Below are 57,671 nucleotides of genomic sequence, written 5' to 3'. Positions count from 1 at the left end.
GGGCCGTGCTCGCCACCGCCATGCGCGCCTTGGTCGCCTTGGCCACGGACTTGACCTGGCCGCCCTTGGTCGCGTCGACCACGAGGTCGCCGCCGAGCACGGGCAGGCCCTCGTAGGTGCGCTCGTAGCGGGTGTGCAGCGTGCCGTTGACGTCCTTGCTGACGTCGCGGACGACCAGCTGCTCCTTGGCGCCCAGGCCGAGCGACTTGGCGGTCTCCGCCTTGGTCGCGTTGGCCTCGCGGATCAGCTCCGCGCGCTGGGAGGGGGAGAGCTTCGCGGGGAGGGCGCCGGGGTCGGCCTTGGCCAGGACCGGCCGGCCCTGGCCGGACCGGGTCTCGTCCGGGCCCGCGCTGGCGGAGCCGGCCTGTACGCCTACGGCGAGCATCGCCGTGACGGCGACGAGCGCGCCGGTGGCGACGGCGCGGCGATGGGGGGTGGGTCTCACACTGACTCCTTCTGCGGTGGCCACCTCGAGGTGGGTGTGGCCGGTGGGCTACCGGGCGGCGAGATGGCCGTCCGGGCAGAGCACGGCAGAACAAATGGAGAAAGGGGGGAAATGTGTTATCGATCCGGGCGCGGGTGAGGTGGGAAAAGTGGGGGGCCTTCCGTGCCGGTCGTGGTGAAGAGTCCCACCGCCGCGAGGTGGGTGTCAGGAGCGCGTCAACAAGTTGGCCGGAAAATGTCCGTTGGCCAAAGATCGATGTCCGTATAACGGGCGCTCAGACCAGGCTGTCCCGCCAGGCCCGGTGCAGGTCAGCGAAGCGTCCGGCAGCCGCGACGAGTTCGGCCGGAGTGCCGTCCTCCACCACACGGCCGTCGGCCATCACCAGCACCCGGTCGGCGATCTCCACGGTCGACAGCCGGTGTGCGATGACCATCGCCGTCCGCCCCCGCAGCACCGTGTGCATCGCGCGCTGCACGGCCCGCTCGCCGGGGATGTCGAGCGAGGACGTCGCCTCGTCGAGGATCAGCACGCCTGGGTCGGCGAGCAGGGCCCGGGCGAAGCCGACCAGCTGGCGCTGGCCCGCGGAGATGCGGCCGCCGCGCTTGCGGACGTCCGTGTCGTAGCCCTCGGGCAGGGCGCAGATGAAGTCGTGCGCACCGATGGCCTTGGCCGCCCGCTCGATCTCCGCGCGGGTCGCCTCGGGGCGGCCGACGGCTATGTTGTCGGCGACGGTGCCGGAGAAGAGGAACGCCTCCTGCGTCACCATCACCACCCCCCGCCGCAGCTCGGGCCCGGCGAGCTCGTGCAGCGACACGCCGTCGAGCAGGACACGGCCCTCGGTCGGGTCGTAGAAGCGCGCCAGGAGCTTGGCGAGCGTGGACTTCCCGGCGCCCGTCGCGCCGACGACCGCCACCGTCCGCCCGGCCCGCAGGGTCAGGTCGAAGCGGGGCAGCACCTCGCCGCCCGTGCGGTAGGCGAACCGCACCCCCTCGAAGGCCACCTCGCGGCCGGGGCTGCCGGCCGGGCGCGCCGGCAGCCGGCGGGGCGCGGCGGGCTCGGGCACGGACGGCTCCATGGCGAGCAGTCCCGCGATCTTCTCCAGCGACGCGGCCGCCGACTGGTAGGAGTTGAGGAACATCCCGAGCCGGTCGATCGGGTCGTACAGCCGGCGCAGGTACAGCACCGAGGCGGCGAGCACGCCCAGGCCGAGGCCGCCGGAGGCCACCCGGTGGGCGCCCCACACCGTGATCGCCGCGACCGAGGTGTTGGCCACGAGCCGGGAGGCGAGGACGTAGTGGGCCATGGCCAGCGTGGTGGCGGTGTTGGCCCGCCGGTGCGTGCGGTTGAGCTCCTCGAAGTGGGCCTCGTTGGCCGCCTCGCGGCGGAACGCCTGGACGGGCCGGATGCCGTTCATCGTCTCCGTGAACTTCACGATGACGGCCGCGATCGCCGTGGAGCGCCTGCGGTGGACGATCAGGGAGCGGCGCCGGTAGGAGCGCACGAGCAGGGACAGCGGGCCGAAGGAGAGCAGGGCCGCGGCCCCGATGCCCCAGTCCAGGTACAGCAGCGTCGCGCTGACGTAGAGCACGGACAGGGCGACGGCGATGAGCTCCTGCAGGCCGTCGCCCAGCAGCTCGCGGATCGACTCGACGTCGGTGGTCGTACGGGAGATCAGCCGGCCGGAGGTGTAGCGCTCGTGGAAGTCCACGCTGAGGGCCTGGCCGTGGCGGAAGATCCGGGCGCGCAGGTCCAGCAGGGCGTCCTGGCCGACGCGGGCCGACAGCCGCACGAACGCCAGCTGCAGCAGCCCGGAGGCCAGCGCGCACAGCGCATAGCCGACGGCGACGGCGACCAGGGGTCCGTTATCGCCCCGGCGGACGGCCGGCACGCCGCGGTCGATGGCGTACGCGACGAGCAGCGGGCCCGCCTGCACGGCGGCCTGCTGGAGCAGCAGCAGAACGGCCGCCAGCCGCACCTTCCCGCGCGCGGGGGCCAGCAGGGAGCGCAGCAGCGCGCGGGAGGCGCCCTTGGGGGTGGGCAGCACGTCCCGGTCGAAGGAGTCGGGGTCGCTCACGAGGCACGCTCCGGGCCGGACATGAGGGTGGCGTACTCGCGGTTGCGGTGCAGCAGTTCCTGGTGGGTGCCGACGGCGGCGATGCGGCCCCGCGAGAGGAGTGCGACCCGGTCGGCGAGCAGGACCGTGGAGGGGCGGTGCGCGACGACGAGGGCGGTGGTGGTCGCCAGCACCTCCCGCAGGGCCGCCTCGACCAGGGCCTCGGTGTGCACGTCGAGGGCGGAGAGCGGGTCGTCGAGGACGAGGAAGCGGGGCCTGCCCACGACCGCGCGGGCCAGGGCGAGCCGCTGGCGCTGGCCGCCGGACAGGCTCAGGCCCTGCTCGCCGACCTGGGTGCGGTGACCGTCGGGGAGGTCGTGCACGAAGCCGGCCTGCGCGACGGCCAGGGCGCGCAGCAGGTCCTCCTCCCCGGCGTCCGCGGCGCCCATCAGGACGTTCTCCCCGGCGCTGGCGGAGAAGAGGGTGGGCTCCTCGAAGGCGACGGAGACCAGCTCCCGTAACCGCCGGCGGGGCAGCGAGGCGATGTCCCGGCCGTCGAGGGTGATCCGGCCGGCGCTCACCTCGTGGAGGCGGGGGACGAGGGCGGTGAGGGTGGTCTTGCCGCTGCCCGTGGCACCGACGAGGGCCATGGTCTCGCCGGGCCGGATGTGCAGATCGACGCCGCGCAGCACGGGCGGCTCGCCCGGGGGCGCGTCGGGATACCGGAACCCGACCCCTTCGAGCCGGAGCCCGCCCTCACCGTTGGGGCCCGCCTGCCGGACGACCGTGGCCGCCGTACCCGCCGTGTACGCGGCCTCGGCCGGCTCGGCGTCCATGACCTCGAAGAAGCGGTCGGTCGCCGTCGCCGACTCGTTCGTGATGGCCAGCAGGAAGCCGATCGACTCGACCGGCCAGCGCAGGGCCAGGGCCGTCGACAGGAACGCCACCAGCGTGCCCGCCGACAGCTCTCCGCCGGCCACCTGGGCCACGCCCAGCACCAGCGCCGCCCCCACCGCCAGCTCGGGCAGGATCACCACCACCGCCCAGAGCGTGCCCAGCAGGCGCGCCTTGCGCAGCTCCGTCTCCCGCACCCGGGCCGAGAGCGCGGCGAAGGTCCGCTCCTGGCTGCGGTGCCGGCCGAAGCCCTTGATGACGCGGATGCCGAGGACGCCCTCCTCGACGACCGTCGTCAGATCGCCGATGCGGTCCTGGGCCGAGCGGGCCGCCCGGGAGTAGCGCTCCTCGAAGACGGAGCACAGCACGATCAGCGGCACCACCGGCGCCAGCAGCACCAGGCCCAGCGTCCACCGCTGCTGCAGCAGGATGACGAAGCCCACCACGATCGTCACGCCGTTGACCAGCAGGAAGGTCAGCGGGAACGCCAGGAAGATGCGCAGCAGCATCAGATCGGTCGTGGCGCGCGAGAGCAACTGCCCCGAGGGCCAGCGGTCGTGGAAGGAGACCGGCAGCCGCTGCAGATGGCGGTAGAGCGCCGCCCGCATGTCCGCCTCGACCCGCGCCAGCGGCCGTGCCACGATCAGCCGCCGCAGCCCGAACAGCCCGGCCTCCGCCGCGCCGAGCAGCAGCACCGCCAGCCCGCCCAGCCACACCCCCGACGGGTCGCGGTCGGCCACCGGCCCGTCCACCATCCACTTCAGGGTCAGCGGGACGAGCAGGCCCAGGCACGAGGCCAGCACCGCCGAGAGCGCGGCGACCGCGAGCCGGCCACGCACCGGGCGTACGTACGGCCACAGGCGTAGCAGCGAACGCACCGCCGAGCGGCGCTCGGGTCGACGAGACACTTCACGGGTCGCGGTCGTCACGGGGGGAGACTACGGTCCGCCACTGACAGCGTTCACCCGGATTTCGGCCCCGGTTCCGGGGGGCCGGGAGCCGGGTCCGACCGCTCCCGTACCACTCGCCACAGCAGCACCGAACGGGCCCGTACGGAGATCCGGCTGCCCGCGTCCCGGCGCAGGCCGGGGGCGGTTCGCTGGTCCTCCAGGGCGGTGTTGACGAGGAGTTCGTACGCCTGGGCCCACGGGGGGCCGGGCAAGGTGAAGCGGAGGGCGCGCGGACCGGCGTGCAGGACGGCGAGGAAGCTGTCGTCGGTCACCGGTGCGCCCTGCCGGCCGCGCTGCGGGATGTCCCGCCCGGAGAGGTACATGCCGAGGGCGGAGGCGGGCGCGTACCAGTCGGCCTCGGTCATCTCCGTGCCGCCCGGCGTGAACCAGGCCAGGTCCCGCAGCCCGTCGGAGCTCTGCGGGCGCCCGGAGAAGAAGGAGCGGCTGCGCAGCACGGGGTGGGCGCGGCGCAGGGCCAGCAGCCTCGAGCTCAGGTCGGCGAGCGCGCGCCAGCCGGGGTCCCCCAGCAGGGACCAGTCGATCCAGCCGGTCTCGTTGTCCTGGCAGTAGGCGTTGTTGTTGCCGCCCTGCGTGCGCCCCATCTCGTCGCCGGCCACCAGCATCGGCACCCCGGTGGACAGCAGCAGCGTCGTCAGCAGGTTGCGCAGCTGCCGCCTGCGCAGGGCCAGGACGCGGGCGTCGCCGGTCTCACCTTCGACGCCGCAGTTCCAGGAGCGGTTGTCGCCGGTGCCGTCGCGGTTGCCCTCGCCGTTGGCCTCGTTGTGCTTGCGTTCGTAGCTCACCAGGTCGCGCAGGGTGAAGCCGTCGTGGGCGGTGATGAAGTTGACGGAGGCGTACGGGCGCCGGCCGCCCCAGGCGTAGAGGTCGCTGGAGCCGGAGAGGCGGTAGCCCAGGTCCCGTACGTCCGGCAGGGCGCCCCGCCAGAAGTCGCGCACGGCGTCGCGGTAGCGGTCGTTCCACTCGGTCCACAGGGGTGGGAAGGCGCCCACCTGATAGCCGCCGGAGCCCACGTCCCAGGGCTCGGCGATGAGCTTGACGCGTCGCAGGACGGGGTCCTGGGCGATGACGGCGAGGAACGGCGAGAGCATGTCCACGTCGTGCATCGAGCGCGCCAGCGCCGCCGCCAGGTCGAAGCGGAAGCCGTCGACGCCCATCTCCGTCACCCAGTAGCGCAGCGAGTCGGTTATCAGGCGCAGGACGTTCGGCTGGACGACGTGCAGGGTGTTGCCGCAGCCGGTGTAGTCGGCGTAGCGGCGCGGGTCGGACTGCAGCCGGTAGTAGCGGCGGTTGTCGATGCCGCGCAGGGAGAGCGTGGGGCCGAGCTCGCCGCTCTCGGCGGTGTGGTTGTAGACCACGTCGAGGATGACCTCGATGCCGGCGGCGTGCAGGGCCCGCACCATCCGCTTGAACTCGCCCACCTGTTCGCCGCGCGTGCCCGAGGCGGCGTAGGCGGCGTGCGGGGCGAAGTAGCCGATGGAGTTGTAGCCCCAGTAGTTGCGCATGCCGCGCCGCAGCAGGTGGTCCTCGTGGGCGAACTGATGCACCGGCAGCAGTTCCACCGCCGTCACCCCCAGCCGCACCAGGTGTTCGATGGCCGCCGGGTGGGCGAGCCCCGCGTAGGTGCCGCGCAGCCGCTCCGGGATGCCGGGGTGGCGCATGGTGAAGCCGCGCACGTGCAGCTCGTAGATGACGGAGTCGGGCCACGGCGTCTTGGGGCGGCGGTCGTCGGCCCAGTCGTCGTCATCGGCGACCACCACGCCCTTGGGGACGTAGGGGGCGGAGTCCCGCTCGTCGCGGACGGTGTCGGCGACGTGCTGCTGCGGCCAGTCCCGCACGTGTGCGTACACCTCCGCCGGCAGCGGCCCGCGGCCGTGCGGGCCGCCGAATTCTCCGTCCACCGCGCGCGCGTACGGGTCCAGCAGGAGCTTGGCGGGGTTCCAGCGGGCACCGGTCCAGGGGTCCCAGCGGCCGTGGACGCGGAAGCCGTAGCGGCGGCCGGGCAGGACGCCCGGCACGAAGCCGTGCCACACCTCGTGCGTCAACTCGGTCAGGAGGTGACGGGTTTCGCCCCCCTCCGGCGTGTCGTCGAAGAGGCAGACCTCGACCGCCTCCGCGCCGCCGGCCCACAGCGCGAAGTTCGTCCCCGCCACGCCGGCCGGGGTGCCGGTGGTGTCCTTGAACCGCGCCCCGAGCGGCTCCGGGCTGCCGGGCCACACGGCCGGCGCCGGCGCGAGGACCGCGGCGGGCCGCGGGCGGCCGTTGACGACGGCCGGTCCGGGGGAGCCCTGGGGCGGCCGCCCCTGCCCGAACTCGCCGTCCTGTCGTGCCTCTTGCTCGGGTGCGCTCGACACGTGTTCGCCTCCGGCGGCTCTCGGGTAGCGCGCCGGGCACCCGGCGTCCCGGGGCCGGGTGTCTGGCGATTGTGTCCTTCTCCCCCTTCTTCCCAGATCCACGCGTGCGCTCACACGTGTGATCGGGCGCAGCAAGCGAGTGCAGCGACGTTTCCCGCGGGGAGGCCCGTCGTTGGGCCCGGTGTGACACTTGCCCTCACGCGCGCGGCACGGGGAATCGCCCTGCCGGCGCTCCTGGTCGCGCTCGCCGGGTGCGCCACCGTCGCTCCGAAGACCGCCCTCACGGACGACGCGCGCCCGCCCGCCGCGGGGGTGCGGATCGAGGTCGCCCCGCGGGACCGTGCCCGGGGCGTGCCGGCCACGCAGCGGCTCGAGGTGCGGGCGTCGCACGGCCGGCTGGAGCGGGTGCGGGTGGCGGAGTTCCGCACCGGCGCGCCGTCGGCCGTGCCCGTCGCGGGGCGGATCTCCGGCGACGGGCACACCTGGCGGCCCGACGCCGCCCGCCCCCTGGCGCTCGCCGCTCGCTACACGGTGGAGGCGGTGGCCCGGGACGCCTCCGGCCGCCGTACGACCCGTCACACCGGCTTCTCCACCTACGTGCCGCAGCACCGGGTCATCGGCTACTTCACGCCCGAGGCCGGGAGCACCGTCGGCACCGGCATGATCGTTTCTTTTGGCTTCGACCGTCCCGTCGCCGACCGGGCCGCCGTCGAGCGTGCCATCCGTGTGACGGCCCGTCCGCCGACCGAGATCGCCGCCCACTGGTTCGGGCCCGCCCGCGTGGACTTCCGGCCGCGCACGTACTGGCGGCCGGGCACCCGGGTCACGTTGGACCTGCGGCTGCGCGACGTGCGGGCCGCGGAGGGCGTGTACGGCGCCCAGCGCAAGACCGTCGGCTTCACGGTGGGCCGCAGCCAGTTCAGCCGGGTGGACGCGGCCGCGCACACCATGGACGTCGTCCGGGACGGCAGGCCGCTGGCCAGCCTGCCCATCACGGCGGGCGCCGGGGGCAGCGAGACGTACAAGGGCAAGATGGTGATCACCGAGAAGTTCCCCATGACCCGGATGAACGGGGACACAGTGGGCTTCGGGGGTGAGTACGACATCTCGGACGTCCCGCACGCGATGCGGCTGACCGGCTCGGGGACGTTCCTGCACGGCAACTACTGGGCCGGCCCGCGGGCCTTCGGCACCCTGAACACCAGTCACGGCTGCATCGGCCTGCCGGACGTGCAGGGCGGCAGCCCCACCAGCCCGGCCGGCTGGTTCTACGGCCAGTCGCTGATCGGCGACGTGGTGGAGGTCGTCGGCACCCGGGAACGGGTGGTCGCGCCGGACAACGGGCTGGGTGGCTGGAACCTGACGTGGGAGCAGTGGAGGGCCGGTTCCGCCCTCCGCTGAGGCGCCCTCCGGACCGGCCGTCAGGTAACGGTTTGACCTGGCCGGAATCTGCCGCTTCACTTCGGTCACCGCCCTCACCACAGGCGCACGGGTCGTATCACCGCTCCCATTTGGGACTGAACGGTGACATTCACGAGGTCAGCGTTGTCGGTGGCGTGTGGTTATCTATCGACAATGCGCGCCTGCCGCGCTCTGGGGGCGCCGCGTGGCCGCGGGCCGTGCGAGGGGAGACGATCCGTTGTGAGAGTGCAGCCGATATCGAGGAGCCGTGGACGCCGTACGGCGCTGTCCGCTCTGCTGCTCGGATCCGTGCTGACGCTGGTCAGCGCCTGTGACGGCGGGGGCGGCGACGCCAAGGGCGACAAGCCGGCCGACGGCCCCTCGCAGGCCGTGGTGAACATCGCCCCCACGGACGGCGCCAAGGACGTCGCCACCAGCGGCGCGCTCAAGGTGACGGCGGACAAGGGCAGCCTGACGTCCGTGAAGGTCGCCGACGCCAAGGGCAAGGCGATCGACGGCAACATAACCAACGGTGGCGCGGCCTGGGAGCCGTCCAGCCACCTTTCGGCCTCCACGAAGTACACCGTGGACGCGATCGCCAAGGACAAGAAGGGGCGGACCTCCGCAAAGCACGCGGCGTTCACCACCCTCACCCCGCAGAACACCTTCGTTGGCTACTTCACGCCCGAGGACGGCAGCACGGTCGGCGTGGGCATGCCCGTCTCGATCAATTTCAGCCGCGGCATCACCGACCCCAAGGCCGTCGAGCGCGCCATCAAGGTGAAGGCCGAGCCGGCCGTGGAGGTCAAGGGCCACTGGTTCGGCAACGACCGCCTCGACTTCCGGCCCGAGAAGTACTGGGCGGCCGGGACCAAGGTGACGGTCGATCTGAACCTCGACGGCGTCCAGGGCCGTGAGGGCGTGTACGGCTCGCAGAACAAGACCCTGAAGTTCACGGTCGGCCGCAGCCAGGTCAGCACCGTCGACGCCAAGAGCCACCAGATGACCGTCGAGCGGGACGGCAAGGTCCTCAAGACCGTCCCGATCTCCGCCGGCGCCCCCGCCAACCCCACGTACAACGGTCAGATGGTCATCAGCGAGAAGCACGAGGTGACGCGCATGAACGGCGCCACCGTCGGCTTCACGGGAAGTGACGGCAAGGGCGAGTACGACATCCCGGACGTGCCGCACGCGATGCGCCTGTCCACCTCCGGCACCTTCCTGCACGGCAACTACTGGTCCGGCTCCTCCACCTTCGGCTCGGAGAACGCCAGCCACGGTTGCGTGGGCCTGGAGGACCAGCGCGGCGGCGGCGACCCGAACAGCCCGGCGGCCTGGTTCTACAGCAACTCCCTCATCGGTGACGTCGTGATCGTCAAGAACTCCGATGACAAAACGATTAAGCCGGACAACGGCCTCAACGGCTGGAACATGCCGTGGTCGGAGTGGGGCAAGAGCAGCCCCCAGGAGAGCTGACGGCTCATCGTCCGCGGACGGCGGCCCGGTGCACTGTGACCAAGTGCACCGGGCCGCCTGTCGTTAACCGGCGCTAACCTTGCGTCATGACTGTGCACCTTGAGGTAGCCGAGGGCGTCGGTACCGTCCGACTGGACCGTCCGCCGATGAACGCGCTGGACATCGCCACCCAGGACCGGCTCCGGGAGCTCGCCGACGAGGTGACCCGCCGTGAGGACGTACGGGCCGTGGTCATCTGGGGCGGGGAGAAGGTGTTCGCGGCCGGCGCGGACATCAAGGAGATGCAGCACATGGACCACGCCGCCATGGTGGCGCGGTCGCGCGGGCTCCAGGACTCCTTCACCGCCGTGGCCCGCATCCCCAAGCCGGTGGTCGCCGCCGTGACCGGCTACGCCCTGGGCGGCGGCTGCGAGCTCGCGCTCTGCGCGGACTTCCGCATCGCCGCCGACAACGCCAAGCTCGGCCAGCCCGAGATCCTGCTGGGCCTCATCCCCGGCGCGGGCGGCACCCAGCGGCTGTCCCGGCTCATCGGCCCGTCCAAGGCCAAGGACCTCATCTTCACCGGCCGTCAGGTCAAGGCCGACGAGGCGCTCGCCCTGGGCCTCGTCGACCGCCTCGTCCCGGCCGGCGAGGTCTACGAGCAGGCGCACGCGTGGGCGGCCCGGCTCGCGGCCGGCCCCGCCATCGCGCTGCGCGCGGCCAAGGAGGCGGTGGACACCGGTCTGGAGACCGACATCGACACCGGGCTGGCCATCGAGCGCAACTGGTTCGCGGGGCTGTTCGCCACCGAGGACCGGGAGATCGGTATGCGCAGCTTTGTGGAGGACGGTCCGGGCAAGGCCAAGTTCGTCTGACCTGCAGGGGATTGGGGGAGAGCGCCCGGAAGGGCGCCCTCCGGAGGGTGCCTCTTGTGGGGGAATTCCGTCGCCGGTGCGCGACGGTGTGTCCGGCCCCCTCCGAGCCGTCCGACGATCTCCCGGGCCCCTGAGGGCGCCGCAGGTCAGTCGGGGTTTCCCGGGGCGCCTACGGCCTCTGGCATATGTCGGCCGGTGGCTGCGGAGGCATGGACTCCGCTGAATCGAATCCCAACGTTCCACTCCGTGGCGCCTTGCGGGCGGCCATGATGGGGGGCATGGCGGGCCTGGAGGGAACGGAGCAGCCACGGCAACGGGTCGGCACGGCCACCCCGGTGCGGTGGACCCCGACGGTTGAGGATGAGCTGGCGCTCAAGGCGTTCGAACTGTTCGGCGACCCGACCCTCGGTGAGATCCGGCTGCCCTCCCGGCCGGAATCCGCCGTCGCGGCCCGCCGGCTGACCCAGTCCGTGGTGCTGCGCCACTGGGGCCTCTCCGCCCAGGTCACCGAGCACGCGGTGCTGCTGGTCTCCGAGCTCGTGGGCAACGCCGTGCGGCACACCGGGGCCCGCTTCTTCGGGCTGCGGATGCTGCGCCGGCGCGGCTGGCTGCGGATAGAGGTGCGCGATCCGTCCCGGGGGCTGCCGTGCCTGCTGCCGGTGCGGGAGATGGACACCAGCGGGCGGGGGCTGTTCCTGGTGGACAAGCTCTCGGACCGGTGGGGCGTGGACCTGCTGGCGCGGGGCAAGACGACGTGGTTCGAGATGCGCGTGGTGGACCGCTGAGGTCCCCGTCCCCACCCGGCCATACGAAGAGGCCCCCATCCGTCATCGTCGTGACGTGGCCGGGGGCCTCTTCGTATGGCCGCGGGAAAATGGGGTGTGTCCCACGGCGTTTGACGACCTGGCCCGGGTCAATGGGGGTCGTTGCCCTCGACTATGTCACGCCAGGTAGCGATGAGCCAAAGCGAGACCTCTGCAATCCAAGGTGAGCTGTGCCACTGGCCTTGCAATCCACGCATGAGACCGAGCAATTGCTTATTTTTATACAGAGTGGTCGGAGGTCTTGCGGGGGCGGCGGTAGCCGGGTGTCATGTCCTCGTGACGAGTGCCGCGTACCCTCCCACCCACTGGATCCCGGCCAGCAGCGCCAACTTCACGGCGTCGGCCCGGCCCGGTGCGTACCCCGTCGACCACGTCGTGGTCCATGTGACCCAGGAGACCTTCCCCGACGCGATGAGGATCTTCCGTGACCCGCGCTCGAAGGTCTCGGCGCACTACATGGTCGCCTCCGCCGACGGCTACATCGGCCAGTTCGTCCGCGAGCGGGACATCGCCTGGCACGCCGGCAACTGGGACTACAACACCCGCAGCATCGGCATCGAGCACGAGGGCTGGATAGACCGCCCCGAGTACTTCACGGACGCCCTCTACCGCGCGTCGGCGAAGCTCACCGCCGCCGTCTGCGCCCGCCATGGCATTCCCCCCACCCGCGAGCACATCATCGGCCACAGCGAAGTGCCCGGAGCCACCCACACGGACCCCGGCCGGCACTGGGACTGGGACCGTTATCTGGAGCTGGTGACCGGCGGCTAATCTGTGCCGGTCAAACAAGCACACAAGGGGAGGCCTACATGGCTGACATCGACGCCGCACGTACGGCTTTTGACCGTTTCGACGTGGACGGCGACGGGTTCATCACGGCGGCCGAGTACAAGAGCGTCATGGCTCAGCTCGGTGACCACAACGTCACCGAGACCGTGGCCCAGGCGATCATCAACAAGAAGGACGGCAACGGCGACGGCGTGCTGTCCTTCGACGAGTTCTGGGCCTCCCTGAACCACTGATCCGCCGTGTTACGGACCGGGCCGCCCGGGTCAGCGCCAGCCCCTGCGCTGTGCGCTGGCCCGACGCCGCCGGTCGTTGCACAGCAGGCACCGCCCCCACCCCGGCGGCAGCGGGTCGTCCGTGTCCCCGTACAGCGGGTCCACCGGCCCGCGCGGATGCTCCGAGCACCCCGTCGCGCCTATCCCGGCCCCCAGCGCGCTCGCGGCCGCCAGCGCCCGCCGCAGGGCGTCCAGCAGCTGATCGGCCTCATGGGGTGCGGGCTTGGCGTCGAGGGCGAAGGCGATGTCCGAGGCGGTGTTGAGCGCGCTCTGGAGTTCGCGCAGGTCTGCGTAACTCATGCTCGCGAGCGTACGCGTCCCCACTGACAACGCCGCCGGCCCGCCGGGCCCCGGGTGGTCCGGGGCCGGGCGGGCCGGCGGGCGGTCGGTCCGGCGGATCAGCCGGTCAGCACTCGATGACGTTCACGGCGAGGCCGCCGCGCGCCGTCTCCTTGTACTTGACCTTCATGTCGGCGCCGGTCTCCTTCATGGTCTTGATGACCTTGTCGAGGGAGACGTGGTGGCGGCCGTCGCCGCGCAGGGCCATGCGGGCGGCGGTGACGGCCTTGGCCGCGGCCATGCCGTTGCGCTCGATGCAGGGGATCTGCACCAGGCCGCCGACCGGGTCGCAGGTCAGGCCGAGGTTGTGCTCCATGCCGATCTCGGCGGCGTTCTCGACCTGCTCCGGGGAGCCGCCGAGGACCTCGGCGAGGCCGCCGGAGGCCATCGAGCAGGCGGAGCCGACCTCGCCCTGGCAGCCGACCTCGGCGCCGGAGATCGAGGCGTTCTCCTTGAAGAGCATGCCGATCGCGCCCGCGGCCAGCAGGAAGCGGACCACGCCCTCCTCGTCGGCGCCCGGCACGAAGTTCATGTAGTAGTGCAGCACGGCCGGGATGATGCCCGCGGCGCCGTTGGTGGGAGCGGTGACGACGCGGCCGCCCGCGGCGTTCTCCTCGTTCACGGCCATGGCGTAGATCGTGATCCACTCCATCGCGCGGGCCTGTGCGTCGCCCTCGGCACGCAGCTGGCGGGCGGTGTTGGCGGCACGGCGGCGGACCTTCAGGCCGCCGGGCAGGATGCCCTCGCGGGACAGGCCGCGCGTGACGCAGGCCTGCATGACGCGCCAGATCTCCAGCAGACCCTCGCGGATCTCGGTCTCGGTGCGCCAGGCCTTCTCGTTCTCCATCATCATCGCGGAGATCGACAGACCCGACTCGCGGGACATCCGCAGCAGCTCGTCACCGGTGCGGAAGGGGTACTTCAGCACGGTGTCGTCCGGGACGATCCGGTCCGCGCCCACCGCGTCCTCGTCGACGACGAAGCCGCCGCCGACCGAGTAGTAGGTCTTCTCCAGCAGGGGGGAGCCGGCCTCGTCGTAGGCGAAGAGCGTCATGCCGTTCGCGTGGTACGGCAGGGAGCGGCGGCGGTGCAGGATCAGCTGGGTCGACTCGTCGAAGTCGATCTCGTGGTCGGAGCCGATCTCGGCGCCGAGCAGCCGCAGCCGCTTGGTGGCGCGGATGCGCTCGACCTCGTCGTCGGCGGTCTCGACGTCGACGGTACGGGGGGAGTGGCCCTCCAGGCCCAGCAGCACGGCCTTGGGCGTGCCGTGGCCGTGGCCCGTGGCGCCGAGGGAGCCGAAGAGCTCGGCCCGGACGGCGGTCGTCTGTGCCAGCAGCCCGTCCTTCTTCAGGCGGCCCACGAACATGCGGGCGGCACGCATCGGGCCGACCGTGTGCGAGCTGGAGGGACCTATGCCTATGGAGAAGAGGTCGAAAACGGAGATGGCCACGTCGGCGGACTCCTGGCGTGAGATGGGGCTGGGCGGGGCGGATTGCTCCTCCACGAGCGTAACGCGTCGCCCACCCGTCTCCATGGCCGAGATGGAGCCGTTACGCATCCGTCTTACCATGCGAAACCCCGCCGGGGTGATCACCTGGCCTTTGTATCGCAGCTCGCAAGGCCTCTGAGGGCCTGATCGAAAACTTCTCTCGCGCGCTGGAGCACCGTCTTTCGCCACGTACCGTCCACCGGCGCGAAGGCCTCCATGAGCAGCCGTTTCTCCTGGGCCAGCACCGCCCGGTCCGCCGGGCGGCGCAGGTGCAGGGCGTTGTCGGCGCACAGCGCCAGCAGGACCTCCGGGCCCGGCAGGGTGCCGAACTCCAGGGTGATCGCGGTGAGCTCCTCGTCACCCCGCAGCCCGTCGGCGACCGCGCTCGCGGTGTTCCCGACGATGGGGGTGGAGGACGAGGTGCCCTCCTCCGAGGCCGTCAGCGCCGGGCCGTACCAGGCCCGGGCCCGCTCGCGGGCGCCCCGGTCCCGGCCGCCGCGGAAGATCGGCTCGCCGGCGGCCCGCTCGCCGAGCCCGGTGTGCAGGTCGATGTAGGCGATGTGCGGGGTGCCGGCCACGCGCTCGGCCACGATCCGCCGCAGCACCCCGTGCGACCAGGAGGGCCGGCGGCCGCCGTAGAACAGGCCGTCGGGACGGCGGTACTGGCCCCGGGTGACCGCCTCCTGGAAGACGCGCGTGCCGAGCCGGTCACGCAGGGTCAGCAGCTCCTCGGTCAGCCTCCGCGCCGAGAAGGGGGCGCCGTCCGCGGGGACGAGGGCGGCGTGCACCGCGTCGTAGGCGTCGTTGTGCGGCGGGGCGCCGTGATCGACGAAGTTCCGGTTCACGTCGACGTTGTCCTGGTCGACGCGCCGCAGGTAGGCGAAGCCGTACGGGTTGAGGGCGTGGACCAGCAGGACGCCCGTGCCGGGCCCCGCCGACCGGGCCAGGCCCTCCTGAAGCAGCACCCGTGTCTGGCACGCGGAGCCGCAAAATCCCTCGATGCCGTGCGTCCCCGACACCGTGACCAGCAGCTTCACCGGCCGCTCCGGGCCGAGGTAGGCCGTGTCGACGGTCAGCGCCGAGCCGTCGGGCCCGGTGTGGCCCGGCAGCCGGAAGCCGCCCGGCACCGCCCCCGCGGCCTCGGCCGCGCGCAGGAAGGCCGCGCGGGCGGTGCCGTAGTCGGGGGCGAACCCGTCGGCGCGGGGGTCGGTCATGGCGCTCCGCCTTCCCGGTTCACTCGGGCCGGGCCAGTCCCAGCGCCGTGAGGATGCCGTGCTGCCCGGCCGCCGTCGGGGCGTGGAGCACGCAGAGCATGCGGTCGCCGGGCTCCAGGTGCTTGCCGAAGTGGGCGTTGACCGCGTCCACCGAGCTCAGCGGCCGCTCCCGGTAGAGGTCCACCGGGCGCCCCACCCCCGGGAAGACACCGCGTTCCGCGTCGTACGGGCAGTCCGGGGCGATGGCCGTGGCCACCTCGCCGAGCAGGGCCCGCGCCGGGTCGCCCGCCCCGGTGAGGTCCGGGTGGAGCCGGCAGCCGGGGTGGCCCGCGAAGGCGTTCATCGCGCAGTGCACCACGGGGTTGTAGGTCTTGAGGGCGATCACCTCGGGGAAGGGGCGGCCCTCGGCCAGCAGCCGGGCGAAGTGCGCGGCCCAGCTCCGGCCGAAGACCGAGCCGTGCCGGTAGGCGTCGCCGACGAACTGCGTCATCACGTGCAGACAGGGCCTGCCCGAGGGGAGCGGGGCCCACCGCGAGGTGAGCAGGGCCACCACCGCGTCCCGCCGCGGGTCCACGGCGACCACGAGGTACTCGGCCTCGGTGAGCATGTCGCGGCGCAGCGCGAACAGCTCGCGCGCCCGCAGCCCGGGCATGGCCGCCACCAGGCCGTCCACGATCCACCGCTCGGTCTGCGGCCGCAGCTCCCGGCCGGGCGGCAGCGCCAGCACCTGCACGCCGTGCCGGCCGGGCGGCCCGGCCGTACCGGGGAGCGGTTCCGCCCGGCCGGTCCGGCTCGCCACCGGGGGCCTCAGCCGTCCGTGGCGGCCGGAGCCGGGGCGGGCGGCGCGATCTCCTCGCCGGACCGGCCCAGGACCGTGCGCTGGTGCAGCTCGGTGAAGTACAGCTTCCACAGCCAGTAGATGTCGTGCAGGTGCCGCACGACCCTGCGCTCGTCCTCCTCGGAGGAGACCAGGCTGGTCAGCACCCGCCAGACGAAGTCGTCGTGGTCGTCGTCCAGGTCGGTGTTGACGTGGGCGCGCTGGCCCTTGACCTCGTCGCGGCCCAGCACCTTCTCGAGGTTGTCCAGCCACTCCGGCTGGGTGCGGGTGGTGGTGTACTCCACGAAGTACACGCTCGTGATCAGGGCGAGCGGGCTGTCCTCGAACTCCATGCCGTACTGGAGGTAGCCGGTGAGCAGCTTGGTGGACAGCAGCGGCTCCGTGGCGTAGATCTCGTCCTTCGCCACGCCCACCTTGGCCAGGTCGGCGGCGAAGAGCCGGTCGTGCAGCATCTCGTCGTCCGTGTAGTGCGCCCACGCCTTGGCCTGCACGGGGTCGGTCTTGGTGAAGTACTTGATGGCCAGGGCGTCGATGGTGCGCTTGCGGCGCAGGCGCAGGATCGTCTCGATGTTGTGCCGCTTGTAGTAGTCGAGGTCGATCTCGCGGGCGCTGCGCTGGTGCTGGGCGTAGGGGACGGTCTCGTAGAAGTCCTTGATGAAGGAGTCGAGGAGAGCGTCGACGCGCTCCCTCAGTCCTGGCCTGGCCGGTGCCGACATGGTTTTCCTCCCGCGGGCAGGTCCGTTCGCTTGCTTCCGGTCGTTTCAGTGGCAGCCGCAGCTCGCGCTGGAGGTCCGCTGCAGCCGGCCGCGCCGCACCGCCTTGCGCGCCCCGAGCAGGGGCGTGCCGTCCGCCGTCAGCAGCGAACTGCGCGGGCACAGGAAGGCGAGGGCGAAGCGGGTGGTGGGGGTGACGCCGATCCCCAGGTTCAGCACGCCGTGGCGGGCGCCGTGCACCTCGTTGGGGCCGCAGTTGGCGGGCATGACCTCCGTGCCGGTGTTGATGCCGAAGCCCAGCTCCCAGACGGTGCGGTAGAGCGGCTGCGCCGCCAGCAGCGTCTCGAGCGCCTCGGCGGCCGGCCGTGCCCCCGCCTCCGCCGGGGTGACGCGGTCGATGGTGCCGCCGTTCACCTCCAGGTGGACGGCGTGGGAGACCAGCGGGGCGAGCGCCTCGAACAGCCGCCGCTGCTCCGGCTCGTCGGCCGGGTCGGCGTGCCGGTGCACGATGGGCCAGCCGCGCAGCGTCAGGGTGCCCCGCAGCCCGGCGAGGCGGGCTTCGGGGGAGAAGACGGTGATCTCCGCCGCGGTCACGCTGAGCTTGCCGGCGGGAAAGATCTGCTGTTCCCCGGGGCCGAGCACGCCCGCCTGCTGGTTCCAGACGCAATCGCCGACGCCGTGGTCGAACTCGGCCTCGCTGCCGGCCGTGTCGTCGGTGATCAGCAGCCGTTCGCTCGCCCCGGCGCGCTCGAAGAACTCCTCGGCCGCCGCCTCCTGGCCGGCCACGTCCGTACGGGCCGCGGACTGCAGGAAGTAGCGCACGTGCCCGCCCGTCAGCGGGGTCGAGCCGGCCGGCAGGACCGAGAGGCGGCGCGCCCCGAGCTCCCCGGGTGCGGGCGAGCCGATGAAGCGGCCGGGGCAGGCCACCAGGACGTCGGCGTCGGCGGGCACCCGTTCGGCGAGGAGCTCGCCCAGGCTCTGCCCGGGCGGCAGCGCCAGGTGCAGGACCCGCTCGTAGCCCTCGCCCGGCAGGCAGCGCACCGACGTCAGCCCCGCCTCGTCGGTGATCAGGCAGAAGGTGCCGCGCGGATCGCCGAACTGGCCGAAGTCGCTCGCGGTGACGTCCACCCGCGGGGGCGATGACAGAGGTGACACGGACCGGCTCCCTTGACGCTCCAGCGATCGGCCCGGCGGACCCGATCCCGCCGGTCCCGGACGGAAAACCCCGTGGCGGGGTCCTTGCGGTCCCCGCCACGGGTCGGTACTCAGCCGAGCAGCGTGCCCAGGTAGTTGCGGTTCTTCTGCACCTTGATCTTCTTCACGGCCTTCATCTCTTTCACCTCCTGTCGGCGCTGTGGAGTGGTGGTGCGCACCCCGGACCGTGCGGCGTCAGCCGCCGGAGACGACCCGCTCCACGGTGGGGTGGTCCGGGTGCCCGATGAGCGCGGCGCCGCTGCTGCTCAGCACGCGGGTGTCGGGCGCGATGATGTCGAGGTGGTACTGGGTGTACGGGGTGAGGCCCAGCCCGTAGTGGAGGCAGCCCTCGGTGCCGCCGTACACCTCGTTCATGGCGTGGTTGCCGGGCAGGATGTCCAGCGCCGTGTTGAGGGCGTGGCCGATCTCCCACACGATGCGGTAGCGGGAGTCCACCGCGAACATCTGCTCCAGCATCTCCAGCGCCGGGGCCGCGCCCGCGTCGAGCGCCGTCAGACGGGTGATCCGGCCGTCCTCGACGGTCGCCTTGATGGCGTGCTCGCGCATCGCCCACAGCCGCTCGTGCACCCGGGCCTGGTCGGCACGGGAGAACGAGGGGGTGCCGCTGTGCAGGATCGGATAGCCGCGCAGCGTGATCTCGCCCTCCAGGGGGAGCTTGAGGTCCTCCTGGAACTCCCTGATCTCGATGGGCAGCACGCTGATCTCACCGGCCGGCACGATCTGCTGGTCGCCCCAGTCCAGCGGCCCCGCCTGCTGGTTCCACACCAGGTCCTCGCGGAGGTGGTCCAGGACCGCGCGGGTGCCGTGCCGGAGGTCGACGTACTCCAGGTGGTCGGCCTCCTCGGCGATCTCGAAGAACGTGTCGGAGAAAGCGGCCTGTTCGTCCGCCGAGGTCCGCTCCATCGCCTTGAGGAAATGCCGGATCTCGGTCAGCGTGGTCGGCGTCGAATTGCACGCCATTCCCATGATCTTGCGCCGTCCCACCAGATCGGGATCGGGTGATTCGACGAACCGGTGAGGCGATACGACGAGAATGTGCGCCGGTTCGGGAATGCTTTTCTCCAGCAGATCCTCGAAGCGGTCGCCCGCCGTGAACGGAACGGTCAGATACCGCTCGTACGACGCGGACTCGACGACCTCGATGGCATCGATCAGCTCGGGATTGGTGACGAGGCAGAAGGTACTTCCGGTGGCCGCCCCGAATTGGCTGAGTTTCCCCGGATCGATGGACACGCGTGGGCTCATGACAACTCCCGTCCTCCGGCCTCCGTCGGCGGCCGCCGCTGTGTTCCTCACTGTGTCCGAGGCGGCGTACGGGCGGCCATAGGCCGATGGTCCCGCCCGGCCCCGGCGGCGAAGCGCCCCGGCCGGTGGCAGGAATTCGTGGTCGCCGGGCGGTCCTGCCACTGTCCGGCGGAGCCGGCCGGACCGCACAGTAGCCGGATGAGCAGCGGGAAGCGTTACGTGGTCGTCGTCGACGGCTACCACCTCAGGGACGGCGACAACCGGGGCTTCGCCAGCGCGTTCAGGGCGCGCGGCGTGCTGCCCGTCACCGTCATGAGCACTCCGAAGCCCCTGGCCAAATTCGTCAGGAAGTCGACCTGGTACCCCGACGACTACGAGGCCGTCCACTTCTACGACGGCGATTTCGGGGCCCTGATGGAACTGGTGGCCTCCTACGACCCGGTGGGCATCGTCGCCGGCAACGAGCGCGGCGTCGAACTCACCGCGCAACTCGTGGAAACACTGATGCCGCACATCGCGAACGCGCCGGGCAGCGCCGCCGCCCAGCGCCACAAGGGCGATATGGCCCGGGCCCTGGAGAAAGCGGGTGTACCCGGACCGGAGACCATCTCCACGGCCGATCCGGAAGAGGTCGCGGAATGGATCGTCCGCAAGGGGCTGGCGGGCAAGCCGCTCATCGTCAAACCCCCGCACAGCGCCGGCACCGACAACGTCCACCGCATTCCGCCCGGCGGGGACTGGCGACGCTATTTCACGCACATCCTCGGCCAGGTCAACGGCTTCGAACTGCGCAATGACACGGTCATCGTGCAGGAATACCTCGAGGGACTCGAATACATCGTCGACCTGTACTCGGTCGACGGACGGCACGGGCTCGTCGACACCTGTGTCTACGCCAAGCACGACCGCGGGCCGCGCATCGGCATCTACGACATCGCCGACTTCCTGCCGCCCGGCCACCCGGACGTGGCGGTGCTGGCCGACTACACGATGCGGGCCGCCGACGCCGTCGGCATCCGCAACGGCTCCACCCACGCCGAGGTCGTCATGACCGCCGACGGGCCGCGCCTGGTCGAGCTCGCCGCCCGCTACTCCGGCAGCTGCATGATGCTCTCCGGCTCGCTGGCCACCGGCGACAACCAGATCGAGCGGACCGTGCGCCACCTGCTCGACGGCACGTTCACCCCGGGCTTCGAGCTGGTCAAGGAGGTCCGCACGCTGTGGCTGTGCGCCGACTTCGCGGGCCCGGTGCGACGCATGGACATCCTCCAGGAGATCGCCGCACTGCCGACCGTCCACAGGATGGCGGTGCCGCCCGAGGGCAAGGAGGTCCCGATGACCAACGACGTCACCACCAGCCTCGGCTGGGTCATCCAGGGCGCGGACGACTGGGCCGCCATAGAGAAGGACACCCGGCGCATACGCGAGCTGGAACGCATATGGAACGCCGCCCAGGAGACCGGGAACGCCACCGCCCCCGGGCCGGCCTGACATGGCGGCCGTACCGCACCTGCTGCTGGTCTGCCCGCGCCCCGACGTGCTGGGCAAGCTGCTCGGACTGCCCGTCGCGCTCACCGTCGTGCACCGCCCCGGAGGGGACCGCGCCCTGGAGGAGTCCCTGGCCGCCCGCGTCGTCGACGCCGACTTCCAGAGCCCCGACGCCCTGCTGGCCGTCGCCCGGGACGTCCACGCCCGGCGGCCCCTCGACGCGGTCCTGGGCCTGACCGAACTGTCGCTGTACCCGGTCGCCGTCGTCGCCGACGCGCTGGGCGTCCGCGGCAACGCGGCCGCGACCGTCGCCCGCGCCCAGGACAAGGCGGCCATGCGGCGAGTGCTGCGCGAGCGGGGCCTGGCCACCGCCGCCCACCGGGTGTGCGCCACCGAGGAGGAGGCCGCGCACTTCGCCCGCACCTGCCCTGGCGGCATCGTCCTCAAGCCCGTCGAGGGCAACGGCGGCACGGGCGTCCATGTGGTCCGCCACCCCGGCGAGCTCGCCGCCGCGTGGGCCTGGACCACGGGCGCGAAGGCCGCCTGGGCCTGGAGCAAGGAGGACGCCGCCGGCGCCGCGCCCGTCCGGGTCCTCGCCGAGGAGCTCCTGACCGGGCGGGAGTTCAGCGTCGAGACGCTCACCGTCGACGGCCGGCACCAGGTCCTCGCGGTCACCCGCAAGCACACCACGGGGCCCCCGCACTTCGTCGAGACCGGCCACGACCTGCCCGCCGCCCTGCCGGAGCCGCAGCAGGCGGCCCTCGTCGCGGCGGCCCTGGGCGCCCTGGACGCCATCGGCTACGCCTGGGGGCCCTGCCACACCGAGGTGATGCTCGCCGAGGACGGCGAGCGGGCGACCGTCATCGAGATCAACGTCCGCCAGGGCGGCGACCAGATCTGGGAGCTCGTCCAGCACGTCACGGGCATCGACATGATCTACGGGGCCGTGGCCGCCCTCGCCCACGCCGCACCCCCGCCCCCGGCGATGCCGCTGGCGGGCGGCGCCGCCATCCGCTACCTCACCCCCGCCCCGGGCCGGGTGACCGCCGTCGAGGGGCTCGAGCGGGCCCTCGCCGTCGAGGGCGTGATCCGGTTCGGCGAACTGCCCTCGCCCGGCGACGAGGTGGCCCCGCTCGGCGACTCCTGGAACCGCGCCGGCCACGTCATCGCCACCGGGCCCGACCCCAAGTCGGCCGCGACGGCGGCCGAGGCGGCCGCCGCGCACCTCGTCATCCGCACCGAACGGCAGCCGGAGGCACGGCGGTGACGGTGGAGGGCGAGACGGGCGAGAAGGGCGAGCAGGGCGGGAAGAACGCGAAGGGCACGGTCTTCACGGAGGGCAGGGGGCCCGCGTACGTCGTGATCCTCGGACGGTTCACGACCAACATCGGCTTCTTCATGGTCATCCCGTTCCTCGCCGTCCACCTGACCCGGCACGCGGGCATGAGCAGCCTCCAGACCGGACTGCTCTTCGCCCTCCTGGAGTTCACCCGCCGGGGCCTGGGCATCCCGGCGGGCTGGGCCAGCGACCGCTTCGGGGCCTCCCGCGTCCTGGTGCTCGGCCTGCTGGTCGAGGTGGTCGCCTATCTCGTCTTCGCCGTCGCCGGACACGGCTTCTGGCTGTGGGCGGGCGCCGTCGCCCTGATCGGCCTCGGCGGCTCCCTCAACAACAACGGCTCCCGCAGCGTGCTGGCCTCCGCCAAGTCCGGCGGCGTGGCCGCCAACCTCAGCCGCTACTACGTGTCGATCAACGGCGCCGCGCTCATCGGCCCGCTGTTCGGCACGGCGCTGATGGCGAGCGGCGCCATCCGGGCCGGGTTCGTGGTGGCGGCCGCGCTGCACCTGGCGTTCGCCGTCGTCTCGGCCGTGCTGCTGCGCGGCATGCACGGGACGAACGCGACGCCGATCAGGCCCGCCGCGATGGCCGAGGCGCTGCGCGACCGGCAGTTGATGGTCTTCTGCGGACTCGCGGTGGGCGGCTGGTTCCTCATCACCCAGTACCGCATCGCCCTGCCGCTGACCGTCGTCGACCAGAAGCTCTCCGCCGACCTGGTCGGCCTGCTGACCGCGGGCAACGCCGTCGTGGTGATGATCGCCGTCACGCTCGTCGGCTCCCGCATCGAACGGCGCGGAACCGCGGGCCGGCTCGACGTGTTCGCGCTGTCCGGGGTCGTGCTCGGCGGGGGCTGGCTGCTGTGCGCCGTCGACGGCGTCAGCCCGATCGTGGCCTCGGTCATCGTGACCTCCGTCGGCGAGTCCCTGTTCTGCGGGGTCGTCGACGCGATCGTCGCCGGCCTCGCCCCGCCCGGCCGCATCGGCCTCTACCTCGGCTACTCCACCATGGCGTGGGGCGCCGGCGGCGTGCTCGGCGGCTTCATCGCCGGCGGCTTCGACCTGGCGGCGGACCACGGCGCGCTGCTGCTGTTCTGGCTCGTCCTCGCCCTGATCGGCGCCGGCTCCGCCGTGGGCACCCGCGCCGCCCGCACCTCCCTGGCCGACGCCGTCGACCGGCGGCAGGCCGCGGCCCCCGCCGAAGCGGACGCCGCCCGGCCCTGACCCGCGCCGTCCGCCGCGCGCAAAGGTCCGGCCGCCGGTCTCCATCGCTGTACAGGGCACGAATTCCGGATTTCCCCGGCGGGAAATCCGGAATTACCTGGCGAAGACGGGATTCGGACCGGTGAAAACGATCGACACCATGCCGGGAATCGTCGTCACCGGTAATGGCCGAAATTCGGTATGGGCCCAAAGTCCCGGTCCGGATCCTGGGTCTCCAGCCCCATGCGGAGGATCGAAAGCTGTGGTTAGTATCAAATCCTGCTGTTCCGCAAGGAGCTGAGGAGGGCCGAACGTGGACCTGATTACGGGGGCGAACGACGGCACAGCGGAAGGAGAGACCCTCATTTCCTGGCAGGCGCCGCCGCTGAAGTTCGGAATCGGCGCCACCCGGGAGATCGGGTACGAACTCGCACGGGCCGGTCTGCGCTCCGTACTCCTGGTGACCGACCCCAACCTGGCCCGTCTGGGACTGCCGGCCCAGGTGGCGCGGCGGATCGAGAAGGACGGCATCGCGGTGACCGTCTTCGACCGGGCGCTGGTCGAACCCACGGACGCGAGCTGCGCCGAGGCCGCACGCGAGCTCGCCGGCCTCGACGTCGACGGCTACGTGGCCCTGGGCGGCGGCAGTTCGATCGACACCGCCAAGATGGTCAACCTCCTGCACAGTCACCCCGGCCGCGCCGTCCGCGACTACCTCAACAAGCCCATCGGCGCCGCCGCCGCGATCCCCGGACCGCTCAGGCCCCTGATCGCCGTGCCCACCACGGCCGGCAGCGGCAGCGAGTGCACCGCCATGGTCGCCCTCGGCGTCACCGGCCTGAACGTCAAGACCGGCATCAGCGACCCGTTCCTGCGCCCCTCCCTCGCCCTGGTCGACCCGCTCAACACCCTCACCCTGCCCCCGGCCGTCACCGCCGCCTCCGGCTACGACGTCCTCACCCACGCCTGCGAGTCGTACACGGCCCGCCCCTACGACCGGCGCCCCGCCTACCGCACCCCCGCCGACCGGCCCCTGTACATCGGCGCCAACCCGGTCAGCGACATCTGGGCCGAGGAGGCCCTGCGGCTCGTCGGCCGCTACCTGCGCAGAGCCGTCCTCAACCCGCACGACCTGGAGGCCAGGACGGCCATGAGCCGGGCCGCCACCTTCGCCGGGCTCGGCTTCGGCAACGCCGGCACCCACATCCCGCACGCCTGCGCCTACCCCGTCGCCGGCCTGGTCCGCGAGTACCGGCCCCCCGGCTACGACGTCGGCCACGCGATGGTGCCGCACGGCAGCGCCGTCGTCGCCACGGCCGCCGCCGCGTTCGCGTTCACCTACCCCACCGACCCCGCACGCCATCTGCGGGCCGCCGAACTGCTGGGCGCCAACCTCGCCGGGATCACCGCCGCCAACGGCGCCGACGTCCTGCCCGCCACCCTGCTGAGCCTCGTCGCGGACACCGAGGGCCCCACCGGACTCGGCGACTTCGGCTACACCGCGCGCGATCTGCCCGCGCTGGTCGAGGGCGCGCTCAAGCAGCAACGGCTCCTGGTGTGCTGCCCGCGCGACGTCGCCGCCCGCGACCTGCAGAGGATTCTGGCCGGTTCACTGCACGGCTGACCGTCCTGCCGTGCCCCCACCGAGGAAGCCTGGTGTCCTTCGTGAACGTCCCTGTGAACCCGCAGGCCTCACCCCGCCACGCGGCCGTCATTGCCGGACGGCGCGTCCCCACGACCGACTGGATCGACGTCGTGGACCCCGCCCTCGGCCGCCCCTTCGCCCGCGCCGCACGCTGCGGTGCCACGGAGACCGACCAGGCCGTGGCCGCCGCCCGCGACGCCTACGAGCACACCTGGCGGGACACCCCGCCCGCCGAGCGCGGCCGGATCTGCCGCCGCATCGCCGACGCGCTGCGCGCCGCACGCGAGCCGCTCGCCGAGACCGAGACCCGCGACACCGGCAAGCCGCTGGGACAGTCCCGCACCGACGTCGACGTCGCCGCCCGCTACTTCGAGTTCTACGGCGGCGCCGTCGAGGCCCTCGTCGGCGAGACCCTGATCAGCCGGCCCGACCTGCTCGCCTTCACCCTGCGCGAGCCGTACGGCGTGTGCGGCCACATCATCCCCTGGAACTACCCCCTCCAGGTCGCGGCCCGCACCGTGGCCCCCGCCCTGGCGGCCGGCAACTGCTGCGTCCTCAAACCCGCGGAGGACGCCCCGCTCACCCCGCTCCTCCTCGCCGGCATCGCCCTCGACGCCGGCCTGCCGCCCGGCGTCCTCAACGTCGTACCGGGCTACGGACCGGAGGCGGGCGCCGCCCTCGCCGCGCACCCCGGCGTCGACCACCTCGCCTTCACCGGCTCCCGCGAGGCCGGCGCGTCGGTGATGGCGGCCGCCGCCCGCACCATCGTGCCCGTCACCCTCGAACTGGGCGGCAAGTCGCCCCACATCGTGCTCCCCGACTACGACCCCCGGCGCGCGGTGCCGCTGATCGTCGAGTCCATCACCGAGCACGCCGGCCAGAACTGCTCCGCGGGCAGCCGGCTGCTCGTCCACGCCCGCGTCCACGACGAGCTCGTCGCCGCCCTGGCGGCCGCCTTCCGCGCCCTGCGCATCGGCCCCGGGCTCACCGACCCCGACCTCGGCCCCCTGATCTCCGCGGCCCAGCGCGACCGCGTCCTGGGCTACCTCCGGCAGGGCGGGCGCGACTGCGTCACCGTCACCGGCGGCGGGGTGCCGAAGGGACCGCCCTACGAGGACGGCTTCTACGTCGAACCGACCGTCCTGGACCGGGTGGACCCCGCCCACCCGGTGTTCACCGAGGAGATCTTCGGGCCCGTCCTGGCCGTCACGCCCTTCGCCTCGCTCGAGGAGGCGGTCCACCTCGCCGAGGCCACCAGCTACGGCCTCGCCGCCGGCGTCTGGACGCGCGACGTGGGCGCCGCCCACTGGCTCGCCCGGCAGCTGCGCACCGGCCAGGTGTTCGTGAACAACTACAGCGCGGCCGGAGGGGTGGAACTGCCCTTCGGCGGCTGCAAGCGGTCGGGCATCGGCGTGGAAAAGGGCTTCGAGGCGCTGCGCGAGTACACGCGCTGCAAAACGGTCGCGATCCACACGCGGCCGGGGGAATCGACAGTTTCCTATGAAGAGGGGTGCGAAGGGTGAAGCACGTCCGAGGGGAGCGAAGTGCGAAGACACATGATCGGCAGATCTGTGGCGTGTGCGGCGGCGTCCGGTCGACCTCGGCCGCGGCGCTCGTCGACGCCCTCGACGAAATGCACGTGGCGCTCGCGGCGGCGCAGAAACTGCTCGCGGAGTTCTTCGCCGAACACGGCGAGGACGGGAATCCACCGGGCGCGGGCGCAACGGGCTCCCGCGACGTGTCGGTCAAGCAGGCCCTTTCCCTGCTGACCCCGCGGGAGCGCGAGGTCCTCGGGCTGGTGGCCCAGGGAAAGTCCAACCGTCAGGTGGCCAACTCGCTCGAGATATCCGAGAAGACCGTCAAGAACCATCTGTCCGCGGTGTTCTCCAAAGTGGGCGCCGCGGATCGCACCCAGGCCGTGGTGTTCGGTATCCGGGGCGGCCTCGTCCGTATCGGCGGAGCCGCCTGACGCACGCTGCCATTGTGCGGCACGGAACGGCCGGCGGACAGGGGACGGACTGTCGGCCCACCACGAATCCCTGCCACATTGGGGGACATGTTGAAGAATGTGGCCGCAGTGCTGCTCGACAACGTGCACCCCTTTGAACTCGGTGTCGTCTGCGAGGTGTTCGGCATCGACCGGCAGTCGGAGGGGCTGCCCGCATACGACTTCGCGCTCGTCGCGGCGGAGTCCTTCTCGGTGCGGGCCGTCCCCGGCTTCACCATCACCACCCCGTACGGCCTCGACCGCCTGGAGGACGCGGATCTGATAGCCGTGCCCGTCGGGGACGACTTCCACACCCGCGCCTTCCCCCCGGAGCTGCTGGAGGCCCTGCACCGGGCCGTCTTCCGCGGCGCCCGGGTGCTCAGCGTCTGCGTGGGCGCGTTCGTGCTCGCGGCCGCCGGGCTGCTGGACGGCCGTCGCTGCACCACGCACTGGCGCTACGCCGCCGCGCTCGCCGAGCGCTACCCCGAGGCCCTCGTCGAGCCCGGCGTGCTCTACGTCGACGCCGACCCCGTGATCACCTCCGCGGGCACCTCGGCGGGCATCGACGCCTGTCTGCACCTGGTCCGCAAGCTCCAGGGCAGCGAGGTCGCCAACGCCATAGCGCGCCGGATGGTGGTGCCCCCGCACCGCGAGGGCGGCCAGGCCCAGTACATCGAACGCCCCGTCCCCGACTGCCGCGAGGACGGCGTGCGCCAGGTGCTGGCCTGGATGGAGCTCCACCTCGACAAGGAGCTGACCGTGGAGCAGCTCGCCGCCCAGGCGTGCATGTCCCCGCGGACCTTCGCCCGCCGCTTCCGCCAGGAGACCGGCACCACCCCCTACCGCTGGCTGCTCGGCCAGCGGGTGCTCTTCGCCCAGCGGCTGCTGGAGCGCACGGACGACACGGTGGAGTCCGTGGCCGCCCGCACCGGATTCGCCAACGCGGCGGCCCTGCGCCACCAGTTCGTCCGCTCGCTGGGCACCACCCCGCACACCTACCGACGCATGTTCCGGGGGCCCGCACGGCTGTGACGGCCCGGGCGCCCCCGGCCGATGGGAGGAACCATGCTGCACATCGCGGTGATCGGCGCGACCGGAGCGGTCGGCCGGGAGTGTCTGGGCCTGCTCGACGGCGGCATCGTGCCCCTGGCACGCGTGACGCCCGTGGCCTCCCCGCGCAGCGCCGGCCACGACCTGGGCGCCGAACTCGGCCTGAAGATCCCCCTGGTGCCGGTCGTCGCCCTCGACGACCTCGACCCGGAGGGCGTGGACGTGGCCGTCCTCAGCGCGGGCGCCGACCTCAGCAGAGCGCGGGCGCGGCGGCTGGCCTCGGCCGGCGCGCTCGTCGTCGACAACAGCTCCGCGTTCCGCATGGACCCCGCCGTCCCCCTGGTCGTACCGCAGGTCAACCCCGACGAGCTGGCCTCGCGCCCCGCGAGCGGCATCGTCGCCAACCCCAACTGCTCCACCATCCAGCTCGTGCGGGCCCTGCACCCGCTGCACGCCCTCGCCGGGCTGGAGAGCGTCGTCGTGGCCACCTACCAGGCGGCCTCCGGGGGCGGCTTACGGGGCCTGGAGGAACTGGCCCGGGACGCGGGCGAGGTGCTCGAGGCGCCCGGGGCGGCCGTCCCCGGCCTGCCGGGCGGCCGCTTCGGGCAGCCCCTCGCCTTCAACCTGGTGCCCGAGATCGGCATGGCGGACGGGACCGGCTTCACCCACGAGGAGCGCAAGCTGGTGCGCGAGCCCCGCAAGATCCTCGGCCTGCCGGAGCTGCGGCTGACCGCGACCGCGGTGCGGGTGCCGGTCTTCCACTGCCACTCCGAGGCCGTGTACGTCCGGCTGCGCGAGCCCGTCACGGCCGCCGCGGTCCACGACGCGCTGGCGGCGACGCCGGGGCTGCGCGTCCACCGCGACGGCTACCCGATGCCGCGCACCGTCTTCGCGACCGACGAGGGCCGGGCCGCCGTGCACGTGGGACGGATCCGCGTGGAGCCCGACGACCCGCGCGGGGTGTGGCTGTGGATCGTCGCCGACAATCTGTGGGTCGGCGCGGCGCTCAACGCCCTGCAGATCGTGGAGGTCGCGGTGGGGCGGGGGTGGCTGCGGTGAGCACCCCGCTGGTCCTGAAGTTCGGCGGCGCCGCGTTCGCCGAGCTCGACGGGTTCACCCGCGTCGCCCGCCACGTGGCCGGGCGGGCCGCCGCCGGGCAGCCGGTGGTCGTCGTGGTCAGCGCCATGTCCGGCACCACCGGCCGGCTCCAGGAGACCCTCGACCACCTCGCCCCCGACCCGCCCGCCCCGGCCGCCGCCATGCTGCTGACCAGCGGCGAGACCGTCAGCGTCGCCCTGCTCACCGCGGCCCTCGACGCGGCCGGGGTGCCGGCGGGCGCGGTCCCCGCCGCAGGCACCGGCCTGCTCGGCGAGGGCCCGCCGCACCACGCCGAGCTGCTGCGGGCCGACCCCGCCCCGCTGTGCGCCGCCCTCGCCGCGCACCCCGTCGCGGTGGTGCCCGGCGGCCAGGGCGTGGACGCGGACGGGCGCACGGTCATGCTGGGCCGCAACAGCTCCGACCTGTCGGCGGTCGCCCTCGCCGGCGCCCTGGGCGCGCCCGTCTGCGAGCTCTTCTCCGACGTCCCGGGCGTCTGCACCGCCGACCCCCGCCTGGTCCCCGCCGCGCGCACCCTCGCGGACGTCGACTACGCGACGGTCGCCCGCATGTCCCACCACGGCGCCAAGGTCGTCCACACCCGGGCCGTCGACTGGGCCCGGCGCACCGGCGTCCTGCTGCACTGCCGCCCGCTGCCGCCACTGGAGGGCGCGGGCACGCGGGTGGGCCGGGGCCCCGCCTCCGCCGCCGTCGTCGTGGCCGCCCACGACGAGCGGCTCACCCGCGTCACCGCCCTGCACGCGGACGGGCGCGCCGAGCACGCCCTCGTCCCGCACCCCGACGCCCAGGACCGGGCCCGGCGCGCCCACGAGGCGTTGTTCCCCGGCGGTCCCGGCGGTCCCGGCGGTCCCGGCGGTCCCGGCGGTCCCGGCGGTCCCGGCGGTCCCGGCGGTCCCGGCGGTCCCGGCGTTCCCGGCGCACAGCGGGACGCCGCGGGCCTGCCGCCCAAGGCCCGTTCCCCGCACAGCGATGTGCTGATCACCTGAGACATGAGCGGAGGGGCCGGTACGGACGAGTCCGTACCGGCCCCTCACAGGCTGTGCCCCGGGGTGTCCCCGCGCCTTACAGCGACGGGTACAGCGGGTGCTTGCCCGCCAGCGCCGTGACGCGGCCGCGCAGCGCCTCGGCGTCGTAGGCCGGCTTCAGGGCCTCGGCGATGATGTCGGCGACCTCGCGGAAGTCCTCCGCCTGGAAGCCGCGGGTGGCCAGCGCCGGGGTGCCGATCCGCAGGCCCGAGGTGACCATCGGGGGACGCGGGTCGTTCGGGATGGCGTTGCGGTTGACCGTGATGCCGACCTCGTGGAGGCGGTCCTCGGCCTGCTGGCCGTCCAGCTCGGAGTTGCGCAGGTCCACCAGGACCAGGTGCACGTCCGTGCCGCCGGACAGGACCGAGACGCCCACCTCGGCGACGTCGGCCTGCATCAGGCGCTCGGCGAGGATCTTCGCGCCCTCGAGCGTGCGGACCTGGCGGTCCTTGAACTCCTCGCTGGCCGCGACCTTGAAGGAGACGGCCTTCGCCGCGATCACATGCTCCAGCGGACCGCCCTGCTGGCCGGGGAAGACCGCGGAGTTGATCTTCTTGGCGAGCTCGGCCGTGGACAGGATCACACCGCCGCGCGGACCGCCCAGGGTCTTGTGCGTGGTGGTGGTCACGACGTGCGCGTGCGGCACCGGGGAGGGGTGCAGCCCGGCGGCGACCAGGCCCGCGAAGTGGGCCATGTCGACCATCAGGTACGCGCCGACCTCGTCCGCGATCCGGCGGAAGGCCGCGAAGTCCAGCTGGCGCGGGTAGGCGGACCAGCCGGCGACGATCAGCTTCGGGCGGTGCTCCTTGGCGAGGCGCTCGACCTCGTCCATGTCGACCAGGTTGGTCGCCTCGTCGACGTGGTACGCGACCACGTTGTAGAGCTTGCCGGAGAAGTTGATCTTCATGCCGTGGGTCAGGTGCCCGCCGTGGGCGAGGTTCAGACCCAGGATGGTGTCGCCGGGGTTGAGCAGGGCGAACATCGCGGCGGCGTTGGCCTGCGCGCCGGAGTGCGGCTGCACGTTGGCGTGCTCGGCGCCGAAGAGCGCCTTGATGCGGTCGATCGCGATCTGCTCGACGACGTCGACGTGCTCACAGCCGCCGTAGTAGCGGCGGCCCGGGTAGCCCTCGGCGTACTTGTTGGTGAGGACCGAGCCCTGGGCCTCCATGACCGCGACCGGAGCGAAGTTCTCCGAGGCGATCATCTCGAGGGTGGACTGCTGGCGGTGGAGTTCGGCGTCGACAGCGGCGGCGACGTCGGGGTCGAGCTCATGGAGGGAGCTGTTCAGAAGCGACATGAGTTCTTCCTGGGCGGGGGAGAGGCGGGGTCAGCCGGCGAAGGCGGTGTACTCGTCGGCGGACATCAGGTCCGCCGGCTCGTCCGTGATCTTCACCTTGAACAGCCAGCCGCCCTCGAACGGGGCGGTGTTCACCAGCGCCGGGTCGTTCACGACGTCCTCGTTGATCTCGACGACCTCGCCGGAGACGGGGGCGTAGAGGTCACTGACCGACTTGGTGGACTCCAGCTCGCCGCAGGTGTCGCCCGCGGTGACGGTGTCGCCGACGGCCGGCAGCTGGGCGTAGACGACATCGCCGAGCGCGTTGGCCGCGAACTCCGTGATGCCGACCGTCGCCACGCCGTTCTCGACGGCCGAGAGCCACTCGTGCTCCTTGCTGTAGCGGAGCTGCTGGGGGTTGCTCATGACTAGATTCTCCTGTACGCGCGTGAGTGGTCGTGCAAAGGGTCTTGCCAGGTGGGATGAGGGGGGCTCAGCGTTCCCGCTTGTAGAACGGCAGGGCGACGACCTCGTACGGCTCATGCGTGCCGCGAATGTCCACCGATACCCCATCCGTGCCGGGAGCGGCGTGCGCCGCGTCGACGTAGGCGATCGCGATCGGCTTGCCGAGGGTCGGCGAGGGGGCGCCCGAGGTGACCTCGCCCACGACCTCGCCGCCGGCCACGACGGAGAAGCCGGCGCGCGGCACCCGGCGACCGGTGGCGACGAGACCGACCAGCTTGCGCGGCGGCGCGCTCTCGGCACGCTCGGCGGCGGCCAGCAGCGCCTCGCGGCCCACGAAGTCACCCGCCTTGTCGAACTTCACGACCCGGCCCAGCCCCGCGTCGAACGGCGTCGTGGCGGTGGTCAGCTCGTGCCCGTACAGCGGCATGCCCGCCTCCAGGCGCAGCGTGTCGCGGCAGGACAGGCCGCAGGGCACCAGACCCGCGTCCGCGCCCGCCTCGGTCAGGGCCTGCCACAGCTTCTCGGCGTCGGCCGGGGCGACGAACAGCTCGAAGCCGTCCTCGCCGGTGTAACCGGTACGGGCGATCAGCGCGGGCACGCCCGCGACGGTGCCCGGCAGACCCGCGTAGTACTTCAGGCCGTCCAGGTCCGCGTCGGTGACGGACTTCAGGATGCCGGGGGAGGCCGGGCCTTGGACGGCGATCAGCGCGTAGGCGTCGCGGTCGTCGCGGACCTCGGTCTCGAAGCCGGCCGCCCGCTCGGTCAGCGCGTCCAGCACGACCTGTGCGTTGGAGGCGTTGGCGACGACCATGTACTCCTGCTCCGCGAGGCGGTAGACGATCAGGTCGTCCAGAATGCCGCCCTGCGCGTCGCAGATCATGGTGTAGCGGGCGCGGCCGACGGCCAGCGCGGAGAGGTTGCCCACCAGGGCGTGATCGAGGGCCTGCCCGGCCTGGGGGCCCGTAAGGGTGATCTCGCCCATGTGGGAGAGGTCGAAGAGACCGGCGCGGGTGCGCACGGCGAGGTGCTCGTCGCGCTCGCTCCCGTAACGCAGGGGCATGTCCCAGCCCGCGAAGTCGGTCATGGTGGCGCCGAGGCTGCGGTGCAGCGCGTCGAGGGCGGTATGGCGGGGGGCATCGGTCATGGTCAGGCTCCCGGACACGAGTCGGAGGTCGGCCTCCCCATCTGTCATCGGAACCTGAGAGGTTCACCGAGAGCCCCGAAAGGACGGCTCGGCTTGCACCTTGGGTGGGGCCGCCGCCGCGAGGAACGGGGGCCCGCTTTTCAGATCTGCCTCACCCGCGCGGTACGGGGCCTGAGAGATTCAAGGGAGGAACTTGCTCCTTCGGCGCCCGGTGCCAGGGGCACCAGGACTCTCCCGCGCGGATTCGAGCGGCCGGTATGCAGTTGATAGACATGCCGTTGGCGCGCACATCATTGCACGTACGAGCGTGCGAGGGACTGCCCACGGCCCCATGAATTGGATTACCTTTTCTTTACATTCCGTGGGTAGGGGGCAGCCAACGGACGGGGAGGGAAGGCGATCACGGTGCGTACGGACGTCCAGGGGGAGGTGCCGGACGCCGCGGCGGAGCCGCCGCCGTCGGCGGAGCCGCCCACGGGAGTGCGCGATCTGCGCGGCCGCGGCCGCACCGAGCTGCGCTATCCGCTCGGCGATCTGCTCGTCGTCTCCGGGCTGCCCGGAAGCGGAAAGTCCACGCTGATACGGCGCACGGTGGCCGCCGTGGACGGCCGGGGCACGCCCGTCCACCGCGTGGACTCCCAGGACGCCCGCGACCGCTTCGAGCGCCGCACGCCGGACCGGCTGCCGTACGCGGCCTACCGCCCCTTGGTGCGCCTGGCCCACTACGCCGCGCTGCGCCGCGCCCTGCGCTCGGGCGCGAGCGTGGTGGTGCACGACTGCGGGGAGCGCGCCTGGGTGCGCCGCTGGCTCGCCCGCGACGCGCGCCGGCGCGGCGGCGCGGTCCATGTGCTGCTGCTCGCCGTGGAGCCGCACACCGCGCTCGCCGGCCAGGCGGCCCGCGGCCGCCGCGTCTCCCGCCGGGCCTTCGACCGCCACCGCCGCGCGATGACGGGCCTGCTGACCACCGCCGCCGCGGGCCGCGTCCCGCCCGGCACGGCCTCCACCACCCTCCTCGACCGCCCCGCCGCCGACGCCCTGGAGACCATCGCCTTCGGCTAGCCGCCAGGGTCGGGTTTCGGCTGGATGCCCGCCCCGCCGCGGCCGCGATACGGGACACCGCCCGGCCGCCGCGCGAGCGCAGCCGTTAAGGTGCGGGTGCGGTGGTGACGAGACGGTGGTTGGGACAGGTGAGCGTGTCCGAGCAGTACGGGTGGGGCCCGGAGCACAGTGGCGGGGCCGGGGCATGGCCTGCCAACGAACTCGAAGAGGTGCTCGCCGCCTCCCTGGGCGTGCCGGACGCCGGCGCCCGCATCGTGGAGGTCCTCGGCCGCAGCAGCGTGTGGATCCCGCTGCCCAACGGCGGCGGGACCGACAGCCGGGACCTCGACCTGCCCGCCCTGGAGCTGGACGGCGCCGCGTACGTACCGGTCTTCAGCTCCGAGGAGCAGTTCCGGAAGGTCGTGGGCGAGCTGATGCCGTTCGCCGTGGCCCCTGCCGTGGAATTCGCCCGGGGCCTGCCCCCGCAGGTCGGCATCGTGGTCAACCCGGACGGCGCGGTCGGCGCGCCCCTGCCGCCGCCCGCCGTCGCCGCGCTGTGCCGGGCCGGCCGCACGGCCCTGGACGGCGAGGCCACCGGCGGCCGGGTGCGCCTGTTCGAGCCGGACTGGCAGGACGAGCCGACCGCCTTCCTGGCCGCCGCGGGCCTGCAGTTCGCGGCCGCCGAGGTCGTGCGGACCGCGCGCCGCACCCTGGCCAGCGTGGAGGGCGCCGACCCGGCGCTGTTCGTCGGCGTGGAGCTGGACCTGCCCGACCCCGCGAGCCGGTCCGCCGCGATGGAGGCCCTCGGCCGGGCCCTGGGCGAGGTGCCCGTTCCCTGGCCCGTGCAGCTGGTCTTCCTGGACGTGGCGCACGACCCCGTGGGTGACTGGATGCGTGCGCGGGTGCGTCCGTTCTACGACCGTGACCTGTGACAGCTCCCCTGCCCGCGGCCGCGGGCTCGTAAGCTGGTGGGAACAGACGGCCAAGAGAAGAGGCGGACCCAGGTGAGCGCGGGCGCGGAGAGCGGCGTGGAGCAGGTGCTGCGCCAGGTGGCGCCCGGCCGGTACGACACGTACGAGGCGCTGTTGGGCGCTCTCGCCGAGGGCCGGGTCTGGATGCTGCTGTGGCACGGCCAGGCGGGCTCGCCCGACGCCCAGTACGGCAACATGGAGGTCGACGGCCTCGGCTACGCCCCCTGTGTGACCTCCGCCCAGGAGCTCGCCGCCAGTGGCTGGAACCGCGCCCACGAGGTCGTCTCCGGCCGGGACATCGCCGCCTCCCTCTACCCCGACCGCTGGGGCCTGTGGCTCAACCCCCACGCCCCCGGCGGTGGCGTCGGCATCCCCTGGCCCGACCTGCGCCGGATCACCGCCGGACTGGACCGGCTGCCCGCCGGCCCCCTGCGGCTGAGCGAACCGGCCGTGGACATCCCGCAGTTCTACGCCCTGCTCGGGCAGAACGCCCACCGCACGCCCGTGGTCCGCGCGCTGCGCCGCGCCTGGGTGCAGCCCGCGCTCGGCACGCCGTACCTGGCCGTCGGGCTCGACCTGTACGACACCTCCCCGGCGGCGGTGGAGTCGGTGCGGCTGATGATGCAGCAGTCGGTCGGTGTGGTCCCGGAGGGGCTGCCGGTCTCGACGGTGTCGATGGCGGACGAGTACGACCCGGTGGCGATGTGGATGCGGGCCAACGCCCGGCCCTTCTTCGACCGCGACGCCTACGGCGGAGCGCCCGCCCCCGCCCCCGCCACGGGCCCCGCCGCCGGCTACGGCTACCCCCCTCAGCAGGGCTGGCAGGCCGGTACGTACTGACCCCCGCGCCGGGTCACGGCCCCGCTGCGGGGCCCCGTGTGTCCGTATAACGGAAGCTCCCTACGCACATCACGGTTGCGCATACATTGCGGATGAGGTCTGGCGGGTGATCGCGGGCCCGTTGAAGACTCCCGCCAACAAGGGCCACGGCCCGTCGTCGGCCCGACGCACCGGTACGACCTGCTGCGCGTGAACGTCCCGCACCTCCGCAATCCTTGCGCCTTCGCACTCTCGTTCACCCTCATACATCCCGCATCTTCAGTACCTCACGCACCTCCGCACCATTCGCACCCGATGTGAACAAGCCGCGCCGTACGCGGCGGGTGCCGCCCGGCCATTGCCGGGCGGCACCGGTCGAGAGGGGTCCACCAGACGATGACGGCACCACTGCACGACACGGGCGCGGCCGAGGCCGCTGCCGACGGCGTGGGAACGGTCCCCGCCGGCGTCCCGGCGAAGGCCATCGAGGGCCGCTCCCCCTGGCGTATCGCCTGGATACGACTCAAGCGCGACAAGGTGGCCCTGTCCGGCGGCATCGTGGTGGTGCTGCTCGTCCTCGTGGCGCTCTTCGCGCCGCTCATCGTGGGGCTGCTCGGCCATCCGCCCAACGAATTTCATGAAGAAACGATTGATCCGCTCTTCAGCACGCCCAAGGGGGCCTGGGGAGGCATCAGTTCGGACTTCCTCTTCGGCGTCGAGCCGGGCAACGGCCGCGATGTGTTCAGCCGCGTCGTCTACGGCGCGCGGGTCTCGCTGCTCGTGGCCTTCCTCGCGGCGGTCGTCGCCGTGCTGATCGGCACGGTGCTGGGCATCGTCGCCGGCTACTTCGGCGGCTGGGTCGACGCGGTCGTCAGCCGCGTCATGGACCTGCTGCTGGCCTTCCCCCAGCTGCTGTTCATCATCGCCCTGGTCTCGGTCGTGCCCAACTCTCTGTGGGGACTGACGGGTTCGGGCGTGCGCATGGCCGTGCTCATCGCGGTCATCGGATTCTTCGGCTGGCCGTACGTAGGGCGCATCGTGCGCGGGCAGACGCTCTCGCTCAGGGAGCGCGAGTACGTGGAGGCGGCCCGCAGCCTGGGCGCCGGGCGGCTGTACATCCTCTTCCGCGAGCTGCTGCCGAACCTCGTGGCGCCGATCACCGTCTACGCCACCTTGATGATCCCCACCAATGTGCTCACCGAGGCCGCGCTGAGCTTCCTCGGCGCCGGGGTGAAGCCCCCGACCGCCTCCTGGGGACAGATGCTCTCCAAGGCCGTCACCACCTACGAGGCCGACCCGATGTTCATGATCATCCCCGGTCTGGCCATCTTCGTCACCGTGCTGGCGTTCAACCTCTTCGGCGACGGAGTGCGGGACGCCCTGGACCCGAAGGGCTCGCGCTGACGCGCGGGTACCGCCCCGACTCACCTGTGTGCACGACCGCCCCTGTCGTTCCGTCAGGAGGCCGTTCCCGAAATCCCGCCGGCCCGCACCGCGGGCGGCGTCAATCACGGAGGTCGCGACATCTTGACTCACCGGAGTACTTCGAGGCGCAGAACGGCCGCGGGGGCGGCCCTCGTGGTCGCGGCCCTGCTCGGCACGACCGCCTGCGGCGGCGGTGGCGGCGGCAAGGAAGGCAAGGGCGACGGCAAGGCCCCGGGCTTCAACGCCGGCTTCGGCAAGCTGGCCAGCCCGTCCGACAAGAAGGGCGGCGAGCTGAAGTTCATCGGCACGCAGGACGCCGACAGCTGGGACCCGCAGCGCGGCTACTACGGCTTCATGTGGGACTTCGCCCGCTACTACACCCGCACCCTGGTCACGCCCAAGCCCGCACCGGGCCCCGAGAGCTCAACGGTCGTGGCGGACCTGGCCACCGACACCGGTCAGATCTCGGCCGACAAGAAGACCTACACCTTCAAGCTGCGTGACGGCCTGACGTGGGAGGACGGCCAGCCCATCACCACGCAGCACATCAAGTACGGCATCGAGCGCACCTGGGCCCAGGACAAGATCTCGGGCGGCCCGACCTGGCTGATGCAGGTCCTGGACCCCGACAAGCAGTACAAGGGCCCCTACAAGGACGAGAGCAAGGACAAGCTCGGCCTGAAGGCGATCGAGACGCCGGATGAGAAGACCATCGTCTTCAAACTGCCCAAGCCCAACGGCGACTTCCTGCAGATGCTGGCCATCCCCGCGGCCGCCCCCGTGCGCCCGGACAAGGACACCGTGGAGCGCTACGGGCAGAAGCCCTTCTCCAGCGGCCCCTACAAATGGGTCTCCTACGAGCCCAACAAGGGCCTGGAGCTGGTCCGCAACGACAAGTGGAACCGCGACTCCGACCCGGTCCGCAAGGCCCTGCCGGACAAGATCACGGTCAAGCTCACCACCAACGCCGACGACATGGACAACCGCCTGATCTCCGGCGACTACGACCTCGACATCAACGCCACCGGCATGGGCTCGGCCGGCCGCCAGAAGGCGATGCAGTCCGCCAAGGCCAACGTCGACAACCCCCAGACCGGCTTCATCCGCTACGCGGCCTTCCCCAGGTCCGTCGCGCCGTTCGACAACGAGCACTGCCGCAAGGCGGTCATCTACGCCGCCGACCACACCTCGCTGCAGACCGCCCGCGGCGGCCCCGAGGCGGGCGGCGACATCGGCACCAGCATGCTGCCGCCGGCCGTCAAGGGCTACGACCCCGGCTACGACCCGTTCAAGCTCAAGCAGGGCAAGCCCGACGAGGCCAAGGCCAAGGAGGAGCTGAAGGCCTGCGGCAAGCCGGAGGGCTTCAAGACCACCATCGCGGTCCGCAACAACAAGCCGCCGGAGATCGCCACCGCCGAGTCGCTGCAGGCCGCCCTGAAGAAGGTCGGCATCGAGGCCCAGATCGACCAGTACGACGGCGCCCAGGCCGCCGGCATCGTCGGCGCTCCGAAGAACGTCAAGGCCAAGGGCTACGGGGTCATCATCTTCGGCTGGGGCGCCGACTTCCCCAGCGGCCAGGGCTTCCTGCAGCCGATGGCCGACGGCCGCTTCATCCTGGAGAGCGGCAACAACAACTACACCGAGCTCAACGACCCGGAGATCAACAAGCTCTTCGACCAGGCCATCGCGGAGACCGACCCGGACAGGGCCGGGAAGATCTTCCAGGAGGCCAACAAGAAGGTCACCGAGGGCGCCTGGTACCTGCCCTTCACCTACGAGAAGAACATCATCTGGCGCAGTTCCCGGCTGACCAACGTCTACACCGCCGACTCCTACAACGGCCGCTACGACTACGCCTCCCTCGGTGTGGCCAAGTGACAGACCGTCCGCTCCGTCGGCGCACCCGCCGCTAGGCCCGAAGGGCAGGTGAGGGCCGTGCGCGGTGTCCCGGGGCCGCCCCCGTGGGGGCGACCCGGGACACCGCCGGGCCGACCGCAGTGTTCGCATACATCGTCAGGCGGCTGATCGCCGTCATCGTGATGCTGCTCGTGGTCACCCTGGTGACCTTCGGCATCTTCTTCGCGATCCCCAAGCTCACCGGAGCCGACCCCGCCGCCCTCTACGTCGGCAAGCAGGCGGACCCGGCCACCATCGAGGGCATCCGGGAGAAACTTGGGCTCGGCGACCCGATCCTGGTGCAGTTCTGGCACTTCGTCTCCGGCATCGTGGCCGGCCGCGACTACGCCGGCGGCGGAAGCTCGGTGCACTGCGACGCACCCTGCTTCGGCTACTCCTTCCGCACCGAGCAGGCCATCTGGCCGGTGCTGCAGGACCGGCTGCCCGTGACGCTCTCGCTCGCCGCGGGGGCGTGCGTGCTGTGGCTGCTGGGCGGCGTCACCACCGGAGTGGTCTCGGCCCTCAAGCGCGGCAGCCTGTGGGACCGCGCGGCCATGGGCATCGCCCTCGGCGGCGTCTCGCTGCCGATCTACTTCACCGGCCTGCTCTCGCTGGCGGTGTTCTCCTACGGACTGGGCTGGCTGAACGGCGAGTACGTGGACTTCGCCGACGACCCGGCCGCGTGGTTCGGCGGCCTGATCCTGCCGTGGGTCACCCTCGCCTTCCTCTACGCGGCCATGTACGCCCGGCTCACCCGGGCCACCATGCTGGAGATCCTCGGCGAGGACTACATCCGCACCGCCCGCGCCAAGGGCCTGCGGGAACCGGTCGTCATCGGCAAGCACGCCATGCGCTCCACCATGACACCGGTCCTGACCATCCTCGGCATGGACCTCGGCGCCCTCGTCGGCGGCGCGGTCCTCACCGAGACCACCTTCAACCTGCCCGGCCTCGGCCAGGCGGCCGTCAAGGCGATCGGCGACCGCGACCTGCCGCTGATCCTCGGCGTGACGCTGTTCGCCGCGACCGCGGTCGTCCTCGCCAACCTCGTCGTGGACCTCCTGTACGCCGTGATCGATCCCCGAGTGAGGCTCTCGTGACGACCGCAACCGCCCCGGAGCACACCCCCACCGCCTTCCTCGAGGTGCGCGACCTGCGCATCCACTTCCCCACCGACGACGGCCTGGTGAAGTCCGTCGACGGGCTCTCCTTCCGGCTGGACAAGGGCCGCACCCTCGGCATCGTCGGCGAGTCCGGCTCCGGCAAGTCGGTGACCTCGCTGGGCATCATGGGCCTGCACACCGTCGGCCAGTACGGCCGCCGCAAGGCCCGCATCAGCGGCGAGATCTGGCTGGACGGCAAGGAGCTGATGAGCGCCGACCCCGACGAGGTCCGCCGGCTGCGCGGCCGCGAGATGGCGATGATCTTCCAGGATCCGCTGTCGGCCATGCACCCCTACTTCACCATCGGCGCCCAGATCGTCGAGGCGTACCGCGTCCACCACGACGTCGACAGGAAGACCGCCCGCAAGCGCGCCGTCGAACTGCTGGAGCGGGTCGGCATCCCCCAGCCCGACCGGCGGGCCGACGACTACCCCCACCAGTTCTCCGGCGGCATGCGCCAGCGCGCGATGATCGCCATGGCGCTGGTCAACAACCCCGAGCTGCTCATCGCCGACGAACCGACGACCGCCCTCGACGTGACCGTGCAGGCGCAGATCCTCGACCTGATCCGCGACCTGCAGAAGGAGTTCGGCTCGGCCGTCATCATCATCACCCACGACCTGGGGGTCGTCGCCGAACTGGCCGACGACATCCTGGTGATGTACGGCGGCCGCTGCGTCGAACGCGGCCCGGCCGAGCAGGTCTTCCACACCCCGCAGCACCCCTACACCTGGGGCCTGCTGGGCTCGATGCCGCGCATCGACCGGGAGCAGACCGAGCGCCTGATCCCGGTCAAGGGCTCCCCGCCCAGCCTGATCAACGTGCCCGCCGGCTGCGCCTTCAACCCGCGCTGCCCCTACGCCGACCTGCCCGGGGGCGGCATCACCCGCACCGAGCGGCCCGAGCTGCGCCCGGTGCCGGGTGCGGACCGGCACCACTTCGCCTGCCACATGACGCACGAGGAGCGGACGCGGATCTGGACCGAAGAGATCGCGCCGAAGCTGTGAAGGACCACGAGATGACGATTCCCGGGCAGCCGTCCCCCGCGCCGGCGCAGGCCGGGCCCCTGCTGAAGGTCGAGGGCCTGGTCAAGCACTTCCCGATCACCAAGGGCCTGCTGCGCCGCCAGGTCGGCGCCGTGCAGGCCGTCGACGGCCTCGACTTCGCCGTGCACCCGGGGGAGACCCTGGGGGTGGTGGGGGAGTCCGGCTGCGGCAAGTCGACCATGGGGCGGCTGATCACCCGGCTGCTCGAACCCACCGCGGGCCGCGTCGAGTTCGAGGGCAGGGACATCAGCCACCTGGGCGTGGCCGGGATGCGGCCGCTGCGCCGCGACGTCCAGATGATCTTCCAGGACCCGTACTCCTCGCTGAACCCCCGCCACACCGTGGGCACCATCGTCGGCGCGCCGTTCCGGCTCCAGGGCATCGCCCCCGACGGCGGGGTGAAGAAGGAGGTCCAGCGGCTGCTGGAGCTGGTGGGTCTCAACCCCGAGCACTACAACCGCTATCCGCACGAGTTCTCCGGCGGCCAGCGCCAGCGCATCGGTATCGCCCGGGCCCTCGCGCTCAAGCCCCGGCTGGTGGTCGCGGACGAGCCGGTCTCCGCCCTGGACGTCTCCATCCAGGCCCAGGTGGTCAATCTGCTGGACGACCTGCAGGACGAGCTCGGCCTGACCTACGTGATCATCGCGCACGACCTGTCCGTCATCCGGCACGTCTCGGACCGGATCGCCGTGATGTACCTCGGCAAGATCGTCGAGCTCACCGACCGCACCTCGCTCTACCGCTCGCCCCGCCACCCGTACACCAAGGCGCTGCTCTCCGCGGTGCCCGTGCCCGACCCCAAACGGCGGGCCAAGCGGGGGAGGATCCTGTTGACCGGCGACGTGCCCTCGCCGATCTCCCCGCCCGCCGGGTGCCGCTTCCACACCCGGTGCTGGAAGGCGACCGAGGTCTGCACGCTGCAGGAGCCCCCGCTGACGGCCCTGCGCACGGGGCATCAGGTGGCGTGCCATCACCCCGAGCCCGAGGCCGGGCCCGAGGCCACGGCCCCCGCCGAAGTGCCACCGACGCAGTAACGGGAGGTGCGCCCGTATGGCGGTCGTGCCAAGCTGACTGGTGTTGACCGTGACAACTAGGCAAAGACCTGAGCATGGCGAGAGGGGAGGGTGCAGAGTCGGCGACCGCGTCCGCTGCATCGGCTCGCGCGGTCGAAGGGACGGCTCATGGCACTCTCCCGCTCGATCCGGTACTCCTCCATACGCCGGCGCACGACCGTGCGGCGCCGGTCCTCGAGGCACTCGACATCCGGCGGCTTCCGCCCGCGCCGGCCGGCTCGGCTCCTGGCCCTGGCCACGGCGGCCGCGTCCGTCTGGGTGACGTCCGCCGCTCCCGCGGCCTCCGCGGCTCCCGCCGCCCCTTCCATCGAATACCCCGCGCCCGGCGCGGCCGGCGCCGGCGACCCCTACTTCCCGGCCCTGGGCAACGGCGGCTTCGACGTCCGCCACTACGACCTCGACGTCCGCTACACCCCGGACACCGGCCGGCTGGACGGCCGGGCGACCGTCACCGCGCGGGCCACCAGCAGCCTGTCCACCTTCAACCTGGACCTGCAGAAGCTCAAGGTCACCTCGGTCGAGGTGAACGGCCTGCCCGCGGCCTTCACCCGGGACGGCAACGAGCTACGGATCCACCCCGTCCTCTCCCTGCCCAAGGGCCGCTCCTTCACCACCACCATCGTCTACGGCGGCGCACCCCAGCCACTGCACGGACCCATCGTCTTCGGCTCCAAGTACGGCTGGATGAAGACCAAGGACGGCGTCTTCGTGGCCTGCGAGCCCAACGGCGCCTCCACCTGGTTCCCGGCCAGCGACCACCCCGCCGACAAGGCGACCTTCGACATCCGCATCAGGGCCCCCAAGGGGCTCACCGCCGTCTCCAACGGCCGGCTGCTCGCCACCCATGAGCGGGGCGCGACCACCGTCACCCACTGGCGGGAGTCCAAGCCGATGGCGCCCTACCTCGCCACCGCCACCATCGGGAAGTTCACCGTCAAGAAGGGCACGACCCCCGGCGGCATCCCCATCTACGTCGCCACCGACCCGGCCCTGGCCCACGGCAGCCTCGACTTCTACGGCGTCACCGCCGAGGCCACCGACCACTGGGCGAAGGTCTTCGGCCCGTACCCCTTCGAGGAGACCGGGGCGATCGTCGACGACATGCCGGACGCCGAGTTCTCGCTGGAGACCCAGACCAAGCCGGTCTACTCGGCCGTACGGGACGAGTCGACCGTCGTCCACGAGCTGGCCCACCAGTGGTTCGGCGACTCCGTCTCGGTCGGGCAGTGGAAGGACATCTGGCTCAACGAGGGCTTCGCCACCTACGCCGAATGGCTGTGGGCGGAGCACAAGGGCCGCAAGAGCGCCCACCAGTCCTTCCTGGAGGCCTACAACGAGCACCCGCCCGAGGACCCCTTCTGGAAGATCAACATCGCGGACCCGCAGCGCGACACCATGTTCTCCCGCGCCATCTACTACCGCGGCGCCATGGCCCTGCAGATGCTGCGCGAGCGCATCGGCGACAAGGCCTTCTTCCGGCTGCTGCCGCTGTGGGCCAAGCTGCACCGGTACGGCAACGTCCGCACCGCGCAGTTCGTCGGCCTGGCCGAGCACGTCGCCCACCGTGACCTCGGCGACCTCTTCGGCACCTGGCTTTCCACTCCGGGGCAGCCCAAGCTGCACTAGCCGGACGAACCGGGCATGACGGCGGCCGGTCGGCGTCACCGTGCGCGACGAGTAAGAATGTCGCGTGCTCACCGACCTGTTCAGTCCCTCCGTCCAGCACTCGCTCGACCTCGCCGGGATCTTCGTCTTCGCCATCTCCGGCGCGCTGCTCGCCGTCCGCAAGAACTTCGACGTCTTCGGCATGGCGGTGCTGGCGGAGGTCACGGCGCTGGGCGGCGGGCTGATCCGGGACCTGATCATCGGAGCCGTGCCGCCCGCTGCCTTCACCGACCTGGGCTACTTCCTCACCCCGCTGGTCGCCACCCTGATCGTCTTCTTCCTCCACCCCGAGGTCGAGCGGATCACCAAGGCCGTGAACGTCTTCGACGCCGCCGGGCTCGGGCTCTTCTGCGTGGCGGGCACGGTCAAGGCCCACGCGTACGGCCTCGGCCTCACCTTCGCGGCGACCCTCGGACTGGCCACGGCCGTCGGCGGCGGCGTGCTGCGCGACGTCCTCGCCCACGAGGTGCCCTCGCTGCTGCGCTGGGACCGCGACCTGTACGCCGTGCCGGCCATGGTCGGCGCCACCATGGCCGCGCTGCTGATCCACTGGGACGCGCTCGACATCTCCACCAGCATGCTGTCCGCCGCGACCGCCTTCGTCCTGCGCCTGCTGGCGATGCGCTACAACTGGCGGGCCCCCCGCGCCTGGCACCGGCGCAGCGCGGCCACCGAGGACCCCGCCGCCGGGTAGGAGCCGAGGCGTACCGTTTCCGCTAGCGCACCGGCCGGCCCAGCCAGGCCGCCAGGGCGGTGTACGCGTCCGCCCCCTCGGGCGCCGGCCGCACCGGCTCGAACGGCACGCCCCCGCCCCGCCGCTCGGCCGGCAGGAACCGCCGCGCCCACTCCAGGACGGGCTCCGCGAGCTCCTGGTCCAGCGGCAGCGGGTGACCGAGCGCCTCGGACAGGTCCCACGTGTGCGTGACCGTCTCCAGCACCATCCCCGACGTGAGGTAGGCCCGGCCCGGGAGCTTCCCCCACGGCAGGTCCACCACCCGCTCCAGCGTCGCGTCGTCCGCCCACCCGGCCGCCAGGCGCGCCCGCGCCTCCTCGTACGCGCGCCCCCAGCCGTCGTCCGCGATGTCCGTCGGCGGCCGCCCCCACACCACGTCGCCGCTCTCGCCGATCGCCGCCCCGTCGTGCGCTCCCAGCACGAGGTGCGCGAGCAGGGCACGGACGTCGAACTCCGTACACGGCGTGGGGTCGCCGAGCCGGTCCGCCGGCATGGCGTGGATCAGCGCCGACAGCTGGGCGGTGGCCCGGTCGAGGAGGGGGCGGGGGTCGAAGGCGGTGGTGTCGGTGGCGTTCATGCTGCTCCCTGTCCGAGGCGGTCGAATCCGGCCGGGGCGACCCGGCCAGGACAGAGCCTCCGCGCATAAGCTGACACCTGCCGTCATGTTTTCCCGCGATCTTGAACGCGTGCCGGACGGCATGCTGGACGGCGTGAAATCCGATCGCCTGCTGTCGATACTCCTGCTGCTCCAGACCCGCACCCGGGTGCCCGCCGCGGAGCTGGCCAAGCGCCTGGAAGTCTCCGTACGCACCATCTACCGCGACGTCGAGTCGCTGTCCGCCTCCGGTGTGCCCGTCTACGCCGAGCGCGGCCGGCACGGCGGCATCGCGCTGCTCCCGGGCTTCCGCACCGACGTCACCGGCCTCACCGCCGACGAGGCGCGCGCCCTGTTCGTCCTCGCCGCCGAGGGCACCCACTCCGCTCTCGGCCTGGAGGGCGCCCTCGGCTCCGCGCTGCGCAAGGTCATGGCCGCCCTGCCCGCCCCGCACCGCCCCGCCGCCGAGGCCACCAGCCGCCGCATCCTCGTCGACCCCGTCCGCTGGATGAGCACCCCGGCCCCCGCCCCGGCCGTCGACGTGGAGGACCTGCACACCGCCGTCCTCACCGACCGCCGGCTGCGCCTGCGCTACCGGCACGGCGGCCAGAGCGAGCAGCGCACCTACACCGTCGACCCCTACGGCCTCGTCGCCAAGGCCGGCGTCTGGTACCTCGTGGCGGACCGGCGCGGCAGCCCGCGGCTGTTCCGCGCGGACCGCGTCGCCGCCCTGACCCTCACCGACGCCCCCGTCCGCCGGCGCGCGGGCGTGGAGCTGGCGGACGCCTGGGACGTGCTGCGCCGCGAGGTCGAGCAGCGGCCGGCGGAGCTGCTGGTCACCGCCCACGTCCGGCGCTCCCGCCTCGACATGTTCCTGCGCCTGGTGGGCCCCCAGCTCACCGGCCCGCCCTCCGACGGCGACCCGGCCACCGTGGAGCTCGCCCTCCCCGAGGTCCGCTCCGCGCGGCCGCTGCTGGCCTTCGGGCCGGACGTGGAGGTCCTCGCCCCGCAGGCCGTGCGCGAGGACCTGGCCGGGCTGGCCGCGGCGGTCGTGGCGCACTACGCGGGGGAGGGGGGAAGGCCCGCTACCGGCCCGGGCCCCAGCTCGTAGAATCGTGCCCACCATGGCCTACCTCGACCACGCCGCCACCACCCCGATGCTTCCGGAGGCGGTGCAGGCGATGACCGCCCAGCTCGCCCTCGCCGGAAACGCCTCCTCGCTGCACGCCGCCGGGCGGCGCGCGCGCCGCACCGTCGAGGAGGCGCGCGAGTCGCTCGCGGCCTCCCTCGGCGCGCGCCCCAGCGAAGTGGTGTTCACCGCCGGCGGCACCGAAGCCGACAATCTCGCCGTCAAGGGCCTGTTCTGGTCCCGCCGGGCCGCCGATCCGGCCCGTACGCGCGTCCTGGCCAGCCCGGTGGAGCACCACGCCGTGCTCGACGCGGTCGACTGGCTCGCCGCGCACGAGGGCGCGACGGTGGAGTACCTGCCGGTGGACTCCTACGGGCGGGTGCACCCCGACGCGCTGCGCGAGGCGATAGCGCGCGAGCCCGGTGACGTCGCGCTGGCCACGGTGATGTGGGCCAACAACGAGATCGGCACGGTCATGCCGGTCGCCGAACTGGCGGCGGTCGCGGCCGAGTTCGACGTACCGCTGCACTCGGACGCCGTGCAGGCCTTCGGCCAGCTGGACGTCGACTTCGCCGCCTCCGGGCTGGCCGCGATGACCGTCTCCGGGCACAAGATCGGCGGCCCGTACGGCGTCGGCGCGCTGCTGCTGGGCCGCCAGTACGCGCCCGTACCGCTGCTGCACGGCGGCGGCCAGGAGCGGCACGTGCGCTCCGGGACGCTCGACGTGCCGGCCATCGCCGCGTTCGCCGTCGCGGGCGCGCTGGCCGCCGAGCGGCGCGCGGACTTCGCCCGCGAGGTCGGTGCGCTGCGGGACGCGCTGATCGAGGGCGTCCGCGCGGCCGTGCCGGACGCGGTCCTCGGCGGCGACCCGGCCCCGGCGGGCCGGCTGCCCGCCAACGCCCACTTCTCCTTCCCCGGCTGCGAGGGCGACTCGCTCCTGCTGCTGCTGGACGCCCAGGGCATCGAGTGCTCCACCGGCTCCGCGTGCACGGCGGGCGTGGCCCAGCCGAGCCACGTGGTGCTGGCGACGGGGACGGATCCCGAGCTGGCGCGGGGGACGCTGCGGTTCTCTCTGGGGCACGCGTCGACGGCGGCGGACGTGTCGGCCGTGGTCGAGGCGATCGGCCCGGTGGTGGAACGGGCCCGGACGGCGGGGCTGAGCTGAGGGCCCACCGCGTGTCCTCAATCTCCCCCAGCTACCGCTGGGAGGTGCCCCCAGACGGGCTGAAATTCAGCCCGTCCGGCGATTGAGGACCGGGGTCCGGGGCGGAGCCCCGGGAAACGACGAAAGGGCGGGACCGGGGCTCCCCACTCGACCCGTACCCTGGTAGGGCTATGACTGACTTCCCTGGTGCACCTTCCGGCCCCCGCGACGGCCGTCGCCTCCGTGTCCTCGCCGCCATGTCCGGCGGCGTCGACTCCGCCGTCGCCGCGGCCCGCGCCGTGGAGGCCGGTCACGACGTGACCGGCGTGCACCTGGCGCTGTCCGCGAACCCGCAATCGTTCCGCACGGGCGCGCGCGGCTGCTGCACCATCGAGGACTCGCGCGACGCCCGCCGCGCCGCCGACGTCATCGGCATCCCCTTCTACTGCTGGGACCTCGCCGAGCGCTTCCGCGAGGACGTCGTCGAGGACTTCGTCGCCGAGTACGAGGCCGGGCGCACCCCGAACCCCTGCCTGCGCTGCAACGAGAAGATCAAGTTCGCGGCGCTGCTGGACAAGGCCCTCGCGCTGGGCTTCGACGCGGTGTGCACCGGCCACTACGCCACGGTCGTGCTCAACGAGGACGGCACGCGCGAGCTGCACCGGGCCAGTGACATGGCCAAGGACCAGTCCTACGTGCTGGGCGTGCTGGACGAGAAGCAGCTGGCGCACGCGATGTTCCCGCTGGGCGACACGCTCACCACGAAGGACGAGATCCGCGCGGAGGCGGAGCGGCGCGGCCTGGCCGTGGCGAAGAAGCCCGACAGCCACGACATCTGCTTCATCGCCGACGGCGACACCCAGGGCTTCCTGGCCAAGCGCCTCGGCAAGGCGGAGGGCGACATCGTCGACGAGTCCGGCACGAAGGTCGGCACCCACGAGGGCGCGTACGGCTTCACCATCGGCCAGCGCAAGGGCCTGCGCATCGGCCACCCCGCCCCGGACGGCAAGCCGCGCTACGTCCTGGACATCTCGCCGGTGAACAACACGGTGACGGTCGGACCGGTCGAGGCGCTCGACGTCACGGGCCTGACCGCGATCAAGCCGCGCTGGTGCGGCGTCGCGCCGCAGGGCTCCGGTACGTACACGGCGCAGCTGCGCGCGCACGGCGGCGAGACCGAGGTGACGGCGGAGCTGGCGGGCGACGAGCTGCGGGTGAGCTTCACGGAGCCGGTGCGGGGCGTGGCCCCGGGCCAGGCGATCGTGCTCTACGACGGCACGCGGGTGGTCGGCTCGGCCACCATCGCGGCGACGGAGCGGGTGCGTACCGGAGCGGCTCGCTAGGGGCTCCTGGATCCCGGCCGGCGCCGGGGCGACGACGTGCGGGCGACCCGGCTGTGGCCGGGTCGCCCGCTGTCGTTGTCCGAAGATCAGTTGCGGATCGTCCGCGTCACGTTCGGGACCTCGCAGCGGATGGTGCCCGACGTGCCCGGCTTCGGGGTGTACGGCGTGGAGACGTCGAGCGTGTCCGTCTTGCCGGGCGTCACGAACGGGATGGAGGGGTTCCGGGTGGCCAGGAGGGCGCGGTCCGGGCCGTAGAACTTCACCGTGAAGCGGTAGTCGTACTTCAGCGTGCTGCTGCTGTTGGTGGCCTGGATCTTCGCGGTGATGCCGAGGCGCTCGGTGTACTCACAGCTGAGGATCTTGATGTCACGCATGGCGCTGTTGCTGCCGCCCGTGCCGCCCGAGGTGTAGGAGCCGCCCGAGGTGGTGGAGTCGCCGGAAGTACCGGAGGTGGTGGTGCCGCCGGTCGTCGTGCTTCCGGTGGTGCCTCCGCTCGTCGTGCCGCCGCCGAACGTGCCGCCGGAGGAGTCGCCACCGGTGCTGCTGCCGCCCGAGGTGGAACCGCCCGAGGAGGAGCTGCTGCTGTGGTGGCTGGACCCGCCGCCGCAGCTCCCTCCGTGGCTGCCCCGGGCGCCGGTCAGGGCGACGGCGGCGATTCCGAATACCGCGATCGCGCGGACGTGACGAAGCTTCACGATGAGGACTCCCCGTTGAATTGGCTGAATTACGCGTGGGCTTTGACGAGCGCACGTCAGGCTAACAACGCCTTTACACGCCGCCAAATCCCCAGCTGATCCTGGCCTTTTCTGTGACACGGCCGCGACAGAACGGGTCCTGAAATGGGACGGGTGTCCTATGAAATCCGGTCATTCGGTTCAGCCGGTGCCCCGCACCACCTGGGTGACCTCGCACTTGACGCCGGCCGTCGCGGCGCCTGCCTTGGGGGTGTAGGGGGCCACGACGTCATGGGTGTCCATGCGGCCGGGGCGAACGAAGGGGAGGGAGGGGTTCTGGGTGGCGACAACGGTGCCGTCCGGGGCCGAGAACTTCACGGTGACGTTGTACGTGTACGTCATCGTCGCGCTGGCGTTGGTGGCGCTCAGCTTGGCCGTTATGCCCTGCTTATCGGTGTATGCACAGTCGGAGATCGCGACGTCCTTCGCGGCGTCGCGGCTGTCCTCCGTGACGTCGGTGGCGGCCGTGTCCGCGTCGGACGATGCGCTCCGCTTGTCCGAGCCGCTGCCGCAACCACTCGCCCCGCCGAGGGCGATGATGACGATTCCGGCTGCGGCGGCGGTACGGAGGTGGCGAAGCTTCACAGTGTCTACTTTCGACGAAATGGCTTGAAAGGGCGCTCTCATCAGCGCCGTTGATGAGCCCGCGCCACGTTAGACAACGCCTCCACCGTCTGTCATACCGGCGGTAACACCGTGACGGAGTTGCGACCCAATAGATCCCGGATAGATCCCGGACCCCTATCGGAGGTGGTGGAAAACCGCTCATAGCGTCCGGTGGTTCCGGGGGCGGCGCACAAAGGCGCCCGGCGGACGCACGGGTGATGTTCCGGACGCGTACCGTGGTTTTCATGAACATCACCGTCTTCTGTTCCGCGGCCGACCTCGACGAGCGCTACACCGCCCCGGCCCGGGAGTTCGCCGCGCTCATCGGCAAGGGCGGGCACACGCTGGTCTGGGGAGGCTCGGAGTCCGGGCTGATGAAGGTCATGGCGGACGGGGTGCAGGAGCACGGCGGACGGCTCGTGGGCGTCTCCGTGGAGTTCCTCGCCTCGAAGGCCCGCAAGAACGCCGACGAGATGGTGGTGACCGAGGACCTGGCCGCCCGCAAGGCGCAGCTGCTCGCGCTCGGTGACGCCGTCGTCGTCATGGTGGGCGGCACGGGCACCCTGGACGAGGCGACGGAGATCCTGGAGCTGAAGAAGCACGGGCTGCACAGCAAGCCGGTGGTGCTGCTGAACGCGGCCGGCTTCTACGACGGGCTCAAGCAGCAGTTCCAGCGGATGGAGGCGGAGGGCTTCCTGCCGCTTCCCCTCGCCGACCTGGTCTTCTTCGCGGAGGACGGGGTGGGGGCCATGGCCTACCTCGAGGAGTCCGCCGGGGTGCGTTAGGGCAAGCTGGAGGCATGGCAACACATCTGATCACCGGTGCCGGCTCGGGAATCGGCGAGGCGGTCGCCCAGCGGCTGCACGAGCGCGGCGACGAACTGTGGCTCGTCGCCCGCGACGCGGGCCGGGCCAAGGACCTGGCCGCCCGGTTCCCCGGTGCCCACACGCTCGTCGCCGACCTCGCGGTCCCCGACCGCCTCTCCTGGGCGCTCGGTCACCAGGCCCTGCCCGACCGCCTCGACTCCCTGCTGCACATCGCGGGCGTCTCCGACCTCGGCACGGTCGGCGAGCTGAGCACCAAGACGTGGAACCGCACGCTCGCGGTCAACCTGGTCACGCCGGCGGAGCTGACCCGCCTGCTGTTGCCGCAGCTGCGGATCTCCCGCGGGCACGTCGTCTTCGTCAACTCCGGCGCCGGCCTGAACGCACGCGCCGAGTGGAGCGCGTACGCCGCGAGCAAGCACGGACTGAAGGCGCTGGCCGACTCCCTGCGCGACGAGGAGCACACCAACGGCGTCCGGGTCACCAGCGTCTACCCCGGCCGCGTGGCCACCGCCATGCAGGCGCACGTGCAGCGGCAGGAGGGCAAGGAGTACACCCCCGAGAAGTGGATCGACCCGCAGACCATCGCGACCACGGTGCTGCTGGCCCTGGACCTGCCGCGCGACGCGGAGATCCACGACCTCTCGGTCCGCCCGGGGTACTCGGGACGCTGAGGCGGCGGGCGCGGTCTCGTACCCTTCCTGGGTGAGCGAGAACAACAGCAAGCGCAGCAGCTGGGGTGCCGGGACCGCGACCGGCGTCGGTTCGATGCCCGGCGGGGACGCGCGGGAGGCCGCGAAGACCGTCACCGGGTCGCTGGAGGCCCTGCCGTTCCTGCCCGAACTGCCCGCGCGGGGACCCGGCGCGGACATGATCGGGCGGACCGCGGGGATGCTGGTCGAGGTCTTCGCGCACGTGGAGCCCAGCGGCTGGCGCATCAGCGACCGGCCCGGCCGAGACACCCGCCGCGCCCGCTCCTGGCTGGGCGAGGACCTGGACGCCCTCGAGGAGTTCACCCAGGGCTACGAGGGCCCGCTGAAGGTCTCGGCCGTCGGCCCCTGGACCTTGGCCGCCGCCCTCGAACTGCGCGGCGGCGAGGCGGCGCTGGGCGACGCCGGCGCCTGCCGCGACCTCGCCGCCTCCCTCGCCGAGGGCCTGCGCGCCCACCTCGCGGAGGTGGGGCGCCGGGTGCCCGGCGCCCGGGTCGTCCTCCAGCTGGACGAGCCGTCCCTGCCCGCCGTGCTGCGCGGACAGGTCCGCACCGCCAGCGGCTACCGCACCTACCGGGCCATCGACCGGGCCGTGGTGGAGGGCGCGCTGCGGGAGTTCGCGGAGGTGGCACGCCGGACGCCGGGCGGGGAGCTCGTCGTGCACTCGTGCGCTCCCGGCGTGCCCTTCGCGCTGCTGCGCCGGGCCGGGGTCTCTGGCGTTTCGTTCGATTTCTCGCTCCTCACCGAGCGTGAGGACGATGCGATCGGTGAGACGGTCGAGGCGGGCACCACGCTCTTCGCGGGCGTGGTGCCGGGCGTGGACGGCCCATTGTCAGACCCTGCCGGTAGCGTCATGGGTGTCAGGACGCTGTGGCGCAGGCTGGGGCTGTCTCCGGGGACTCTCGCCGAGTCCGTGGTGGTCACCCCGTCGTGCGGACTCGCGGGCGCTTCGCCCGCATATGCCCGCACGGCCCTCGCGCACTGCGTCCGGGCGGCGAAATCACTCGCGGACAACCCTGAGTGACGGCGCTCATGGAGCAACGGGAGGACGAAACGGTGGCTGTCGAACAGCAAGGCGAAGAGCTCGAAGCGCTCGCGGCGCAGTCCGCGGTGCCCGCGAAGGCGCGGGAGAAGCACGCACTGCTGGCCGAGCAGGTCGAGGAGCACCGCTTCCGCTATTACGTGAAGGACGCTCCCGTCGTCAGCGACGCCGAGTTCGACACGCTGCTGCGCGAGCTGGAGCGGCTGGAGGAGCAGTACCCGCCGCTGCGCACCCCGGACTCGCCCACCCAGAAGGTCGCCGGGGCGTACGAGACGGAGTTCACCGAGGTCGCGCACCGCGAGCGCATGCTCTCCCTCGACAACGCCTTCGACGACGAGGAGCTGACCGCCTGGGCCGACCGCCTCGCCAAGGAGATCGGCTCGGGCACGCCGTACCGCTTCCTGTGCGAGCTGAAGGTCGACGGCCTCGCGGTCAACCTCACCTACGAGCACGGCCGCCTCACCCGCGCCGCCACCCGCGGCGACGGCCGCACGGGCGAGGACATCACGCCCAACGTCCGCACCATCTCCGAGATCCCCGACCGCCTCGAGGGCGACCGCGTCCCGGCCCTGGTCGAGGTGCGCGGCGAGGTCTACTTCCCGATGGAGAAGTTCGAGGAGCTCAACGCCCGCCTGGTGGAGGCCGGCAAGCCGCCGTTCGCCAACCCGCGCAACGCGGCGGCCGGTTCGCTGCGCCAGAAGGACCCCAAGGTCACGGCCGGCCGGCCGCTGCACATGGTCGTCCACGGCGTCGGCGCCCGTCAGGGCTTCGACATCGACTGCCAGTCCCACGCCTACGAACTGCTGCGCGAATGGGGCCTGCCCACCGCCGCGCACGCCAAGGTCGTCGACACCCTCCAGGACGTCCGCGCCTTCATCGCCCACTACGGCAACCCCGACGTGCGCCACTCGATGGAGCACGAGATCGACGGCGTGGTCGTCAAGCTCGACGAGATCCCCCTGCAGGGACGGCTCGGCTCCACCTCGCGCGCCCCCCGCTGGGCCATCGCCTGGAAGTACCCCCCGGAGGAGGTCAACACCAAGCTCGTCGACATCCGCGTCGGCGTCGGCCGCACGGGCCGGGTGACCCCCTACGCCGTCGTCGAGCCGGTCACGGTCGCCGGCTCCGAGGTCGAGTTCGCCACCCTGCACAACCAGGAGGTCGTCAAGGCCAAGGGCGTCCTCATCGGCGACACGGTCGTGCTTCGCAAGGCGGGCGACGTCATCCCCGAGATCCTGGGCCCGGTGGCCGGCCTGCGGGACGGCACGGAGCGGGAGTTCGTGATGCCCGCGGAGTGCCCCGAGTGCGGCGAGGGCCTGCGGCCCATGAAGGAGGGCGACATCGACCTCCGCTGCCCCAACGCCCGTTCCTGCCCCGCGCAGATCCGCGAGCGGCTCTTCTACCTCGCCGGCCGCCAGTGCCTCGACGTCGAGAACCTCGGCTACGTGGCCTCCACGGCGCTCACCCAGCCGCTGGAGCCCGCCGAGCCGCCCCTGCGGGACGAGGGCGACCTGTTCGGCATGACCATCGAACAACTGCTGCCCATCAAGTCCTACGTCGTGGACCCGGACTCCGGCCTGCCCAAGCGCGACCCGAAGACGGGGGAGGAGAAGGTCGTCACCTTCTTCGCCAACCAGAAGGGCGAGCCGAAGAAGAACGCCCTGTCCATGCTGGAGAACATCCAGGCGGCCAGGCAGCGTCCCCTCGCCCGCATCATCAACGGCCTGTCCATCCGTCACGTGGGCCCGGTCTCGGCCGCCGTCCTCGCCCGCGAGTTCCGCTCCATCGACCGCATCGCCGAGGCGAGCGAGGAGGAGCTGGCCGCCGTCGAGGGCGTCGGCCCGATCGTCGCCGCCGCCGTCAAGGAATGGTTCGCCGAGGACTGGCACCGCGAGATCATCGAGAAGTGGCGCGCCGCCGGCGTCCGGATGGAGGAGGAGGCCGGCAAGGACGAGGGACCGCGCCCCCTGGCCGGGCTCACCGTCGTCGTCACCGGCACCCTGACGGGCTATACGCGCGACGGCGCGAAGGAGGCGCTGCAGAACCAGGGCGCGAAGGTGACCGGGTCGGTATCGAAGAAGACGGACTTCGTGGTCGTCGGTGACAATCCCGGTTCGAAGTTCGACAAGGCGATGCAGCTGAAGGTCCCCGTCCTGGAGGAGGCCGGCTTCGTCGTACTCCTGAACGAAGGCCCCGAGGCGGCGCGCGAGGCCGCCGTGCCCCAGGAGGTCACCCCGGCGGAGTAATGGCCGCATAGTCAGTGGGCATTACCCCTACAGCGCATACCAGATGGCTGCAGAAGGCCGGATCCCATTCGGGCAACCGCTGCCGATCGCTGCCCGCCGTAGCCTTCTGCGCCCTACTGTTGAGATGTGCGCCTGCCGTGGCGCGGGCACCGCCGGCTGTGAGAGGGACGGGCATGAAACCCACCGACAGCGCCGAACCGGCATCGCCGCCGCGCCGGCTTTCCCCGCCCGCGCTGCCCACGGTCTGTGTGACCTTGGCCGCGCTGGCGTTCACCGTCGGAACGTTCAGCGCGCTGAGCACGGGCCGGGCCCTCTTCCCGGGCGGGACCGCCGGCTGGTCGCTGGCGACCCTCACCGCGCTCATCGTCGCCCATCTCGTCGCCCTCGGGAAGGACCGCTGGTGGGGCGGCACCGGATCCGGTGCCGCCCTCACCCTGGCCGTCCTGCTGCTCTACGGCTGGATCCCCTCCGCACTGATCAGCATCGCGGTCGTCACCCTGGTGGCCACCGCCCGCCGGCACCGATGGCGGCAGGCATTACTGCACGGCGCGGTCGACATCCTCGGCATCGCGGCCGCCGGACTCGCCCTCGCCGCCTGCGGCGTCACCGCCGCCGTCGAGACGCCCTGGCTGCCCGACACCTGGCGGCTCTCCGCCGCCCCCCGGATCGCCCTCGCCGCCTTCCTCTACCTCGCCGTCACCCGCGCCCTGCTGTGGTACTCCATGGCCCCGCGCGCCGCGCTGACCTCCATCGCCCGCACCGCCCTCATACGGCAGGCCCTCGTCGGCGGAGCGCTCCTGGGCATCGCCCCGCTCATCGCCGTGGTCGCCGACCACGCGCCCCTGCTGCTACCGCTGTTCGCGGTCCCCCTCATCGCGCTGGACTCCACGCTCTGGATCGCCCGCGCCCGCGCCGAGGAACAGCTGCGCGACCCCCTCACCGGGCTGCCCAACCGCCAGTGGCTGCTCGAGCGCACCTGGACCGCACTGGACGAGGCCGAGCGGGCCGGCGAGCGCGCCGCGCTCGTCCTCATCGACCTCGACCGCTTCCGGTCCGTCAACGACACCCTCGGCCACCTCGCCGGCGACCGGCTGCTCCTGCAGATAGCGGAACGGCTGCGCCTGGCCCTGCCGCGCGACGCGGAGGCCGCCCGCCTGGGCGGCGACGAGTTCGCGGTGCTGCTGCCCACCGCCGACTCCCTCACCAGCGCCCAGCGCGTGGCCCGCGCCCTGGTGGCCGACCTCGGCTCGCCCCTCGACCTCGACGGGCTCACGCTCGTCCTGGAGGCCAGCGCCGGCGTGGCGGTCTACCCCGACCACGCCCTGGACGCCGAGGGCCTCCTGCGCCGGGCCGACGTCGCCATGTACCAGGCCAAGCGCGACCGCAGCGGCGTCGAGGTCTACGAGGCCCGCCGCGACGGCAACACCCCCGACCGCCTGGGCCTGCTGGGCGACCTGCGCCGCGCCCTGGACGCCGGCGAGGTCGAGCTGCACTACCAGCCCAAGGTCGGCTTCGACGGCCACGTCGAGGGCCTGGAGGCCCTGGTGCGCTGGGTCCACCCCGAGCGCGGCCGTGTCTCCCCGGACGAGTTCATCGCCATAGCCGAGTCCTCCGGGCTCATGCCCCGCCTCACCGAGTACGTCCTGGAGACCGCCCTCGGCCAGGTCGCCAAGTGGCGCGCCATGGGCCTGGAGGTGCCGGTCGCCGTCAACGTCTCGCCGCGCGACGTCCACACCCCCGGGTTCGCCGGCTCGGTCGCCGCCCGCCTCGCCCGGCACGGCGTCCCCGCCGGGGCGCTGCAACTGGAGATAACCGAACACGTCCTGCTGGAGGACCCCCAGCGCGCGGCCGACACCCTCGCCGGCCTCACCGGGCACGGCGTGAAGATGTCCCTCGACGACTTCGGCACCGGCTACTCCTCCCTGGTCCACCTGCGCCGGCTCCCGGTCAGCGAGCTCAAGATCGACCGTTCCTTCGTCGCCCGCCTCGCGATCGACAACGAGGACGCGGAGATCGTCCGCTGCACGCTCGACCTCGCCCACTCCCTCGGCCTGCTCGTCGTCGCCGAGGGCGTCGAGGACGACGAGACCTGGGAGCGCCTGCGCGACCTGGGCTGCGACGCGGTCCAGGGCTGGCTGGTCGCCGCCGCGATGCCGCCGGACGAGACCACGGCGTGGCTCCGCCTGCGCAGCGAGTCCGGCTGGCGCCGCGAGCACGAACCGCTTGCGGCTCCCGCCGAGGAGGATGCCGACCAGCCGGTGCCATACCCCGTGCAGGACGCGCGAGGCCTTGGTGCGTGCACCGGCCCGGACGTTGGCGGCGCTGCGGACGATCACGGCGGTCATCGGCAGGGCA

50 protein-coding genes and 1 riboswitch (1 of these 51 running past the window's edge) are annotated in these 57,671 nt (G+C 72.4%); of the genes, 33 read left to right on the top strand and 17 right to left on the bottom strand.

Going from position 1 to position 57,671, the window contains the following annotated elements:
- The 4 genes from AB0G59_RS25785 to glgX all read right to left on the bottom strand — a co-directional run.
- A protein-coding gene (locus AB0G59_RS25785; RefSeq protein WP_360916066.1) for a M4 family metallopeptidase crosses the window boundary here: on the bottom strand, positions 1–445 show its beginning. 1,835 nt of this gene lie to the left of the window's left edge; the window shows 445 of its 2,280 coding nt (coding positions 1–445); it begins with the start codon at positions 443–445; the stop codon falls past the left edge of the window.
- A gap of 274 nt (positions 446–719) precedes the next feature.
- Positions 720–2,519: an ABC transporter ATP-binding protein gene (locus AB0G59_RS25780; protein ID WP_360916063.1), complete on the bottom strand. Its 1,800-nt coding sequence runs from the start codon at positions 2,517–2,519 to the stop codon at positions 720–722.
- Positions 2,516–4,321 (bottom strand): ABC transporter ATP-binding protein, encoded by a 1,806-nt coding sequence (locus tag AB0G59_RS25775; protein ID WP_360916060.1) that lies wholly within the window; start codon positions 4,319–4,321, stop codon positions 2,516–2,518. The genes AB0G59_RS25780 and AB0G59_RS25775 overlap by 4 nt, the downstream gene beginning before the upstream one ends.
- 32 nt (positions 4,322–4,353) lie before the next feature.
- Positions 4,354–6,714, bottom strand: a complete 2,361-nt coding sequence (gene glgX, locus AB0G59_RS25770; RefSeq protein ID WP_360916057.1) for a glycogen debranching protein GlgX — start codon at positions 6,712–6,714, stop codon at positions 4,354–4,356.
- Positions 6,715–6,897: 183 nt separating this feature from the next.
- On the opposite strand from glgX, the gene AB0G59_RS25765 reads away from it, so the two are divergent.
- The 6 genes from AB0G59_RS25765 to AB0G59_RS25740 all read left to right on the top strand — a co-directional run bounded on the left by AB0G59_RS25765 (position 6,898) and on the right by AB0G59_RS25740 (position 12,291).
- Positions 6,898–8,115 carry an Ig-like domain-containing protein gene (locus AB0G59_RS25765; RefSeq protein ID WP_360916054.1) on the top strand — a complete coding sequence of 406 codons (1,218 nt, stop codon included), beginning with the start codon at positions 6,898–6,900 and terminating at the stop codon, positions 8,113–8,115.
- A gap of 240 nt (positions 8,116–8,355) precedes the next feature.
- A complete protein-coding gene (locus AB0G59_RS25760; protein ID WP_360916051.1) occupies positions 8,356–9,591 on the top strand; it encodes an Ig-like domain-containing protein in 1,236 nt (411 codons plus the stop codon).
- Positions 9,592–9,677: 86 nt separating this feature from the next.
- A complete protein-coding gene (locus AB0G59_RS25755) occupies positions 9,678–10,445 on the top strand; it encodes an enoyl-CoA hydratase-related protein (RefSeq protein ID WP_071962752.1) in 768 nt (255 codons plus the stop codon).
- A 278-nt stretch (positions 10,446–10,723) separates the two neighbouring features.
- Positions 10,724–11,230 (top strand): ATP-binding protein, encoded by a 507-nt coding sequence (locus AB0G59_RS25750; protein ID WP_071962753.1) that lies wholly within the window; start codon positions 10,724–10,726, stop codon positions 11,228–11,230.
- Positions 11,231–11,545: 315 nt separating this feature from the next.
- Positions 11,546–12,040 carry an N-acetylmuramoyl-L-alanine amidase gene (locus tag AB0G59_RS25745; RefSeq protein ID WP_360916045.1) on the top strand — a complete coding sequence of 165 codons (495 nt, stop codon included), beginning with the start codon at positions 11,546–11,548 and terminating at the stop codon, positions 12,038–12,040.
- A 38-nt stretch (positions 12,041–12,078) separates the two neighbouring features.
- Positions 12,079–12,291: an EF-hand domain-containing protein gene (locus tag AB0G59_RS25740; RefSeq protein WP_360916042.1), complete on the top strand. Its 213-nt coding sequence runs from the start codon at positions 12,079–12,081 to the stop codon at positions 12,289–12,291.
- Positions 12,292–12,321: 30 nt separating this feature from the next.
- On the opposite strand, the gene AB0G59_RS25735 is transcribed toward AB0G59_RS25740, so the two are convergent.
- The 7 genes from AB0G59_RS25735 to AB0G59_RS25705 form a co-directional block, all read right to left on the bottom strand.
- Positions 12,322–12,630 (bottom strand): hypothetical protein, encoded by a 309-nt coding sequence (locus AB0G59_RS25735; protein WP_360916039.1) that lies wholly within the window; start codon positions 12,628–12,630, stop codon positions 12,322–12,324.
- A 106-nt stretch (positions 12,631–12,736) separates the two neighbouring features.
- On the bottom strand, positions 12,737–14,119 hold the full coding sequence (locus AB0G59_RS25730; RefSeq protein ID WP_360916036.1) for an L-serine ammonia-lyase: 1,383 nt from the start codon (positions 14,117–14,119) through the stop codon (positions 12,737–12,739).
- 140 nt (positions 14,120–14,259) lie between these two features.
- Entirely contained in the window at positions 14,260–15,372 is a 1,113-nt protein-coding gene (locus tag AB0G59_RS25725; RefSeq protein WP_360916033.1) for a M14 family metallopeptidase, read from the bottom strand.
- Between the two features lie 19 nt (positions 15,373–15,391).
- On the bottom strand, positions 15,392–16,171 hold the full coding sequence (locus AB0G59_RS25720) for a hypothetical protein (protein WP_360916030.1): 780 nt from the start codon (positions 16,169–16,171) through the stop codon (positions 15,392–15,394).
- Between the two features lie 8 nt (positions 16,172–16,179).
- Positions 16,180–16,926: an iron-containing redox enzyme family protein gene (locus AB0G59_RS25715; protein ID WP_071962760.1), complete on the bottom strand. Its 747-nt coding sequence runs from the start codon at positions 16,924–16,926 to the stop codon at positions 16,180–16,182.
- 45 nt (positions 16,927–16,971) lie between these two features.
- The gene (locus AB0G59_RS25710; RefSeq protein ID WP_360916027.1) at positions 16,972–18,078 is read right to left on the bottom strand and encodes a hypothetical protein; all 1,107 of its coding nucleotides are present in this window, start codon (positions 18,076–18,078) and stop codon (positions 16,972–16,974) included.
- A 234-nt stretch (positions 18,079–18,312) separates the two neighbouring features.
- Complete coding sequence (locus tag AB0G59_RS25705) at positions 18,313–19,383, bottom strand: hypothetical protein (protein ID WP_360916024.1); 1,071 nt, start codon at positions 19,381–19,383, stop codon at positions 18,313–18,315.
- A 198-nt stretch (positions 19,384–19,581) separates the two neighbouring features.
- On the opposite strand from AB0G59_RS25705, the gene AB0G59_RS25700 reads away from it, so the two are divergent.
- From AB0G59_RS25700 to AB0G59_RS25660, 9 genes are all read left to right on the top strand, one after another.
- On the top strand, positions 19,582–20,874 hold the full coding sequence (locus AB0G59_RS25700; RefSeq protein WP_360916021.1) for an ATP-grasp domain-containing protein: 1,293 nt from the start codon (positions 19,582–19,584) through the stop codon (positions 20,872–20,874).
- Position 20,875: 1 nt separating this feature from the next.
- Positions 20,876–22,138 carry an ATP-grasp domain-containing protein gene (locus tag AB0G59_RS25695; protein ID WP_360916018.1) on the top strand — a complete coding sequence of 421 codons (1,263 nt, stop codon included), beginning with the start codon at positions 20,876–20,878 and terminating at the stop codon, positions 22,136–22,138.
- Positions 22,135–23,427: an MFS transporter gene (locus AB0G59_RS25690; protein ID WP_360916014.1), complete on the top strand. Its 1,293-nt coding sequence runs from the start codon at positions 22,135–22,137 to the stop codon at positions 23,425–23,427. Before AB0G59_RS25695 ends, AB0G59_RS25690 begins: the two co-directional genes overlap by 4 nt.
- Positions 23,428–23,719: 292 nt before the next feature.
- The gene (locus AB0G59_RS25685; protein WP_360916011.1) at positions 23,720–25,030 is read left to right on the top strand and encodes a hydroxyacid-oxoacid transhydrogenase; all 1,311 of its coding nucleotides are present in this window, start codon (positions 23,720–23,722) and stop codon (positions 25,028–25,030) included.
- A 41-nt stretch (positions 25,031–25,071) separates the two neighbouring features.
- Complete coding sequence (locus AB0G59_RS25680) at positions 25,072–26,574, top strand: aldehyde dehydrogenase family protein (protein WP_360916008.1); 1,503 nt, start codon at positions 25,072–25,074, stop codon at positions 26,572–26,574.
- Positions 26,575–26,627: 53 nt separating this feature from the next.
- Positions 26,628–27,020, top strand: a complete 393-nt coding sequence (locus tag AB0G59_RS25675; RefSeq protein WP_360916005.1) for a response regulator transcription factor — start codon at positions 26,628–26,630, stop codon at positions 27,018–27,020.
- Positions 27,021–27,107: 87 nt separating this feature from the next.
- A complete protein-coding gene (locus AB0G59_RS25670) occupies positions 27,108–28,070 on the top strand; it encodes a helix-turn-helix domain-containing protein (protein WP_360916002.1) in 963 nt (320 codons plus the stop codon).
- 33 nt (positions 28,071–28,103) lie between these two features.
- Entirely contained in the window at positions 28,104–29,147 is a 1,044-nt protein-coding gene (locus AB0G59_RS25665; RefSeq protein ID WP_360915999.1) for an aspartate-semialdehyde dehydrogenase, read from the top strand.
- Positions 29,144–30,190 (top strand): hypothetical protein, encoded by a 1,047-nt coding sequence (locus AB0G59_RS25660; RefSeq protein WP_360915996.1) that lies wholly within the window; start codon positions 29,144–29,146, stop codon positions 30,188–30,190. Before AB0G59_RS25665 ends, AB0G59_RS25660 begins: the two co-directional genes overlap by 4 nt.
- A 76-nt stretch (positions 30,191–30,266) precedes the next feature.
- Here AB0G59_RS25660 and glyA read toward each other — a convergent pair whose 3' ends face one another.
- From glyA to gcvT, 3 genes are all read right to left on the bottom strand, one after another.
- Complete coding sequence (glyA, locus tag AB0G59_RS25655) at positions 30,267–31,526, bottom strand: serine hydroxymethyltransferase (RefSeq protein WP_360915993.1); 1,260 nt, start codon at positions 31,524–31,526, stop codon at positions 30,267–30,269.
- Between the two features lie 30 nt (positions 31,527–31,556).
- Positions 31,557–31,931, bottom strand: a complete 375-nt coding sequence (gene gcvH / locus AB0G59_RS25650) for a glycine cleavage system protein GcvH (protein ID WP_360915990.1) — start codon at positions 31,929–31,931, stop codon at positions 31,557–31,559.
- A gap of 67 nt (positions 31,932–31,998) precedes the next feature.
- Positions 31,999–33,114 (bottom strand): glycine cleavage system aminomethyltransferase GcvT, encoded by a 1,116-nt coding sequence (gcvT, locus tag AB0G59_RS25645; RefSeq protein WP_360915987.1) that lies wholly within the window; start codon positions 33,112–33,114, stop codon positions 31,999–32,001.
- 150 nt (positions 33,115–33,264) lie between these two features.
- Positions 33,265–33,361, bottom strand: a riboswitch (glycine riboswitch).
- Positions 33,362–33,519: 158 nt separating this feature from the next.
- On the opposite strand from gcvT, the gene AB0G59_RS25640 reads away from it, so the two are divergent.
- The 10 genes from AB0G59_RS25640 (at position 33,520) to AB0G59_RS25595 (ending at position 44,904) form a co-directional block, all read left to right on the top strand.
- Positions 33,520–34,173, top strand: a complete 654-nt coding sequence (locus AB0G59_RS25640; RefSeq protein ID WP_360915984.1) for an AAA family ATPase — start codon at positions 33,520–33,522, stop codon at positions 34,171–34,173.
- 134 nt (positions 34,174–34,307) lie between these two features.
- A complete protein-coding gene (locus AB0G59_RS25635; protein WP_360915981.1) occupies positions 34,308–35,084 on the top strand; it encodes an enhanced serine sensitivity protein SseB in 777 nt (258 codons plus the stop codon).
- A 72-nt stretch (positions 35,085–35,156) separates the two neighbouring features.
- Positions 35,157–35,963, top strand: a complete 807-nt coding sequence (locus AB0G59_RS25630) for an enhanced serine sensitivity protein SseB C-terminal domain-containing protein (RefSeq protein ID WP_360915978.1) — start codon at positions 35,157–35,159, stop codon at positions 35,961–35,963.
- 375 nt (positions 35,964–36,338) lie between these two features.
- On the top strand, positions 36,339–37,346 hold the full coding sequence (locus AB0G59_RS25625) for an ABC transporter permease (protein ID WP_071962772.1): 1,008 nt from the start codon (positions 36,339–36,341) through the stop codon (positions 37,344–37,346).
- 120 nt (positions 37,347–37,466) lie between these two features.
- Positions 37,467–39,245 carry an ABC transporter substrate-binding protein gene (locus AB0G59_RS25620; protein WP_360916084.1) on the top strand — a complete coding sequence of 593 codons (1,779 nt, stop codon included), beginning with the start codon at positions 37,467–37,469 and terminating at the stop codon, positions 39,243–39,245.
- Positions 39,246–39,364: 119 nt separating this feature from the next.
- Positions 39,365–40,363, top strand: a complete 999-nt coding sequence (locus tag AB0G59_RS25615) for an ABC transporter permease (RefSeq protein WP_360915975.1) — start codon at positions 39,365–39,367, stop codon at positions 40,361–40,363.
- Entirely contained in the window at positions 40,360–41,433 is a 1,074-nt protein-coding gene (locus tag AB0G59_RS25610) for an ABC transporter ATP-binding protein (RefSeq protein WP_360915972.1), read from the top strand. The genes AB0G59_RS25615 and AB0G59_RS25610 overlap by 4 nt, the downstream gene beginning before the upstream one ends.
- Positions 41,434–41,444: 11 nt before the next feature.
- The gene (locus tag AB0G59_RS25605; RefSeq protein WP_360915969.1) at positions 41,445–42,506 is read left to right on the top strand and encodes a dipeptide ABC transporter ATP-binding protein; all 1,062 of its coding nucleotides are present in this window, start codon (positions 41,445–41,447) and stop codon (positions 42,504–42,506) included.
- A 147-nt stretch (positions 42,507–42,653) separates the two neighbouring features.
- Positions 42,654–44,171 carry a M1 family metallopeptidase gene (locus AB0G59_RS25600; RefSeq protein WP_360915966.1) on the top strand — a complete coding sequence of 506 codons (1,518 nt, stop codon included), beginning with the start codon at positions 42,654–42,656 and terminating at the stop codon, positions 44,169–44,171.
- Positions 44,172–44,235: 64 nt separating this feature from the next.
- A complete protein-coding gene (locus tag AB0G59_RS25595) occupies positions 44,236–44,904 on the top strand; it encodes a trimeric intracellular cation channel family protein (RefSeq protein WP_360915963.1) in 669 nt (222 codons plus the stop codon).
- 22 nt (positions 44,905–44,926) lie between these two features.
- Here the strand turns inward: AB0G59_RS25595 and AB0G59_RS25590 are convergent, their stop codons facing one another.
- Complete coding sequence (locus AB0G59_RS25590; protein WP_360915960.1) at positions 44,927–45,520, bottom strand: TIGR03086 family metal-binding protein; 594 nt, start codon at positions 45,518–45,520, stop codon at positions 44,927–44,929.
- 133 nt (positions 45,521–45,653) lie between these two features.
- Here AB0G59_RS25590 and AB0G59_RS25585 point away from each other — a divergent pair, with 133 nt between their 5' ends.
- The 3 genes from AB0G59_RS25585 (at position 45,654) to mnmA (ending at position 49,154) form a co-directional block, all read left to right on the top strand.
- A complete protein-coding gene (locus AB0G59_RS25585; protein WP_360915957.1) occupies positions 45,654–46,649 on the top strand; it encodes a YafY family protein in 996 nt (331 codons plus the stop codon).
- A 13-nt stretch (positions 46,650–46,662) separates the two neighbouring features.
- Positions 46,663–47,832, top strand: coding sequence for a cysteine desulfurase family protein (locus tag AB0G59_RS25580; protein ID WP_360915955.1), 1,170 nt, complete (start codon positions 46,663–46,665; stop codon positions 47,830–47,832).
- A 170-nt stretch (positions 47,833–48,002) separates the two neighbouring features.
- Positions 48,003–49,154: a tRNA 2-thiouridine(34) synthase MnmA gene (gene mnmA, locus AB0G59_RS25575; protein WP_360915952.1), complete on the top strand. Its 1,152-nt coding sequence runs from the start codon at positions 48,003–48,005 to the stop codon at positions 49,152–49,154.
- 86 nt (positions 49,155–49,240) lie between these two features.
- On the opposite strand, the gene AB0G59_RS25570 is transcribed toward mnmA, so the two are convergent.
- Both AB0G59_RS25570 and AB0G59_RS25565 read right to left on the bottom strand, forming a co-directional pair.
- A complete protein-coding gene (locus tag AB0G59_RS25570; RefSeq protein WP_360915949.1) occupies positions 49,241–49,849 on the bottom strand; it encodes a hypothetical protein in 609 nt (202 codons plus the stop codon).
- Positions 49,850–50,029: 180 nt separating this feature from the next.
- Entirely contained in the window at positions 50,030–50,473 is a 444-nt protein-coding gene (locus AB0G59_RS25565) for a hypothetical protein (RefSeq protein WP_360915947.1), read from the bottom strand.
- 266 nt (positions 50,474–50,739) lie between these two features.
- On the opposite strand from AB0G59_RS25565, the gene AB0G59_RS25560 reads away from it, so the two are divergent.
- From AB0G59_RS25560 to AB0G59_RS25540, 5 genes are all read left to right on the top strand, one after another.
- Complete coding sequence (locus tag AB0G59_RS25560) at positions 50,740–51,279, top strand: TIGR00730 family Rossman fold protein (protein ID WP_360915944.1); 540 nt, start codon at positions 50,740–50,742, stop codon at positions 51,277–51,279.
- 14 nt (positions 51,280–51,293) lie between these two features.
- The gene (locus tag AB0G59_RS25555) at positions 51,294–51,992 is read left to right on the top strand and encodes an SDR family oxidoreductase (protein ID WP_360915941.1); all 699 of its coding nucleotides are present in this window, start codon (positions 51,294–51,296) and stop codon (positions 51,990–51,992) included.
- A 31-nt stretch (positions 51,993–52,023) separates the two neighbouring features.
- The gene (locus AB0G59_RS25550) at positions 52,024–53,052 is read left to right on the top strand and encodes a methionine synthase (RefSeq protein WP_360915938.1); all 1,029 of its coding nucleotides are present in this window, start codon (positions 52,024–52,026) and stop codon (positions 53,050–53,052) included.
- A gap of 8 nt (positions 53,053–53,060) precedes the next feature.
- A complete protein-coding gene (gene ligA, locus AB0G59_RS25545) occupies positions 53,061–55,316 on the top strand; it encodes an NAD-dependent DNA ligase LigA (protein WP_360915935.1) in 2,256 nt (751 codons plus the stop codon).
- Between the two features lie 173 nt (positions 55,317–55,489).
- The coding region (locus tag AB0G59_RS25540; protein ID WP_360915932.1) for a bifunctional diguanylate cyclase/phosphodiesterase at positions 55,490–57,671 on the top strand (2,182 nt) is incomplete at its 3' end.

The sequence above is a fragment of the Streptomyces sp. NPDC021096 genome (assembly GCF_040641275.1).
Lineage (GTDB): Bacteria > Actinomycetota > Actinomycetes > Streptomycetales > Streptomycetaceae > Streptomyces.
This window is presented reverse-complemented; position numbering and strand designations above follow the sequence as displayed.

Bases quoted from the DNA above. Each gene is read 5' to 3' on its own strand.
- AB0G59_RS25605 (WP_360915969.1), top strand. From the start codon at position 41,445: ATGACGATTCCCGGGCAGCCGTCCCCCGCGCCGGCGCAGGCCGGGCCC.
- AB0G59_RS25705 (WP_360916024.1), bottom strand. From the start codon at position 19,383: ATGAGCCCACGCGTGTCCATCGATCCGGGGAAACTCAGCCAATTCGGG.
- AB0G59_RS25590 (WP_360915960.1), bottom strand. From the start codon at position 45,520: ATGAACGCCACCGACACCACCGCCTTCGACCCCCGCCCCCTCCTCGAC.
- AB0G59_RS25725 (WP_360916033.1), bottom strand. From the start codon at position 15,372: ATGACCGACCCCCGCGCCGACGGGTTCGCCCCCGACTACGGCACCGCC.
- AB0G59_RS25735 (WP_360916039.1), bottom strand. From the start codon at position 12,630: ATGAGTTACGCAGACCTGCGCGAACTCCAGAGCGCGCTCAACACCGCC.
- AB0G59_RS25625 (WP_071962772.1), top strand. From the start codon at position 36,339: ATGACGGCACCACTGCACGACACGGGCGCGGCCGAGGCCGCTGCCGAC.
- AB0G59_RS25700 (WP_360916021.1), top strand. From the start codon at position 19,582: ATGAGCAGCGGGAAGCGTTACGTGGTCGTCGTCGACGGCTACCACCTC.
- AB0G59_RS25555 (WP_360915941.1), top strand. From the start codon at position 51,294: ATGGCAACACATCTGATCACCGGTGCCGGCTCGGGAATCGGCGAGGCG.
- AB0G59_RS25665 (WP_360915999.1), top strand. From the start codon at position 28,104: ATGCTGCACATCGCGGTGATCGGCGCGACCGGAGCGGTCGGCCGGGAG.
- AB0G59_RS25560 (WP_360915944.1), top strand. From the start codon at position 50,740: ATGAACATCACCGTCTTCTGTTCCGCGGCCGACCTCGACGAGCGCTAC.
- AB0G59_RS25755 (WP_071962752.1), top strand. From the start codon at position 9,678: ATGACTGTGCACCTTGAGGTAGCCGAGGGCGTCGGTACCGTCCGACTG.
- gcvT (WP_360915987.1), bottom strand. From the start codon at position 33,114: ATGACCGATGCCCCCCGCCATACCGCCCTCGACGCGCTGCACCGCAGC.
- AB0G59_RS25580 (WP_360915955.1), top strand. From the start codon at position 46,663: ATGGCCTACCTCGACCACGCCGCCACCACCCCGATGCTTCCGGAGGCG.
- AB0G59_RS25750 (WP_071962753.1), top strand. From the start codon at position 10,724: ATGGCGGGCCTGGAGGGAACGGAGCAGCCACGGCAACGGGTCGGCACG.
- mnmA (WP_360915952.1), top strand. From the start codon at position 48,003: ATGACTGACTTCCCTGGTGCACCTTCCGGCCCCCGCGACGGCCGTCGC.
- AB0G59_RS25695 (WP_360916018.1), top strand. From the start codon at position 20,876: ATGGCGGCCGTACCGCACCTGCTGCTGGTCTGCCCGCGCCCCGACGTG.
- AB0G59_RS25740 (WP_360916042.1), top strand. From the start codon at position 12,079: ATGGCTGACATCGACGCCGCACGTACGGCTTTTGACCGTTTCGACGTG.
- AB0G59_RS25600 (WP_360915966.1), top strand. From the start codon at position 42,654: ATGGCACTCTCCCGCTCGATCCGGTACTCCTCCATACGCCGGCGCACG.
- AB0G59_RS25715 (WP_071962760.1), bottom strand. From the start codon at position 16,926: ATGTCGGCACCGGCCAGGCCAGGACTGAGGGAGCGCGTCGACGCTCTC.
- ligA (WP_360915935.1), top strand. From the start codon at position 53,061: ATGGAGCAACGGGAGGACGAAACGGTGGCTGTCGAACAGCAAGGCGAA.
- glyA (WP_360915993.1), bottom strand. From the start codon at position 31,526: ATGTCGCTTCTGAACAGCTCCCTCCATGAGCTCGACCCCGACGTCGCC.
- AB0G59_RS25670 (WP_360916002.1), top strand. From the start codon at position 27,108: ATGTTGAAGAATGTGGCCGCAGTGCTGCTCGACAACGTGCACCCCTTT.
- gcvH (WP_360915990.1), bottom strand. From the start codon at position 31,931: ATGAGCAACCCCCAGCAGCTCCGCTACAGCAAGGAGCACGAGTGGCTC.